Annotated in this window: 50 protein-coding genes and 6 tRNA genes (2 of these 56 cut by a window edge); 24 read left to right on the forward strand and 32 right to left on the reverse strand. The window is 41.8% G+C overall.

Annotated elements, in window-relative coordinates; translation table 11 throughout:
* From OU792_RS07140 to OU792_RS07150, 3 genes are all read right to left on the reverse strand, one after another.
* On the reverse strand, positions 1-730 hold the 5' portion of the coding sequence (locus OU792_RS07140) for a hypothetical protein (protein WP_274669844.1). The gene continues 467 nt to the left of window position 1, outside the view; the window shows 730 of its 1,197 coding nt (coding positions 1-730); it begins with the start codon at positions 728-730; its stop codon lies beyond the left edge, outside the window.
* Positions 731-800: 70 nt separating this feature from the next.
* Positions 801-1,505, reverse strand: a complete 705-nt coding sequence (locus OU792_RS07145; protein WP_274669845.1) for a gluconate 2-dehydrogenase subunit 3 family protein — start codon at positions 1,503-1,505, stop codon at positions 801-803.
* A gap of 3 nt (positions 1,506-1,508) precedes the next feature.
* Positions 1,509-3,251, reverse strand: coding sequence for a GMC family oxidoreductase (locus OU792_RS07150; RefSeq protein ID WP_026946911.1), 1,743 nt, complete (start codon positions 3,249-3,251; stop codon positions 1,509-1,511).
* A 515-nt stretch (positions 3,252-3,766) separates the two neighbouring features.
* Here OU792_RS07150 and OU792_RS07155 point away from each other — a divergent pair.
* From OU792_RS07155 to OU792_RS07165, 3 genes are read left to right on the forward strand one after another with little or no spacing between them, the layout of a single operon-like run.
* Complete coding sequence (locus OU792_RS07155) at positions 3,767-4,606, forward strand: 3-keto-5-aminohexanoate cleavage protein (protein ID WP_134202856.1); 840 nt, start codon at positions 3,767-3,769, stop codon at positions 4,604-4,606.
* 6 nt (positions 4,607-4,612) lie between these two features.
* Entirely contained in the window at positions 4,613-5,452 is an 840-nt protein-coding gene (locus OU792_RS07160; protein WP_274669846.1) for a glycosyltransferase family 2 protein, read from the forward strand.
* Positions 5,453-5,459: 7 nt separating this feature from the next.
* Entirely contained in the window at positions 5,460-6,152 is a 693-nt protein-coding gene (locus OU792_RS07165) for a hypothetical protein (RefSeq protein WP_274669847.1), read from the forward strand.
* 15 nt (positions 6,153-6,167) lie between these two features.
* On the opposite strand, the gene OU792_RS07170 is transcribed toward OU792_RS07165, so the two are convergent.
* Positions 6,168-6,872: an arylesterase gene (locus OU792_RS07170; protein ID WP_274669848.1), complete on the reverse strand. Its 705-nt coding sequence runs from the start codon at positions 6,870-6,872 to the stop codon at positions 6,168-6,170.
* A gap of 196 nt (positions 6,873-7,068) precedes the next feature.
* Here OU792_RS07170 and OU792_RS07175 point away from each other — a divergent pair, with 196 nt between their 5' ends.
* On the forward strand, positions 7,069-7,746 hold the full coding sequence (locus tag OU792_RS07175; protein WP_026946913.1) for an ABC transporter ATP-binding protein: 678 nt from the start codon (positions 7,069-7,071) through the stop codon (positions 7,744-7,746).
* On the forward strand, positions 7,739-10,264 hold the full coding sequence (locus OU792_RS07180; RefSeq protein WP_274669849.1) for an ABC transporter permease: 2,526 nt from the start codon (positions 7,739-7,741) through the stop codon (positions 10,262-10,264). Before OU792_RS07175 ends, OU792_RS07180 begins: the two co-directional genes overlap by 8 nt.
* Positions 10,265-10,401: 137 nt before the next feature.
* Here OU792_RS07180 and OU792_RS07185 read toward each other — a convergent pair whose 3' ends face one another.
* The 3 genes from OU792_RS07185 to OU792_RS07195 form a co-directional block, all read right to left on the reverse strand.
* Positions 10,402-10,842, reverse strand: coding sequence for a DUF1569 domain-containing protein (locus OU792_RS07185; protein ID WP_274669850.1), 441 nt, complete (start codon positions 10,840-10,842; stop codon positions 10,402-10,404).
* A 78-nt stretch (positions 10,843-10,920) separates the two neighbouring features.
* Positions 10,921-13,317: a ribonucleoside-diphosphate reductase subunit alpha gene (locus OU792_RS07190; protein WP_026946916.1), complete on the reverse strand. Its 2,397-nt coding sequence runs from the start codon at positions 13,315-13,317 to the stop codon at positions 10,921-10,923.
* Positions 13,318-13,359: 42 nt separating this feature from the next.
* Positions 13,360-14,337, reverse strand: a complete 978-nt coding sequence (locus tag OU792_RS07195; RefSeq protein WP_026946917.1) for a ribonucleoside-diphosphate reductase small subunit — start codon at positions 14,335-14,337, stop codon at positions 13,360-13,362.
* A gap of 598 nt (positions 14,338-14,935) precedes the next feature.
* On the opposite strand from OU792_RS07195, the gene rplU reads away from it, so the two are divergent.
* The 4 genes from rplU to OU792_RS07215 all read left to right on the forward strand — a co-directional run bounded on the left by rplU (position 14,936) and on the right by OU792_RS07215 (position 21,558).
* Positions 14,936-15,247 (forward strand): 50S ribosomal protein L21, encoded by a 312-nt coding sequence (rplU, locus tag OU792_RS07200; protein WP_024283345.1) that lies wholly within the window; start codon positions 14,936-14,938, stop codon positions 15,245-15,247.
* A 35-nt stretch (positions 15,248-15,282) separates the two neighbouring features.
* Positions 15,283-15,543, forward strand: a complete 261-nt coding sequence (gene rpmA / locus OU792_RS07205) for a 50S ribosomal protein L27 (protein WP_024283344.1) — start codon at positions 15,283-15,285, stop codon at positions 15,541-15,543.
* A gap of 151 nt (positions 15,544-15,694) precedes the next feature.
* A complete protein-coding gene (locus tag OU792_RS07210; RefSeq protein ID WP_274669851.1) occupies positions 15,695-18,403 on the forward strand; it encodes a S9 family peptidase in 2,709 nt (902 codons plus the stop codon).
* 92 nt (positions 18,404-18,495) lie between these two features.
* Positions 18,496-21,558 (forward strand): WD40/YVTN/BNR-like repeat-containing protein, encoded by a 3,063-nt coding sequence (locus tag OU792_RS07215; RefSeq protein WP_274669852.1) that lies wholly within the window; start codon positions 18,496-18,498, stop codon positions 21,556-21,558.
* 34 nt (positions 21,559-21,592) lie between these two features.
* On the opposite strand, the gene OU792_RS07220 is transcribed toward OU792_RS07215, so the two are convergent.
* From OU792_RS07220 to lipB, 6 genes are read right to left on the reverse strand one after another with little or no spacing between them, the layout of a single operon-like run.
* Positions 21,593-22,222, reverse strand: a complete 630-nt coding sequence (locus OU792_RS07220) for a rhomboid family intramembrane serine protease (RefSeq protein WP_134202864.1) — start codon at positions 22,220-22,222, stop codon at positions 21,593-21,595.
* Positions 22,223-22,225: 3 nt separating this feature from the next.
* Complete coding sequence (locus tag OU792_RS07225) at positions 22,226-23,212, reverse strand: polyprenyl synthetase family protein (RefSeq protein ID WP_274669853.1); 987 nt, start codon at positions 23,210-23,212, stop codon at positions 22,226-22,228.
* Positions 23,175-25,370 carry a ribonuclease R gene (gene rnr, locus OU792_RS07230; RefSeq protein WP_274669854.1) on the reverse strand — a complete coding sequence of 732 codons (2,196 nt, stop codon included), beginning with the start codon at positions 25,368-25,370 and terminating at the stop codon, positions 23,175-23,177. The genes OU792_RS07225 and rnr overlap by 38 nt, the downstream gene beginning before the upstream one ends.
* Before the next feature lie 41 nt (positions 25,371-25,411).
* A complete protein-coding gene (locus OU792_RS07235) occupies positions 25,412-26,161 on the reverse strand; it encodes a 3'-5' exonuclease (RefSeq protein ID WP_274669855.1) in 750 nt (249 codons plus the stop codon).
* A gap of 6 nt (positions 26,162-26,167) precedes the next feature.
* Positions 26,168-26,569, reverse strand: coding sequence for a hypothetical protein (locus OU792_RS07240; protein ID WP_274669856.1), 402 nt, complete (start codon positions 26,567-26,569; stop codon positions 26,168-26,170).
* Between the two features lie 13 nt (positions 26,570-26,582).
* Positions 26,583-27,299, reverse strand: coding sequence for a lipoyl(octanoyl) transferase LipB (gene lipB / locus OU792_RS07245; protein ID WP_026946925.1), 717 nt, complete (start codon positions 27,297-27,299; stop codon positions 26,583-26,585).
* A gap of 79 nt (positions 27,300-27,378) precedes the next feature.
* Between lipB and OU792_RS07250 the strand changes: the two genes are divergently transcribed.
* Both OU792_RS07250 and OU792_RS07255 read left to right on the forward strand, forming a co-directional pair.
* Positions 27,379-27,735, forward strand: coding sequence for a YraN family protein (locus OU792_RS07250; RefSeq protein ID WP_026946926.1), 357 nt, complete (start codon positions 27,379-27,381; stop codon positions 27,733-27,735).
* Positions 27,722-28,273 (forward strand): lipid-binding SYLF domain-containing protein, encoded by a 552-nt coding sequence (locus OU792_RS07255; protein ID WP_274669857.1) that lies wholly within the window; start codon positions 27,722-27,724, stop codon positions 28,271-28,273. The genes OU792_RS07250 and OU792_RS07255 overlap by 14 nt, the downstream gene beginning before the upstream one ends.
* Here OU792_RS07255 and OU792_RS07260 read toward each other — a convergent pair.
* Entirely contained in the window at positions 28,270-29,124 is an 855-nt protein-coding gene (locus tag OU792_RS07260) for a toxin-antitoxin system YwqK family antitoxin (protein WP_274669858.1), read from the reverse strand. The two genes, OU792_RS07255 and OU792_RS07260, sit on opposite strands and share 4 nt — an antisense overlap.
* 131 nt (positions 29,125-29,255) lie before the next feature.
* Between OU792_RS07260 and OU792_RS07265 the strand changes: the two genes are divergently transcribed.
* The gene (locus tag OU792_RS07265) at positions 29,256-30,458 is read left to right on the forward strand and encodes a pyridoxal phosphate-dependent aminotransferase (protein WP_134202871.1); all 1,203 of its coding nucleotides are present in this window, start codon (positions 29,256-29,258) and stop codon (positions 30,456-30,458) included.
* A 77-nt stretch (positions 30,459-30,535) separates the two neighbouring features.
* The gene (locus OU792_RS07270; protein ID WP_134202872.1) at positions 30,536-31,246 is read left to right on the forward strand and encodes a glycosyltransferase; all 711 of its coding nucleotides are present in this window, start codon (positions 30,536-30,538) and stop codon (positions 31,244-31,246) included.
* A gap of 3 nt (positions 31,247-31,249) precedes the next feature.
* Here OU792_RS07270 and OU792_RS07275 read toward each other — a convergent pair whose 3' ends face one another.
* Positions 31,250-32,065: an FkbM family methyltransferase gene (locus OU792_RS07275; RefSeq protein ID WP_134202873.1), complete on the reverse strand. Its 816-nt coding sequence runs from the start codon at positions 32,063-32,065 to the stop codon at positions 31,250-31,252.
* A gap of 50 nt (positions 32,066-32,115) precedes the next feature.
* Positions 32,116-32,904, reverse strand: a complete 789-nt coding sequence (locus OU792_RS07280; protein ID WP_134202874.1) for a glycosyltransferase family 2 protein — start codon at positions 32,902-32,904, stop codon at positions 32,116-32,118.
* 247 nt (positions 32,905-33,151) lie between these two features.
* Here OU792_RS07280 and OU792_RS07285 point away from each other — a divergent pair, with 247 nt between their 5' ends.
* Positions 33,152-34,189, forward strand: a complete 1,038-nt coding sequence (locus OU792_RS07285) for a DUF4421 domain-containing protein (protein ID WP_134202875.1) — start codon at positions 33,152-33,154, stop codon at positions 34,187-34,189.
* A 131-nt stretch (positions 34,190-34,320) separates the two neighbouring features.
* Entirely contained in the window at positions 34,321-35,865 is a 1,545-nt protein-coding gene (gene amaB, locus OU792_RS07290; protein ID WP_134202876.1) for an L-piperidine-6-carboxylate dehydrogenase, read from the forward strand.
* A 38-nt stretch (positions 35,866-35,903) separates the two neighbouring features.
* On the opposite strand, the gene OU792_RS07295 is transcribed toward amaB, so the two are convergent.
* From OU792_RS07295 to OU792_RS07315, 5 genes are all read right to left on the reverse strand, one after another.
* On the reverse strand, positions 35,904-36,392 hold the full coding sequence (locus tag OU792_RS07295; RefSeq protein ID WP_134202877.1) for a hypothetical protein: 489 nt from the start codon (positions 36,390-36,392) through the stop codon (positions 35,904-35,906).
* 538 nt (positions 36,393-36,930) lie between these two features.
* Positions 36,931-37,005: transfer RNA gene (locus tag OU792_RS07300), tRNA-Val, on the reverse strand.
* Between the two features lie 27 nt (positions 37,006-37,032).
* Positions 37,033-37,111, reverse strand: a tRNA-Val gene (locus tag OU792_RS07305).
* Between the two features lie 163 nt (positions 37,112-37,274).
* Positions 37,275-38,420, reverse strand: coding sequence for a glycosyltransferase family 4 protein (locus OU792_RS07310; protein ID WP_274669859.1), 1,146 nt, complete (start codon positions 38,418-38,420; stop codon positions 37,275-37,277).
* 83 nt (positions 38,421-38,503) lie between these two features.
* Positions 38,504-40,330, reverse strand: coding sequence for a TonB-dependent receptor plug domain-containing protein (locus tag OU792_RS07315; RefSeq protein ID WP_274669860.1), 1,827 nt, complete (start codon positions 40,328-40,330; stop codon positions 38,504-38,506).
* 162 nt (positions 40,331-40,492) lie between these two features.
* Here OU792_RS07315 and OU792_RS07320 point away from each other — a divergent pair, with 162 nt between their 5' ends.
* Positions 40,493-42,445: a M1 family metallopeptidase gene (locus OU792_RS07320; RefSeq protein ID WP_274669861.1), complete on the forward strand. Its 1,953-nt coding sequence runs from the start codon at positions 40,493-40,495 to the stop codon at positions 42,443-42,445.
* A gap of 216 nt (positions 42,446-42,661) precedes the next feature.
* Here the strand turns inward: OU792_RS07320 and OU792_RS07325 are convergent, their stop codons facing one another.
* Both OU792_RS07325 and OU792_RS07330 read right to left on the reverse strand, forming a co-directional pair.
* On the reverse strand, positions 42,662-43,099 hold the full coding sequence (locus OU792_RS07325) for a VOC family protein (protein WP_274669862.1): 438 nt from the start codon (positions 43,097-43,099) through the stop codon (positions 42,662-42,664).
* Between the two features lie 107 nt (positions 43,100-43,206).
* Positions 43,207-44,862 (reverse strand): S41 family peptidase, encoded by a 1,656-nt coding sequence (locus tag OU792_RS07330; protein WP_274669863.1) that lies wholly within the window; start codon positions 44,860-44,862, stop codon positions 43,207-43,209.
* Positions 44,863-45,021: 159 nt separating this feature from the next.
* Between OU792_RS07330 and OU792_RS07335 the strand changes: the two genes are divergently transcribed.
* The 5 genes from OU792_RS07335 (at position 45,022) to OU792_RS07355 (ending at position 49,949) form a co-directional block, all read left to right on the forward strand.
* Positions 45,022-45,780 carry a hemerythrin domain-containing protein gene (locus OU792_RS07335; RefSeq protein ID WP_274669864.1) on the forward strand — a complete coding sequence of 253 codons (759 nt, stop codon included), beginning with the start codon at positions 45,022-45,024 and terminating at the stop codon, positions 45,778-45,780.
* Complete coding sequence (gene ruvX, locus OU792_RS07340; protein ID WP_274669865.1) at positions 45,780-46,193, forward strand: Holliday junction resolvase RuvX; 414 nt, start codon at positions 45,780-45,782, stop codon at positions 46,191-46,193. The genes OU792_RS07335 and ruvX overlap by 1 nt, the downstream gene beginning before the upstream one ends.
* Entirely contained in the window at positions 46,190-46,744 is a 555-nt protein-coding gene (gene def / locus OU792_RS07345) for a peptide deformylase (RefSeq protein WP_274669866.1), read from the forward strand. Before ruvX ends, def begins: the two co-directional genes overlap by 4 nt.
* Positions 46,741-47,538: an amidohydrolase gene (locus tag OU792_RS07350; RefSeq protein WP_274669867.1), complete on the forward strand. Its 798-nt coding sequence runs from the start codon at positions 46,741-46,743 to the stop codon at positions 47,536-47,538. Before def ends, OU792_RS07350 begins: the two co-directional genes overlap by 4 nt.
* Positions 47,539-47,705: 167 nt before the next feature.
* Positions 47,706-49,949: an NADP-dependent isocitrate dehydrogenase gene (locus tag OU792_RS07355; RefSeq protein ID WP_274669868.1), complete on the forward strand. Its 2,244-nt coding sequence runs from the start codon at positions 47,706-47,708 to the stop codon at positions 49,947-49,949.
* Between the two features lie 33 nt (positions 49,950-49,982).
* Here the strand turns inward: OU792_RS07355 and OU792_RS07360 are convergent, their stop codons facing one another.
* Entirely contained in the window at positions 49,983-50,855 is an 873-nt protein-coding gene (locus tag OU792_RS07360) for a S1 family peptidase (RefSeq protein WP_274669869.1), read from the reverse strand.
* A 246-nt stretch (positions 50,856-51,101) separates the two neighbouring features.
* On the opposite strand from OU792_RS07360, the gene gap reads away from it, so the two are divergent.
* Positions 51,102-52,106, forward strand: coding sequence for a type I glyceraldehyde-3-phosphate dehydrogenase (gap, locus tag OU792_RS07365; RefSeq protein ID WP_274669870.1), 1,005 nt, complete (start codon positions 51,102-51,104; stop codon positions 52,104-52,106).
* An 82-nt stretch (positions 52,107-52,188) separates the two neighbouring features.
* Complete coding sequence (locus OU792_RS07370; RefSeq protein WP_134202886.1) at positions 52,189-52,815, forward strand: LON peptidase substrate-binding domain-containing protein; 627 nt, start codon at positions 52,189-52,191, stop codon at positions 52,813-52,815.
* 157 nt (positions 52,816-52,972) lie between these two features.
* Here OU792_RS07370 and OU792_RS07375 read toward each other — a convergent pair.
* From OU792_RS07375 to OU792_RS07390, 4 genes are all read right to left on the reverse strand, one after another.
* A tRNA-Lys gene (locus OU792_RS07375) sits at positions 52,973-53,045 on the reverse strand.
* Positions 53,046-53,086: 41 nt separating this feature from the next.
* Positions 53,087-53,160 (reverse strand) — tRNA-Arg (locus OU792_RS07380).
* Positions 53,161-53,171: 11 nt separating this feature from the next.
* Positions 53,172-53,246 (reverse strand) — tRNA-Pro (locus tag OU792_RS07385).
* A gap of 117 nt (positions 53,247-53,363) precedes the next feature.
* A tRNA-Lys gene (locus tag OU792_RS07390) sits at positions 53,364-53,436 on the reverse strand.
* 122 nt (positions 53,437-53,558) lie between these two features.
* Here OU792_RS07390 and OU792_RS07395 point away from each other — a divergent pair.
* Entirely contained in the window at positions 53,559-54,284 is a 726-nt protein-coding gene (locus OU792_RS07395; RefSeq protein ID WP_274669871.1) for an SH3 domain-containing protein, read from the forward strand.
* Between the two features lie 144 nt (positions 54,285-54,428).
* Here OU792_RS07395 and OU792_RS07400 read toward each other — a convergent pair whose 3' ends face one another.
* The 4 genes from OU792_RS07400 to OU792_RS07415 form a co-directional block, all read right to left on the reverse strand.
* Complete coding sequence (locus OU792_RS07400) at positions 54,429-55,172, reverse strand: 3-keto-disaccharide hydrolase (RefSeq protein ID WP_274669872.1); 744 nt, start codon at positions 55,170-55,172, stop codon at positions 54,429-54,431.
* A gap of 6 nt (positions 55,173-55,178) precedes the next feature.
* On the reverse strand, positions 55,179-55,610 hold the full coding sequence (locus OU792_RS07405) for a c-type cytochrome (protein ID WP_026946949.1): 432 nt from the start codon (positions 55,608-55,610) through the stop codon (positions 55,179-55,181).
* Between the two features lie 126 nt (positions 55,611-55,736).
* Positions 55,737-56,789, reverse strand: coding sequence for a sugar phosphate isomerase/epimerase family protein (locus OU792_RS07410; RefSeq protein WP_274669873.1), 1,053 nt, complete (start codon positions 56,787-56,789; stop codon positions 55,737-55,739).
* 31 nt (positions 56,790-56,820) lie between these two features.
* Positions 56,821-57,671 carry the 3' portion of a Gfo/Idh/MocA family protein gene (locus tag OU792_RS07415; protein ID WP_026946951.1) on the reverse strand. It continues 319 nt past the right edge of the window, so the window shows 851 of its 1,170 coding nt (coding positions 320-1,170); its start codon lies off the right edge, out of view — the gene reads right to left on this strand; its stop codon occupies positions 56,821-56,823.

The following is a 57,671-nucleotide window of genomic DNA, read 5'->3' on the forward strand; positions in this document are numbered from 1 at the left end:
TTCTCAATATTGACTCCCCTCCCAAACTTATATACAATTTACCTTCTATCCATTCGAAAGAGGGGGTATAGTCACTCTCGATGTAACCTTTCCCGTTTTTAAAAATACTACCTGTTTCAAAAGGGATGATTTCGGTGGATTCACCTGAAGCTACATTGATCCACTCCAAAGCTCTGAAACGATCATAAAAAGCTTGTTCTCCCGGGTAGGTGTCTCTGGGCCGAACGGATTTTGATAAAATGAATTCTTGGTTTTGATGAGTAAAGGTTTCGATGGATTTACCGACTTGAGGCATAAATGCTGCTCCTCCTACTGCCTCAGGATGTTTGATTTCTTTGGTCAAATTACCTTCCAAGTCGTAAATGAAAATTCCTCTCATTCCGTTTACCACAACTTGGTCATTTCCTAAAAATCCCGGTAACTCCATCATGAAGCCGTAAGCGTCCGGTGTGTCTTCAGTTTTTGAAAATTTTCCCAGAAGTTTTCCGCTTTGATCCAGCGAAATGATTTCGCTAGCAGCATAGTCATAGATTAAAATCCGACTACCATCCTGACTTACATCGGCCAAAATGGGGTCTCCCAGAAGTTTGTAGTCTACTGAGTCCACTTTTTCGATTGAGAGGGAATCCATTTCTTCAAGTCCCTCTGCTGTTTGATTACTTTCTCCGCAGGAAAAAAGAAAAAAAGCAGTAATCATCACTGCAGGAAGGGAGTATCCATTGTTTTTCATCAAAGGAGTTGGTTAAGTTTAATTTTAAAAATAAAAAAATCCACGAAGTTATCGTGGATTTTATAGTTGATTAACCAATAATATTTCCTTCATCGTCCCATTCGACGACTTTGCCCCGATCCTCGGGTTTCAGATAAAATGCCGTGTATTTTTCGGGATTGGAAAGTCCATGTTTATCCAAGACCTGCTGCGGAATTCCGTCCCAGACATTTGGCGTGTTTCCTTTGTATCCCATGTACTTCCAGCCTGCCTCTGTGGTAAAATAGCCTGTGCAGGTTAGATTTCGAAGTAAATTGAACCACCTGACTCCACCTTCATATGCTGGGTCGGCGTTGTCAGGCCAAGCTACCAATTCGACGATTTCAATCACTTGATCTTTGGAAAGCTCATTGAAAGGCTTGCCGAATTTCTCGTCAGCTTCAAAGTCCAGCCACATCAAACCACCTCTCATGGGAGTCTGATAGCCGGGCTGGTCTAGCATCATAAAATCCATGAAGTCAGTCACTTTCAATTCAGTAGCTGCCGGAGATTCGGAATCTGCCGGCATAATGATATCTACCAGTGTATCCAGTTTTTTGCGCTCCTCTTCTGTGAAAAAGGAGTCAGCTAAAAGTTTGGCGTCTCTTGCCTTTTCCTCAGCGGTTCGACCTCCCGGAGTGCCGCCTTCGAAAATCTGTCCGCTTACAGCTTGCTCCTCTGTTTCACAACCGGTCATAAACAAGCCCGCTCCCAGAGAGCCTGTGAAAAGCAATTTGAGGTTTTCTCTTCTGTTCATGGCTTAGATATTTTTTTGTTTCAACTGATCGACTATGTAATCGGAAGTTCTCCAAGAAAGGGCAAGAATGGTCCAGGTTGGGTTTTTGTCTGCTTGTGAGACAAATGGTCCTGCATCCACTACGAACAGATTGTCGCAGTCATGGGCTTGGCAATTGGAGTTGACCACGGACGATTTAGCATCATTTCCCATTCGGGTTGTGCCGACCTCGTGAATGATTCGTCCAGGTGCCGCTAGTCCATACTTGCTTTCAGGTCCGGGTTTTGAACCCAGCAATATTGCCCCAGCATTGGTCAGGATTTCCTCAAAGGTATCCTGCATATGTTTCGCCTGCTTGATTTCCTGATCAGACCAAGTATAATTAAAACGAAGTACAGGAATTCCATATTTGTCGACTACATTCGGATCGATCTCACAGTAGTTGTCGTAGCGAGGAATACTTTCTCCTCTGCCTGACATACCTAATGTGGACCCGTAAATTCTTCGAATGTCCTTTTTCAATCCTTCTCCATAGCCTCCGTTAGGACTTGGGTTGCCAAATTCATCTTTGATGTATTTTCGCATGCTATCCATACTCATACCGGTACCGTAGGCAGGTTGCCCCATACCACCCCAGTATTCAATGTGGTAGCCTCTTGCAAAGTCCAACTTCTTATTATCTAACCACCAAGGGGTGTACATGTGCATGCCACCAACACCGTCTTCATTGTATCGCTCTCGGTCAATCAAGTCAGGCATGATTCCCATTCGGTCAGCTCCTGTAGAATCATGTAAATATCTTCCAAGAACGCCTGAGTCCCCGCCGATTCCATTCGGGTGAGACTTCGATTTGGAGTTCATCATGATCCGTGCTGATTCACAAGCAGAAGCACCAAGGACGACTACCCGAGATCGGAGTTTATACTCTTTCATATCCACTTTGGATACAAAAGAAACGCCGGTTGCTTTGCCTTGATCATCGGTCGTAACTTTACGTACCATTGAAAAAGTGTAAAGGTCAACCTTTCCTTTTTTCATGGCAGGATGTACGAGGCAAGTTCCTGCAGAAAAGTCTGCATAGGCTTGACAGGCTCGATTACATTGGTTGCAGAAAAAGCAAACTCCCCGCTCATTATTGATCGGTCGGGTGAGCATAGAAAGGCGTGATGGAATCATCGGGATTCCGGCACGATCTGCTCCTTTCTTTATAAATAGTTCATGAAGTCTGGGTTTTGGTGGAGGAAGGAAAAAGCCATCAGGCTCGTTGTAAATACCTTCTTTGGTACCAAAAACTCCGATCAACTTATCGACACGGTCATAGTAGGGCTTTAGCTCATCATAGCCGATAGGCCAGTCATCACCCATGCCGTCTATGCTTGCTCTTTTGAAATCATTCGGACCAAATCGAAGAGAAATTCTTCCCCAGTGATTTGTTCGGCCTCCGACCATACGAGATCTGAACCAGTCGAATTGAGTGCCGTTTTTTCTAGTGTAAGGTTCACCTTCGATATCCCATCCGCCGATAGCTGCATCAAAATCTCCAAAGGGGCGAATTCTTGTACCTGCACCTCTTCTTGGCGATTCCCATGGTGGTCTGAGTTGAGTCCGGTCTTCATCCTTAGCCGGATCAAAGTCGCCACCTGCCTCTACAACGGCTACCGAAAGCCCAGCTTCGGAAAGGACCTTGGAAGCCATCCCGCCTCCGGCACCGGAGCCTACTATAATCACATCATAGGTATCCGGAGTCTCTTTGATTTGAAAGCTCATTTTTTAAAAATTTTAATGAAGTCGAAAATATAACACGATTTTTTTAAATTAGGGAATCTTTTTAATTCATCTTAAACTTTTATTTGTTTTCGAAAATGTGACTAGCTAGGAAGAGGTTTAGACTTTCTTTGATGGTAGCTATAGGTTGGTTCTGTTTGCAAAGGAGAGAAAACCAATATTAAAAAGATATATTTGATCTATTGTATAGAGCAATTACTAACTTTTTATATTTGAAAACCCACCTTTATATCACAGTTCTATATCTATTTGATTTTGAATTAACATTAATTTGAGTGCTTCATCCGCTATCATCAAAGGCTTTCCTTTCATAAGCTTGTTTTTTTATTTGATTTAGGGGGGAATCAATTCCTTTGATTAATTCTAGTTTTCACCAAAGAGAGTTAAATCCAAAAATTAACTGTTTTTCAAATTCTTCACTTCAAAAAAAATTTTTGTGTTTCCACCAATTAATAGAATATTTGATTAAGGTTTTTCTATAGATCAAAAAGAATCAGATGAGTAAAATAATAATTAATTTTTGTCCTACCGGCATGGTTCCGACCAAGGATATGACACCACATGTGCCTATTTCACCCTCAGAAATCATCGAGCAGACACACGAGGCTTATGAGGTTGGAATTACTATAGCTCATCTCCATGCTAGGGAAAAAGATGGAATCCCTACCTACAAATCAAGTATTTATCAAGAGATTTTTGAAGGAGTGCGAAAGCACTGTCCAGATTTGGTTATTTGTGGAAGCAGTTCGGGGAGAAATTTTCCGGAGTTCGAAAAGCGTTCTGAATTGTTGGAACTACAGCCTGACATGTGTTCACTTACCTTATCTTCTTTAAACTTTTTGAAGCAAGCTTCAGTAAATTCACCTGATATCATAATTGGTCTAGCCAATAAAATGAAAGAAAATGGGGTCATTCCTGAATTAGAGTGCTTTGACCTTGGGATGATCAATTTTGGAAAGTATTTAATTCAAAAGGAAATTATTGAAGGCCCTTATTATTGGAATTTACTTTTTGGAAATATCGCTGGATTCCAGGCTAAATTAAGCCATGTGGCAACGGCCCTACAAGAGATACCAAGTGATCATTATGTGTCTTTAGCTGGATTGGGTAAATATCAGCTTTCAATTAATTCCATGGCTATTTCTCAGGGATTAGGTGTCAGAGTTGGGTTAGAAGATAATATTTGGTGGAATCGAGCCAAAGATCAAAAAGCTACTAATATTCAGTTGGTAAAACGAGTTCATGAGCTCATAAAACTCAATCAAAAAACTTTTATGGAGCCAAAAGAATTTGGGAGATTGGGTTTTTACAATACCCTAAAGCAAGTTGAATTTTAATTTTTGATGGAATATCTAGGTGAGTCTAAACCAGTTAATTCTATCGAACCTTTAGTATCGGTTTGTGTCCCCACTTTTCAGCATGAAAATTTCATTGAGGAGTGTCTAGCTAGTATCCTAAGTCAGAAAACGGACTTTCCATTTGAGGTTTTGATAGGCGAAGACGAAAGCCCGGACCTTACTCGAGAAATATGCAAAAAAATTGCCCTCGAAAATCAAGATAAGATTAGGTTATTTTTAAGAAAAGACTCAAAAAAAATCAAACTATTTGGAAGAAAGGCTGGTAGAGGAAATCAATTGGGATTGTATGGGTCCGCAAGAGGGAAATATGTTGCATTTTGTGATGGAGATGATTTATGGTTAGATCCACTGAAGCTACAAAAGCAAGTAGATGCATTAGAATCTTATCCTGAAGCTTACATGTGCATTACCAATTATAGCATAGGCAATAATGAAGGGGAAATAAAAATCCCTCAGGGAAATAAGATTTTTACAAAAAAAGAGCATAAGAAAATGTCTTATTTTGGACATGTTTCTTGTTGGTTGGTCAGAAATAGAATGAATTTACTTTTAAAGAATAGAATCATTGAAAAACCATTACCCTTGGATGCCATTTTGTTTGCTTTTTATAAGCAAATGGGAGATATTTTTTACCTCGCCGATATTACTAGTGTGTATCGTTACAATCCCAACGGGCTATATCTTAGTCAAACCAATAAGAATAAGCATTTAGATAATATTTCTAATGCTTGGTACAAATTCAGATATATCGATAAGGATTTCACACATTTCTTCCGTTCCTTTTCTTATGAGTTGAAAAGATATTTTGCTCATTTGATAAATTAATCTCCTAATGATGATTTCAAAAGAAGAAAAATTTAAGCTGATACTATTGGGGCATAGTGAAGCAGGTGTTGGTTTAATGACAGATCTTGTAAACGAAAGCTTTGGAATTTCTCAGTTTGATGTGGTGAAAAATGTCGATTTGCCGGATTGCCAATTTGTCCCATCCTTATATGATATCCATTACTTTTCTGATAGAGAGTATGATTTCGAGGCAAATAAGCCTTTTATGGTCCAGTTTGGCGTTCAGCGATCCCATATACGGTTTATTTTATTTCAACACTTCAGTGAATTAGGAGGAATCTCCAAAGAAGATTATCTATCGGTAAGGCATAGACTAAGTTACGTTGCTCCGAGTGCTAGCTATCAGGGAGGTGTTTTGATTGAACCGATGGCGGTTGTTTCTTCATTTTCTCGGCTGGGTTTCGGTGTTTCTGTAAAGCGTTCTGCATCAGTAGGGCATCATGCTTCCTTGGGGGATTTTGTAAGTATCAATCCAGCTGCAGTTTTATCTGGATATGTGGAAGTGGGTGAGGGAAGTGAGATTGGCTCGGGGGCAGTTATTTCTAATAACATCAAAATCGGCAAACGATCGCTGATTGGGGCTGGTAGCGTCGTGACAAAAGACATTCCTGACGGAGTGATTGCTTACGGAAATCCCTGCAAGGTGGTAAAAGAGAATTCCATTTGGAAAGATGTTTAGTCTATTTTCAGAATCTTAGTTATTCGTAACCAAGTCTCTGATATAAGGCCAAACCGTTTCAAAGACTATCTGATGCCCCTCCTCAGTAGGATGAATTCCGTCTGGTAGGTTCAAATCTGGATTTCCTGCGACCCCTTCAAGTAGAAAGGGAATAAGGGTCACGTTCTTTTCAGCGGCCACTTCTGGGTAAATGGATTTGAATTCATCGGTATATTCCTGACCCATATTCGGTGGGATTTGCATTCCTGCCAAAATGATATGAGTCTCAGGATACTTTTTTCTAACCTCGTCGATAATTTTTTCCAAATTACTGCGTGTTTCGCTAAGTTGGATACCTCTCAGACCATCATTACCTCCGAGCTCCAGCACAAAAATGTAAGGCTCTTCTTCCAAAAACCAATCCAACCGGCTAAAGCCACCTGCAGTGGTCTCCCCGCTTAGTCCTCCATTGATGACCCTGTACTCTTCATATCCCAAGCTATCCAAACGCTTTTGAGTAAGACCAGCGAAAGAATCTTCCTTATCAATCCCGTACCCAGCAGTCAAACTGTTACCAAAAAAAAGGATTGTCTTCTTGGATTCTTTTTCCACAGCTTCATTCTCTACGCTGTCAAGCTCTGGAGTTTTCGAAGTTTTATTTTCGCTACAAGATGAAATTAGGGTCATCGAAAATAAAATCAACAATAGAAGGTATGAAGAAGAGTATTGGAGCTTTTTCATGATTTCAAAAGAGCTTTCTGTGGTTAAATGTTCTGATAAGTAGTCAAATAGGAACCAATTTGGACCGTTTGACAGTTTCTTCTACAATTTTCATCAATAATTGGTTTAGATTCACTCAATAAAAAATTTTCTTTCAAAAAATATTGGCAGTTAGAATTAATCTAGCTGTAAGCAAAACGTAACGAAATAGCATTTCATGAATATTCTTTCAGTAAAAGACCTGAGTAAAACCTATAAAAGTGGTAGTCGAAGTTTGACTGTTCTTGATCAGGTGAATTTTGATATCCAGGCAGGGGAGACTATCTCTATTGTCGGACCTTCAGGTAGCGGTAAAACCACCCTTTTAGGGCTTTGTGCAGGTTTGGACTCTGCATCTACCGGATCTGTTCAGTTAAATGGTCAAGCACTTGAAAAGCTAAGTGAAGATCAACGGGCAGCTGTCAGAAATCAAGATGTTGGATTTATTTTTCAGAATTTCCAATTGCTTCCAACGCTCACTGCCCTCGAAAATGTCATGGTTCCCTTGGAACTTAAAAAGCGAAAAGATGCCAGAACCAAGGCATTAGAGCTTTTGGAAAAAGTAGGGCTCGGCGACCGAGCGACTCATTATCCTACACAACTTTCGGGAGGTGAGCAGCAGCGAGTTTCAATTGCAAGGGCTTTCGCCAATGAACCCAAAATTCTTTTCGCAGACGAGCCAACAGGGAATCTAGATACTGAGACTGGTGAAATGATTGAAAAGCTGATCTTCGACTTGAATAAGGAAAAAGGGACCACGCTTGTCTTGGTCACACACGATACTGAATTAGCAGGTAAGACTCAGCGAATCATACACATCAAAGGAGGAAAAATACAGGAGGATGCCCATGCCTGATTTTGCTTGGATTTTAAGGATGGCTTTTCGGGATTTCCGAAAAAATATCTCACGTTTACTCCTCTTTGTCAGTTCCATCGTGGTTGGTATAGCCGCTTTGGTAGCCATCAGCAGTTTTGGTGAAAACCTTACTTCGGATATTGATAATCAAGCTAAAGAGCTTTTAGGGGCGGATTTGGTTCTTGAAAACAACAAACCTATAGGAGATCAGCCCATCGATTCGATGGCTTTAAATACAGCTTCAGAGGTCAATTTTGCATCAATGGTTGCCTTTCCAGCCACAGGGGCTAGTCGATTGACTCAGGTTCGTGCCTTGGAAGGGGATTTCCCGTTTTACGGGTACCTAGAGACCATTCCAGCTTCGGGGGATGCCGATTTTCGAGCCGGAGGGAAAAAAGCTCTGGTCGAGAAAATTTTGATGGCCCAGTTTGATGCTCAGGTGGGAGACATCATCAAGGTAGGAGAGGTAGAATTTGAAATTGCTGGAGAACTTCAATCCGTGCCAGGTCAAACTGGAATCACTGCCACCGTTGCTCCTGCTGTCTATATTCCAATGGCTTACCTGGAAGAAACTGGCCTGGTCCAATACGGAAGTCGTGTGGAGTATAACCGCTATTTTGTATTTGCCGAAAATACAGACATTGATTTACTCATTGAGCCTTTTGAGGATGAATGGGAAATCGAACGGATTGACGCAGATACGGTAGAAGATAGAAAGCGATCAACAGGGAGGTCATTTGAAAATCTGTCCAACTTCTTGAGCTTGGTTGCATTTATAGCTTTACTCTTGGGCTGTGTAGGTGTCGCCTCTGCTGTCAATGTATTTGTGAAGGAAAAACTAGCCTCCGTGGCAGTTTTACGCTGCTTGGGAGTTTCCTCACGGGATGTCCTTTTGATCTATCTTTTTGAGATTCTTGTGATGGGACTTTTTGGGGCAATTTTAGGTTCCGTACTCGGGACATTGTTACAATTTATTCTCCCTGTTGTTTTTTCAGATTTCCTGCCTGTGGAAGTGACAGTCGGAATTTCTTGGCTTTCGGTAGGCTTTGGAGTGATTACCGGACTTTTTGTCTCGGTATTATTTGCGCTTTTACCCTTGTTAAAGGTTCGAAATGTGTCCCCAATGGCTACGCTTCGTCCTGAGACGGCAGATTCTAGATTGATGAAGGATCCTTCTCGATGGGCTGTGATTGCCGGGATCTTGATATTCATTTGGGGTTTTAGCTATTACCTTCTTGGATCAGCACAGCTAGCTTTTGGCTTTACCGGTTTTGTAGTTTTTGCCTTTGGTATTCTATGGGGAGTTGGCCAATTGATCATGTGGGCAGTACGGAAGTTTTTACCGATTTCACTCCGATATACCGTGCGTCAGGCTTTAGCTAATCTTTATAGACCCAATAATCAAACCATCTCATTGATTGCTACCATCGGTTTGGGTACAGCGATGATTAGTACGCTTTTCTTTCTTCAAAATCAATTGCTGGAAGAAGCAAAATTTGCTGATAAGGAAGATCAGCCCAATTTGCTAATGTTTGATATTCAAACACCCCAATTGGAGGCTGTAAAGGAAAAAGTGACTGGACGTGATCTGAGGATTTTGCAGGAGGTTCCTATTGTGACGATGCAATTGAATGAGATCAACGGAGTGGATAAGCGGGAAAATGAAGAGCTTCCGGATGATGAAAATTACTCGCGGTGGATGTACAATCGGGAATATCGAGTCACTTACAGGGATACATTGATTGATACCGAGACACTGGCAGAAGGAGAATTGATTCCGCTTGGTGCGCGGGGAGATTCCATTTTTGTGAGTCTTTCGACCAGTTTTGCAGAGGGAAATAATCTGAAAATCGGTGATGAGATCGAATTCAATGTGCAGGGCCGACCAATCAAAACCTACATTGGTAGCTTTCGGAATGTGAAGTTCAATCAAGTCTCGACCAATTTTATTGTACTGTTTCCAAATGGGGTACTAGAGCAAGCTCCTAAATTCCATGTGATCATTACACGGACCAAAAATGACCGGGAATCTGCAGCTATTCAGTCAGAAGTGGTGAGGGAATTCCCCAATATCTCAGTGGTCAACTTGGGAGTAATTGTAGAAACGCTCGAGGATATTTTGAATAAGATCAGCTTTGTGATCCAGTTTATGGCATTTTTTAGTATTGCTACAGGTATTCTGGTATTGATTTCTTCTCTAATCATCAGTAAATATCAGCGGATGCGAGAAAGTATTCTTCTCAGAACGCTAGGTGCTGGTTCTGGAACTGTAAGTAAAATCAATACGCTGGAGTATTTCTTCTTAGGAAGTCTTGCTTCGCTTTCGGGTATTGTTTTGTCATTTGTAGCAACTTGGCTACTAAGCGCATTTGTGTTCGATATGAACTTTAGACCAGCTTGGGGCGCAGGCCTAGTACTCTATTTGGCGATAACAGGTCTTACGATTGTGCTGGGCTGGTTGAATGGTCGAAAAATCATCAATCAACCTCCGATGGAAATCCTGAGAGGGAATGGATAAAATAAAAAATATGCTGTCTCAAAAGAAAAGCCTGTCACATTGAGCGAAGTCGAAATGTACTCCATCATTCCGGAAATGGCCTTCGACTCCGCTCAGGCTGACAAACAAACGAATTATGAGACAGCCTCTTTTTTATGTCAAATTCCAAACTGGCTGAGATGATGTTTGAAGTGCTTCGCATGAAAGCGTAACCATTCGTCATGATTTAAATAGCCAAAGCGGGGATGAATAGCCTTAAATTCAGGTTCCTGCTTATATTTTTCCTCAAACTCTTCGAGGCTTTGTACCAGCTTTTCTTTGGCAGTATCCAAGTTTGGGTGGCGAAGCTCAGGAAGCTCACCGGTATCATTTGGAGCTTTGACCCCTTTGGGAAATTCCATCTCAGTATCCAGTAAAAGGTGCTTCATCTCTAGGTGCCTTTCCGAAGGAGTGAATTCAGGGATTTTAATTCTGCCGGAGGAAAGCTTGACTGTGATGGTCAGGTGCTCCAGTACATGTTGGGGAGTCATTCTCCCAAAAATTGGCTTTTGCTCGGCTCTTAGGTTTTGGATTTTTTCGGCTATTTCTACAGAAGTCATTGGTTTTGTTTTTTTCAAAGCTAAAAAAAGCGCCCAGAACTACTAGGCGCTTTTTCAAATTGACGAACTCTAAAGTTTTTAACTGCCGCACATTTCGCAGTCATCTGGATTGTCCAGAGAACAAGTGATTGCAGCTTGTTTGTCTTGCAAGTCTTGTGCAGTAGGAGTGGAAATTTCTTCCTGATCCACCAAGGCGCTCTTATCAAGTGTGAACTTGATCGCTGCAGCTGCAGCTTGAGATCTCAAGTAGTACATACCTGTCTTGAGGCCTTTCTTCCAGGCGTAGAAGTGCATGGAAGTAAGTTTTCCAAAGTTTGGATCCTGAAGGAAGACATTCATACTTTGAGACTGGCAAATATAAGCACCTCTGTCAGCCGCCATATCGATGATGACTTTTTGTGAGATTTCCCAAACGGTCTTATACAGATCCTTGATGTTTTGAGGAATGTTTGGAATATCCTGTACAGATCCATTGGTAGAAATCAATCTGTTGCGCATTTTATCATCCCACAAGCCTAACTTGATCAGGTCATGCATCAAATGCTTATTCACGACAATGAATTCTCCAGATAGGGTTCTTCTTGTGTAGATATTGGAGGTGTAAGGCTCAAAGCACTCATTATTTCCCAAAATCTGTGAAGTAGAAGCCGTAGGCATTGGAGCTACTAGAAGGGAGTTTCTAAGTCCAAATTTCTTCACTTTATCTTTCAACTCATTCCAATTCCATCTGCCTGACTTCGGATTTACACCCCACATATCAAACTGAAGGATTCCTTGAGAGGCTGGAGAGCCTTCATAAGTTTCATAAGTACCTTCCACCTTCGCTAGTTCCATGGAAGTTTCCACAGCAGCGTAGTAGATGGTTTCAAATATGTCTTCATTTAGCCCTTTAGCTTCCTCCGAATCGAAAGGCATTCTGAGCATGATGAAAGCATCAGCCAAGCCTTGAACTCCCAAGCCGATTGGTCGGTGACGGAAGTTAGATCGTCTAGCTTCTTCTACAGGGTAGTAGTTGACATCGATTACTTTATTGAGGTTTCGGGTGGCTACTTTGGTGATTTCATAGAGTTTTTGATGGTCGAAATATCGCTTTCCATCAGGACCCGTAGCTACATATTTTGGAAGTGCAATAGAAGCTAGGTTACAGACAGCTACCTCATCAGGTGAAGTGTACTCGATGATTTCAGTACACAGGTTGGAAGACTTGATAGTTCCAAGGTTTTTCTGATTGGACTTTCCATTTGCAGCGTCTTTATATAGCATGTACGGAGTACCTGTCTCGATTTGAGATTCAAGAACTTCAAACCATAGCTCTTGGGCTTTGATCGTCTCTCTAGCTCTTCCTTCCCGCTCGTACTTTTCATAGAGTCTTTCAAACTCCTCTCCATGACAATCTGAAAGTCCAGGGGCCTCGTTAGGACAGAATAGTGACCAGCTTTCGTTGGCTTCTACTCGCTTCATGAATAAGTCTGGAATCCAAAGTGCGTAGAATAGATCCCTTGCACGCATCTCTTCTTTTCCGTGGTTTCGTTTTAGCTCCAGGAAGTCTTTGATATCTGCATGCCATGGCTCTAGATAGATGGCAAATGATCCTTTACGCTTTCCTCCTCCTTGATCTACATATCGAGCGGTCATGTCGAAGTTACGGAGCATCGGAACGATACCGTTTGATACGCCATTGGTTCCTTTGATATAGGATCCCTTTGCCCGCACATGGTGTACAGATAGGCCGATCCCACCAGCTGACTGCGATATTTTAGCACATTGCTTTAGGGTATCATAGATACCGTCAATACTATCTTCCTTCATTGTCAAAAGGAAACAAGAAGACAGTTGTGGTTTTGGAGTACCAGCATTGAATAGGGTAGGAGTGGCATGTGTAAACCACTTCTCAGAAAGGAGATTATAAGTCTCTATTACTGAATCAATGTCATTCTTATGAATTCCCACAGAAACCCGCATCAGCATGTGCTGAGGACGCTCCACTACTTTCCCATCCAGTTTGATCAGATAACTTCTCTCTAGTGTTTTGAATCCAAAGAAATCATAACCAAAGTCACGCTTATAATCGATTGCCTCATCTAAGCGAGCAGCATTTTTCTTGATAATTCCATACACTTCAGTATCCAAAAGCTGAGCGTTCTCACCAGTCTTTGGATTCACATAAGTGTATAGTCTTTTCATCGTATTAGAAAAAGACTGGCTAGTCGTCTTATGGAGATTGGAGATTGCAATTCGCGCTGCAAGGATGGCATAATCCGGATGTTTGACCGTCAAGGATGCACAGACTTCCGCGGCAAGATTGTCTAGCTCGGAAGTACTCACTCCGTCGTAAAGACCATCGATGACCTTTTTGGCTACTTCGATGGGCTGAATATATTTTGGATCCAGTCCATCGCATAGGTTTTCTATCCGGGCAGTGATTTTGTCAAACCGGACCGATTCGCGTCTTCCGTCTCTTTTGATTACTAGCATTTCGATTTGGGTTAAGGTGGTGGGATAGGTTATGGGTATTGTTTAAAAATCTTCTTCGATAGAAAAACGAGAAGCACTGGATGTTTCTTGGGATTTCATGACTCCTGCCTTTTGATAATCTCCAACTCTCTTTTCGAAGAAATTTGTCTTTCCTTGAAGGGAAATCATGTCCATAAAGTCGAATGGATTGGTGCTGTTCCAGACTTTATCACATCCAAGCTCCATCAACAATCGGTCAGCTACAAACTCGATGTATTGACACATCAAATCTGCATTCATTCCGATTAATCTTACTGGGAGTGCGTCAGTCACGAATTCTTTCTCGATTGCTACCGCATCCATAATGATTTCACGGACGGTGTCTTTTGGAAGTGGGTTGACCACATGCTTGGTGTATAGATGACAAGCAAAATCGCAGTGCAATCCTTCATCACGGGAAATCAATTCATTGGAGAAAGTCAGTCCTGGCATCAAGCCTCGCTTTTTCATCCAGAAAATAGAACAGAAAGAGCCGGAGAAGAAAATACCTTCAACTGCTGCGAAAGCAATCAGTCGCTCCTGGAAATTTCCGTTGTCAATCCATCGTAGTGCCCAGTCGGCTTTTTTCTTTACACAGTCAATATGCTCGATGGCATTGAGTAGTCTGTCTCGCTCAACAGCATCCTTTATATAAGTGTCGATGAGAAGGCTGTATGTTTCAGAGTGGATGTTTTCCATGGCAATCTGAAAACCATAGAAAAATTTAGCCTCTGTATATTGAACTTCTGCCACGAAGTGCTCAGCCAAATTTTCATTTACAATCCCATCGCTGGCCGCAAAGAAGGCCAATACGTGTGAGATAAAGTGGCGTTCGCCGTCATTCAGGTTTTTCCAATCAGTTAAATCCTGACTTAGGTCAATCTCTTCGGCTGTCCAGAAACTTGCCTCCGCCTTTTTATAGTATTGCCAAATATCAGGGTGCTGAATGGGGAATAAAACAAATCGATTCTTGTTGTCTACTAAAATGGGTTCCTCTTGCATCGTTCTCTCTGTTTATTTATTCAATGGAAAATTTATCTCCTGATTCAAAATTGGCTGGGCGAAGGATCTGGCCTTCTGGGATAGAAAAGGCTGCCTTTTCAGAACAGCCTCTGAACAAATATGTGAACCAAATCGGATAAATAAAACCCCTGAATAGGAACTTGAATTGAATAATTGACCAAAGGTCAAAAACTACATAATAGATTGTAAATCAATATTTAAATATGCTATAAATCAAGTTAAGGTTTAAAAAATTATCAATTTACAGGGGGTGAAAAGTTTTTTCAATTATTTCAAAAAAAAATTTTTTAATCCTGTTCAATCAAAAATTTGAACAAAGGTCAATTTTTTAATTTATATTAAATCGCTGAAAATCAACAGAATATGGAAATGTCTTTGAGTAAAAAATATTATTTTGTAAGGTCTAGATTTTCTTGATGATTATTTTTTGAGTCCTAAAGGTACCGATTTATCGAATTGGATGGTCTCAAATAGAAATCATAGTAATTCCAAAATCGAATTTTTAAGTAAGCTTTTTTCTTATCAGATAGTTATCTATATTTGCACTCCGATTTTCATAAAGAATCAAAATCACAATATGTACGCAATCGTAAACATCGCTGGTAAGCAGTTCAAAGTAACTAAAGATCAGTCCATCTACGCTCCTAAATTGGACGCAGAGGCTGGCGCTTCCGTGGAATTTGACCAAGTACTGTTGGCAGAAGCTGACGGAAATGTGTCAATAGGCGCACCACTTCTAGAAGGTGCAAAGGTATCTGGCAAGGTGCTGGATCATGTTAAAGGTGATAAAGTGATCGTCTTCAAAAAGAAGCGTAGAAAAGGCTACAAAAAGAAGAATGGTCACAGACAAGATTTCACTAAGTTATTGATCGAAAATATTTCACTCTAAGTTTTCATTTTAGAAAACATTAAACGTATTAAACCATGGCACACAAAAAAGGTGTAGGTAGTTCCAAAAACGGTAGAGAGTCCCACTCCAAGAGATTGGGCGTGAAAAAGTTTGGTGGTGAGGCTGTAATCGCCGGAAACATCATCGTAAGACAAAGAGGTACTAAGCATCATCCTGGCGAAAACGTAGGATTGGGTAAAGATCACACGTTGTTTGCATTGACGGACGGTAAAGTTGCTTTCGTAAAGAAAGCTGACGGTAAATCAATTGTAAACGTGCTTCCTGCTGAAGCTTAAGTTTTATAAATTCAAATGAAAGGGCGGTCGAGAGGTCGCCCTTTTTTTGTGCCCGATGATTTTATTTTTACCTCAGATGTAATTTGTGTTTGTTTTTTAACTGCAGTGGTCAATCTTGTCTATTGTCTATAAATAGCTTAATCCACTGCATATGAGAATATTTACATTAATCTGTCTCTTTGTTTTCTCCTATCTGAACCTTCAGGCTCAGCAGAAGACACTCCAATTAGAAGACTATCCCAAGTGGTCTAGGATTATTTCGCCGGAAGTATCTCCTACGGGAGACTGGTTTGCCTATTCCCTTAGACCAAATGGATCTGATGATACGCTTCATATTATGTCAGTAGCGGATCGATCCATTATCCGTGTTCCAAGCGGTTCGAGGCCTGCATTTTCCAAAAAAGGGAACTATGTGGCCTATTTTACCCGACCTCTGGAAGAAGAAGCTGAAAAGCTCAAAAAGGCCAAAAAACCGATCGAGCAAAAAGCCCATGTGCGTAAGCTTTCCGGAGACACAGAGTACTCAATTGCCAATGCAGCTTTAATGGCATTTTCAAATGATGGCAAGTTTTGGGCAGTTTTGAAGAAAAAGCCTGAGGGTGCCAAAGGCGCAGACCTGATTCTCTATGATCTCCGAAAGGAGCAGGCCATGTCAATAGGAAACGTAAGTGAATTCGCTTTTAATCAGAAGAGTTCGCATTTGGCTTACCTTATCGATGCGGAAGACCAAATTGGCAACGGTGTTTACCTGTTGTCATTGAGCTCAAAGTCCACTGATCTGTTGGATGCTTCCAAGGCCAGCTATCAAAGCCTTACTTGGGATGACCAAAATGCCAAAAAGGAAGAGTATGAAGAGAAAGGAAACCAGCTTGTGGTTTTAAGAGGTAATAAAGTGGATACTCTTTGGCAGCAGCCCAATGATTTGTTGGTTTTTTATAATCTGGATATGGAAACGAAGATGGCTACGCTGGACTCCAAATCATCTGGCTTTCCAGCAGACTTTGTCATTAGTGATAAAGAAACCCTTTCCTTTTCCGAAGATGGTAAGTCTATCTTTTTTGGAATTAAGGAGCAGGAGGAGAAAATCAAAATGAGTAAGGATACAATTGCTAATGTGGACGTATGGCATTGGAAAGACCCCTACATTCAGTCAGTACAGATTGTAAGAGCCAATAGGAATAAAAACTTTACCTATCAATCCGTGTATCATTTCCAAAATAACGATTTCAAGCAATTGGCTGATGAGGAAATGAGGACGGTTTTGGATTCTAAGCATCCAAAATACCGATTGGGAAGAGATGAAACCCCGTACATCAGTGATGTGAATTGGGGAGTTTCTCCGGCTGATTTTTATCGAGTCGATATTACTTCCGGTGATAAAAAGCTCATTGTGAAAGAAGTCAAACGACCTCTAGGCTTCTCGCCTGACGGTCGATATTATTTGTATCAGAAAGATACAGCCTTGATGGTTTATGATTTTGATACTGAGGAGATCACAGATGTTTCTTCGAAAGCTCCCCTAGTATTTATGGATTTGGAGCATCCTTATCCGCATGAAAAGCCTCCCTATGGAGTGGCTGGCTGGACAAAGGATGGTAAGCATGTAATTGTCAATCACAAATATGACCTTTGGCAGCTTGCCTTGGATGGATCCTCGGTGGAAAATATCACCAAAATTGGAGATGCTGAAGAAATCAGATTCCGCTTGGTACAGCTTGATCCAAACCAAGAATGGGTGGATACTGATCAAGCTCTACTTTTATCAGCCTATGGAGAGTGGACTAAAAAGGAAGGATTTTATGAATTAGAAGTGGGTAAATCTCCAAAACCATTGGTTTATGAAGATTGGAGCTATGGTAACCCTATGAAGGCCGAGGAATCTGATCGGGTTTTCTTTACCAAACAGACCTTTGAGAATTTTCCTGATTATTACGTCGCCAATACTGTTTTCAAAGGTCAGCAAAGGATTACCGATGCCAATCCTCAACAGGCAGAATATGCTTGGGGTACAAGAAAACTTATTGATTTTACCGATAGCAGAGGTAATAAATTACAAGGGACATTGACGCTTCCTGCAGGCTATGAGGAGGGCAAAGCCTATCCAACTATCATGTACTTCTATGAAAAAATGTCCAATCGCCATCACCAGTATTCCATACCTGTTTACGATGACCGCCCTCATTTTTCTACTTACGCGAGTAATGGCTATTTGATCTTCATGCCGGATATCGTTTTTGATGAGGGTCGTCCGGGAACCAGTTCGTTGGATGTCATTACTTCAGCTGCCACGGAATTGATCAAGCTAGGATATGCCGATGCAGATCGAATTGGGCTTCAAGGTCACAGTTGGGGTGGATATCAGACTTCTTTTATACTTACTCAGACGGATATGTTTAGATGCATTGTCACGGGAGCTCCACCAACAAACCTGGAGAGTTTCTACAATAATATTTATGGAAGCTCCGGGACAGTCCACCATGGTATCATGGAAATTGGTCAGGTGAGAATGGGTAGAGATGTGACCCCTTGGACACATCGGGAGGATTATCAGCGAGAGAACCCCATGCAACATGTGCCCAATATTAGGACACCATTTATGATACTTCACGGAACGGATGATGGTGCTGTAGACTGGTCGCAGGGCTTGGAGTTGTTCAATGCGGCTCGAAGAAATGGTAAAGAGGTGATTTTCCTTTCCTACCCCAAGGAAGGGCATCACTTGGCCAACGAAGCGAATCAAAAGGATTTTCAAAGAAGAATGAAGGCTTATTTTGATCATTACCTCATGGACAAGCCTGCTCCTAAATGGATGATAGATGGTGTTCCTCATCTCGAAAAGCAGTATGAAAGAGCCGATTGATCGATTTTGATAATAAATCTCCCACTAGATTCTGCCCTAATAGAAAAAATTAAGTAAGTTTTAAGCATAAAAAATTGCCAACCTTAATATCTATGAACAAAACAAAGCAATTGGGATTAGTGATGCTCTTCATAGCATCATTATTTCTCTTTGAAGCAAAAGCTCAAAATGTCCCTGATCCTCAGGTGTATAAAGCGCTGGAGTGGCGATTAGTCGGCCCATTCAGGGGTGGGCGATCCGATGCCGTTACAGGGGTAAGTGGATCAGACCACACTTATTATTTCGGAAGTACAGGTGGAGGAGTTTGGAAAACAGTAGACTCCGGTAAAACCTGGAAATCCGTTTCTGATGGCTACTTCGGTGGATCCATTGGAGCAGTAGCCGTGTCAGAAAGTGATACCAGTGTCGTCTATGCAGGCGGCGGTGAAAAAACCGTAAGAGGAAATGTCTCTTTTGGATATGGTATTTGGAAAAGTACCGATGCCGGAAAAAGTTGGGAGAGAGCCGGACTTGAAAAGTCACGATTTGTGGCAAGACTGCGAATCCATCCCGAAAACCCTGAGGTAGTTTATGCTGCTGTGATGGGAGATATCTTTAAGCCTGATGAAACTCGAGGAGTTTATAAATCGATCGATGGCGGTGCCAATTGGGAAAAAGTCCTTTATGTCAGTGATGTAGCTGGAGCAGTGGATCTGGTTTTGGATCCAAATGATCCTGAAACCATCTATGCCACTACTTGGGAAATAAAGCGTACACCCTATTCACTTGAGAGTGGAGGGCCAGGCAGTAAAATGTTCAAGTCCACAGACGGAGGTAAAAATTGGGAAGACCTAACCCAAAAAGAAGGCTTTCCAGAAGGAACTCTCGGAATCATGGGTATTGCAGTTTCTCCTCTGAATTCAGATCGCTTGTATACCATCATAGAAAATGAAAACGGTGGCGTATATGTATCCATGGATGCAGGTGAGTCTTGGACTCGCACCAATGAAGACCGAAGTCTACGTCAGCGTGCATGGTACTATTCAAGAATTTATGCGGACCCTCAGGATGAGGAAACGGTCTATGTATTGAATGTAAGCTATCACAAATCCACTGATGGTGGTAAAACCTTCAAAGGAGCCAATGCTCCGCATGGTGATCACCATGACCTTTGGATTGATCCAAACAATAATCAGCGAATGGCTATCGCAGATGACGGTGGTGCCCAAATCTCTGAAGATGGTGGTGCAAGCTGGTCAACTTACATGAATCAGCCAACTTCTCAGTTTTACCGCGTCACGACTGATAACTCTTTCCCATATAGAATCTATGGAGCACAGCAAGATAACTCCACGGTGAGAATCAGACATAGAATTGATGGAAGAGGAGGAATCACAGAGGATGATTGGGAACCAACAGCAGGTGGGGAATCAGGTTGGATTGCACCAGACCCTGATAATAATGACATCGTTTATGGAGGGTCTTATGGTGGATATTTGACTCGTGTAGATCATGACAAAGGAATCACTCGCTCTGTAAATGTGTGGCCTGATAATCCCATGGGTCATGGAGCTGAGGACATGAAATACAGATTCCAGTGGAATTTCCCTATTTTCTTCTCTCCGCATGATTCAGATTTATTGTATACCACGAGTAATCAGTTTCACAGGTCTAGAGATGAGGGACAAAGCTGGGAGGTGTTTTCCCCGGATCTTACAAGAAACGATAAGAGCAAGCTAGGGCCTTCAGGAGGACCGATCACCAAGGATAATACCTCCGTGGAATACTATGCGACTATCTTCACTGCTGCTGAGTCTCCTTTAAAGCAAGGTGTGATTTGGGCTGGATCGGATGACGGTTTGGTGCATGTAACCACGGATAATGGTGAGACTTGGCAAAATGTAACTCCAAGTGATATGCCGGAATGGTTGCAGATCAATAGTATCGAAGCGAGCCCATTTGACCCTGCTGAGGCCTATTTTGCAGCTACAGGCTACAAAATGGGGAACTATGAGCCATATCTGTACAAAACAAAGGATTATGGAAAAACCTGGACCAAAATCACAACCGGGATTGACCCAGAGCATTTCACTAGAGTAGTTAGAGCGGATCCAGTGAAGCGTGGAATGCTTTACGCAGGTACGGAGACTGGCATGTATTATTCCAAAGATGATGGAGCCTCTTGGCACTCTCTTCAGATGAATCTGCCGATCGTCCCAATAACAGACTTAGCCATTAAAGAGAATAACCTCATTGCAGCAACTCAGGGACGATCCTTCTGGATCATTGACGATTTGACAGTGCTGCATCAGGCTGAACAGGGAATTGAAAACAAGGCTTTACACCTTTTCAAACCGCAGGATTCCTATCGAATTGATGGGTCAAGCAGAAGCTCAAATTATGCTGGAACAAATAGGGATGGAGGAGTTTTGGTTTACTACTTCATGAAAGAAGAACCAAAGGATGAGCTTCGAATCGAATTCATGGATAGCAAGGATAATGTTCTCAGGACATTTTCTTCGAAAGGTTACAACGGAGATACCTTGAAAGTCAAAACGGGAAGCAATGAGTTCAACTGGAACCTTCGAGTAGAGGATGCAGAAGGCTTTGACGGGCTGATTATGTGGGCGGCTAGCTTGAGAGGGCCTAAAGTGACTCCAGGGGATTATAAAGTGAAAATGACTCTAGATGGACAATCCCAAGTTCAGCCATTCAAGGTATTGGCAGATCCAAGATATCCTTCCACCCAAGCCGATTTGGAGGAGCAGTTTGAGTTTCTGATGAATGTCAATAGAAAACTGACAGAAACTCATCAAACCATCAAGTTGATTCGTCAGTATCGGGCTGAGTTGGATAGTATGGAAACTAAGCCAGCCAATTTGGAGGCCATTCAAGCCGAGATGACTGAGATAGAGGAAACTTTATATCAAACCAAAAATCGAAGCGGGCAAGATCCACTGAATTTCCCGATTCGACTCAATAATAAATTGGCTCACTTGAACTCAATCGCTGGTAATGGAGATTACAAGCCTACAGATCAGGCAGAGGAGGTCAGGGCAGAATTGACAGAGCAGATAGATGTACAGCTAGCGCGATTCAAGCGACTCGAACAGGAGGAGATTTCAAAACTCCTGAATATTGAGGAGCTCAGAACTAAGCTGGATATTAAAAAGTAAGTTGAAACCTCCCTGAAAAATCAGGGAGGTTTTTTTAGAATATCCTGAAATTTTTGATTTGATCCACAAAGTCCAGTGCACTGTTTGGAGAGATTATTAGGATAAATAAAATCCCAAACAAAGCCCCGTATAAGTGAGCATCGTGATTGATGCCGTCGCTATCCTGCTTTCCTTTGGTATAGGAATAAATTAGAAAAAGGGCTCCCAAGATAAACCCAGGCAAGCATAAAATTCCAAAAAGGCAAATATCTGCCAGTGGAAGAATGATAATACTGGCAAAAACCGTAGCGGCAGTCCCGCCTGAGGCACCTAATGCTCGGTAATAGGAATTGTCCTGATGCTTCAGATAAGTAGGAATATCCGCAATGATTATCCCCAAGAGGTAGAATAGGATAAAGATGATCCCTCCCGTAGTACTTCCATATTTGAAAGCAAGAAACTGCTCCACCACCCTTCCAAAGAAGTAGAAGGTGAACATGTTGAAGAGCAGGTGAATGTAGTCTTTATGAATAAAGCCTGATAGGATGAAGCGATCCCATTGCTTTCTCCGCTTGATCAAGTAGGGAGTGAACATCCAGCGTTCGATCAGTGAAAGGTTTGAAAAAGCCAAAAAGCTACTGATTGCCGTAATGGCAATAATGATAACCGTGATGGATACGTTCATGATTTATTTTTCTCGGTGGACTAGGGCTTGTGTGATTTCCAGCAGGCTTTGGTAATACGGGTTTTCCGATTGAGCAAAAGTTTCCAAAAGCTCGAATCCGCTCTGGAAATATTCATTCATTCTATTTTCGGCTAGCTTTCGTACACCCAATTTTTCATAAAGCTCCTTGACGGCTTTCACTTTCTGCTCTGGATCAAATTCCTTCTTAGCTAACCAATCTTTCAAAACTCTTTCATCCTGTCCTTTTGCCAGCTCAAGTGCCTTGATCAAGAGGAAGGTTTTCTTGTTTGAAATGATATCCCCACCTACCTGCTTACCGAATTTTGCTTGGTCCGCAAAGACGTCCAATAAGTCATCCTTGAGCTGAAAACCTACTCCGATATTCACACCAAAGTCATACAAGCGCTTTTGATCCTCCTCTGAAGCTCTGCCCAGCATTGCCCCGAGTTTTAGAGCAAAACCCAAAAGCACCGCTGTTTTGAGTCGGATCATCTCGATGTATTCGTCTTCATGAACTTCATCTCGAAGTTCGAAATTCATGTCTAGCTGTTGTCCTTCACATACTTCAGCCGCTGTCTGATTGAATTCCAGAATAAGTTTGCCTAGGATATCAGCCGGACTTGGAAGCAGCAAATCATAGACTCTTACAAGCATGACATCTCCGGATAAAATAGCCACATTGGCATTCCATTTTTCATGAACTGTCGCCTTTCCACGGCGTAGCGGTGCCTCGTCCATGATGTCATCATGCATCAGGGTGAAATTGTGAAAAACCTCTATTGCTGCAGCCTGACTGAGGATTTTTTCAGGATTGTCTTGATAAAGTCCATAGGACAAAAGGCTGAGCAATGGCCGGATTCTTTTTCCTCCAAGTGATAAAATATATCGGATGGGGTCATAAAGTTCATCGGGTTTTTTTCCGAATGAATAGGTACTGAGGAAATTCTCTAATTTATCTAGGAGTGCGGGTGCGATGGGGTTTTTCGTCATTATCTGCAAATTCCAGGTCGATGGTTCTACGGTCGATATCGGTATTAACTACACGAACCGAGACTTTGTCGCCCAAAGTGATCATTTTTTTTGATTTGGTTCCGATGAGTCGCATGTTTCGTTCATCGAATTCGTAATAATCATCCGAGATATCTGATACCCGCACCATTCCTTCGCACTTTGTCTCAGTGATTTCTACAAACACGCCCCATTCGGTGACTCCCGAGACAATTCCCTCATAGTCTTTATCTTCTGCCAGCGACATATATTCCACTTGCTTGTACTTGATAGATGCTCGCTCAGCATCAGCGGCTCTTTTTTCTCGATCGGAGGAGTGAAGACATTTTTTCTCCCAGTCTTCTGCATCGGGCGATTTTCCGCCGTCAAGGTAGTGCTGAAGAAGCCGATGAACCATCATGTCAGGATAGCGTCTAATGGGAGAGGTGAAATGAGTATAATGGGCAAAGGCAAGACCAAAGTGACCTTTTGGTTCGGTCGTGTATTTGGCTTTTGCCATGGATCGAATAGCAAGTTGCTCTAGCACATTCTGCTCGGGTTTTCCCTGAATCTCGTCCATGAGCTTATTCAATGAACTAGATACTTGTCGTTCATTGTCTAGGTTGAGATTGTGTCCAAATCGCTTTGCAAATCCAGAAAAGACCTCTAATCGATCCATATCCGGGGAGTCATGCGTTCGGTATACAAAGGTGTCCTTGCCGTTGTTCTTTTTGAAGATAAATTCTGCCACATACTTATTGGCCAGTAGCATAAACTCTTCGATCAGTTTATGAATGTCCTTCCGCTCCTTGACCATCAAGCCTAGGGGAGTGCCTTTCTCATCCAGTTTGAATTTGACTTCAACCGTCTCAAAATTTACCGCACCGTTTTGGAAGCGCTGTTTTCTGATTTTTTTCGCCAGATTATTTAGATGGGTGAGCTCCTCAAAAAAGTCACCTTCTTGCTTGTCAATATTTTCTTGAGCTTCTTCATAAGCGAAGCGCCGATCCGAGTGGATGATTGTTCTGCCTATCCAGTGCTTGAGCACTTTCGCATTTTCATCTAGTTCAAAAACACAGGCAAAGGTGAGTTTATCTTCATTTGGGCGAAGAGAGCAAAGACCATTACTCAATCGCTCAGGAAGCATGGGAATCGTACGATCTACGAGGTAAACCGAGGTAGCACGATCGTAGGCTTCCCGCTCCAAGGCAGTTTTGGGCTGAACATAATGCGTCACATCGGCGATATGCACACCTACTTCGAGATTCCCATTTTCCAGTCTTCGATAAGAAATGGCATCATCAAAATCCTTAGCATCTACTGGGTCAATGGTGAAAGTGGTTACCTCCCTGAAATCTTCCCTTTTTTGGATTTCTTTCTTGCTGATTTCTTCGGAAATCGCATTTGCTTCTGCATCTGCTTCTTTTGGGTATTCGAAGGGAAGCCCAAATTCTGCCATGATGGAGTGGATTTCTACTTCATGGACTCCGGCTTTTCCTAATACTCGAGTTACCTTTCCGGTTGGGTTCTTATCGCCCTCTCTCCATTCGGTCAGTTTGACCACTACTTTTTCATTGTGCTGGGCGCCTTCAAGATCTCCTCGATGTACAAAGATGTCCTTATGCATCTTTTTAAAATCAGGAACCACAAAAGCGAAACGAGGGGAAATTTCCACTCTTCCGACAAACTCATCGCGAGCCCGCTCCAGAATTTCCAATACACGGCCTTCACTTCTTCCGCTTCGACCTTTATTTGGATAGACCATGACTCGGACGCGGTCATCATCCAGGGCTTGCTTGAGGTCTGCTTCTTTTACCAGGATATCTCCGTCTGTTTTTTCAGGGTCTTCAGGAACGATGTAGGCGAAGCGGGGATTTACATAATCCACTTTTCCAATGATAAAATCCGGATCTTTTTTCGACGCATAATAATTCCGTGGACTTTTGGATAGCGTGCCATTCTCTACCAGTTTGATAAGGATGGGTTCTACTGCATTTTTGGAGAGCGAGTCTCTAATTTCCAGGTTTTTGATAATCTGCTTTGCAGAGTATTCCTCTCCATAATGATTGTCTAAAAATGTTTTGATTTTTCTAGCCAACTGCGAAGCACTGGGTGATTTGCCTCTTTGGTTGTTTTGGTTTCGATTAGATTTTCTTCCCATAAAGGGTCTTGTTTAATTTAAATGATAAAAATTTCCCCGATTTATTTATGTGATTTTTTGAGCTCCTCGAGGTGTACTACTTCTATTTCCATTTCATCCAGGGTAGGGTTCATTGCAAGGTACACTCTAGCGGTGACTTCCACATCTTTGAGACAATACTTCTTGATTCGTTCCGTATCTTTTTCAAGGTGAAAAGTTGCATTTACCTGACTTCCGTCGAGGTCATCCTTGGAGGTAGGTATGCCAAATACCGATGCTAATAATTCTAGACGGGTGTAATATTTATAGTCCCCAAATTTCCAAAGTTCCATGGTATCAAGATGGCGGACTTCCCAAGGCTTTTTACCGGCTATTTGTAAGGGTTCAGGTAAAGGAACTCCCTGAATGAGCATTCGTCGACAAAGGTAGGGGAAATCGAACTCTTTGCCGTTGTGTGCACAGAGAACCCATTTTTTCTTTTGGAGTAACTCCGAAAAGGAGACTAATAGTTCCCGTTCGTTTTCATCTTGAAATACTTTCGATCTGAAAATCAGCTTTTTATCTTTCTTTTTCCATTGAAAATAGCCAACTCCAACACAAATGACTTGGCCAAATTCGGCATGAATGCCTGCCCGGTCAAAATAAAGCGAGCCGGGTTCGATGAGGCCCTCGGGATCCTTTTGGAGATGTTGTTCTTTTTTCACCCATTCTTCTTTCAGTCGTTCATTGAGCTCATCAAACCGCCCTGTAAGAGAGGCTGTTTCAATGTCCAAAAACAATATATCGCCAAGTTGATCAAAAAAATCTGTCATGGATTTCTAACTATGTAAAACCCCTTCCAGTCCAAGTACGGGTATCATCCGCTGCAGTGAGGGGTGAAAACTGCCTGGAGTAAAGATAAACTTTTTGTCAAAAATCTGATCGAGGATGTAATAGCTCACCCAAAATTCATTGGTCAATTCAAAAACTGCAGGATCAATAGGTTCAATTTTAGCTATGCTTTGTGCCCCTAATTCCTCAATCAGATGACGTAGGGTGGAGGTTTTTCGTTGCTCTCCTTCCAATTCGCCATACCCTTTCGAAGTGATCATGACATTTTTGAGTTCGATCAGGTTGAGGTTGATGATGTAAACCGCCCAATCTTCCCCTGATTCTGTTTCCGTTTTTGCAATCGCTAGTTTTACTCCAGTCACTGGAGAAAAATCAATGTCTTTCTTCATCCTTTAATTATCATTAGACCCATTCCCATTCGAATAGATCAGCGAGGTGTTTTTTTACTTTTTCTTTAGCCTCAGCCTCATCCACATGATGGCCAAGTTCAAGGTGGAGGGATGTGACCGCTTTGTCGTCAATGCCACAGGGGACGATATGGCCAAAATATTCCAAGTTTGCGTTGAGGTTGAATGCAAATCCATGCATGGTCACCCATCTACTAGATTTAACACCCATGGCACAAATTTTCCGTGGATTCTCCTGTTTGATATGATCGAGCCATACTCCTGTAAGTCCTTCGATTCGACCGGCTTCGACCTTGTATTCAGCAAGGGTTCGGATGATGGCTTCTTCCAAAAAACGGAGGTACTTGTGAATATCCGTGAAGAAGTTTTCCAAATCTAAAATGGGGTACCCCACCAATTGCCCAGGGCCATGATAGGTGATATCTCCACCCCGGTTGATCTTGTAGAATTTTGCCTGATGCTTTGCCAGACCTTTTTCATCCAGAAGTAGATTTTCTTGCTTTCCGCTTTTTCCCAAAGTGTAGACATGCGGATGCTCGACGAAAAGCAGGTGATTTTTACTGGTTTTTTGTTCGGAAAGTTCTGCTTTCCGATTAGCGATTTTCAGCTTGACAATCTCATCAAAAAGTGACTCTTGATAGTCCCAGGCGGCTTGGTAGTCCATGGGGCCTAGGTCTATGAAATTCACTTTTTTATTGATAACTTCATTCATAATTCTTTCTCCGAAGTTGAAGTAGAAACCTTGCTTTAGGTGCATTCGTTCGGATTTTTCAAAATTAATCAAATCTAGCATGGCTGAGCACAATGAGAGCGGAAAACGCGCTGAAGAGTTGGCATGTGAATGGTTAGTATCGAAAGGCTATGAGCTTTTGGAAAAAAACTATCGATACAAGCATGCTGAAATTGATTTGATCATGAAGTATCAAGGATTGTTGATTTTCATTGAGGTCAAATTCCGATCTGGTACCGGCTATGGCTTTGCAGAGGAATTTGTGGACTACGGCAAAAAAAAGCTGATCGTAAAAGCCGCAGATGCCTATATTCATGAGATTGATTGGCATAAAGATATCAGATTTGATATTGTTGGCGTTTACAAAGACAAATCAGGAAACATTAATTTCAAACAGTTTGAAGATGCATTTTACTAATACCCGCCCCACGAAACTCTTTTTGCTTTGCCTTAGCTTTTTGATGATTTCATCCTTTGCGAATGCTCAAAGCAGTAAAAAAGACCAGCAAATTATAGAGGACTCCCAAGAGGCCAAAGCGGAATTTTTGGAGGACGATCCCACTATGAGTGAGCTTTTTGAAAATGCTTATGGCTATATCATTTTACCAAATGTAGGAAAAGGTGGACTTGGAGTAGGAGGAGCTGCTGGAAATGGAGTGGCCTATGAGCAAGGCCAGTTTGTTGGATTTGCAAAGATGACTCAAATCACGATCGGCTTTCAGGCGGGAGGACAGGCCTACAGCGAGGTGGTGTTTTTTAAGGATGAAGAGTCTTGGGATAGATTCAAGACTGGAAAGATAGAAATGGCTGCACAGGTCTCTGCTGTAGCTGCTGCATCAGGTGCTTCTGCCAATGCCGAATATGTGGATGGCGTTGCGGTTTTTACTCGAACGAAGGGAGGGTTGATGTATGAGGCTTCAGTAGGCGGGCAGCAATTCAAATTCCGAGAGAATTAATTGGCTCTTTCGCTTCGATAGATCAAATTTCCATCCTTATCCCACTCGGCACGGATATAGGGTCTAAAGTCATCCATGTAAGGTTCTTCTTGGTATTGAATCTCTCGCTTCCGAATAGCTCTCGCGTTGTTTGTGTCCCAATATTCTGTCCATAGACCAACTTTCTGCCCAAATTGGTACTCGCCAGTGATGGCTATTTGCTGATCTTCATAAAAGTGGAAAAAGTAGCCCTCTTCTAATCCGTATTGAACAGGAATAATTTTTTCGATGGATTTACTGCTTTGATTATAATAGGTAATCCGTGACTCACGCGGCCACCCTTCTTCGAAATGATTCTTATCCTGAAGAACATTACGCTGATCAAATAGCATCCAGGTTTTGTGCTTCATGCCATAGTAATACATCCCGCTTTCTACTACCACATCATTGATTCTTCGCTCATACGGACCGTGAAGAAGATAGCCTTGGCCCGGTTGATAATTTTCGTTTTGAATACTCTTTTCACCTGGATCGTACCAAAATACATCCCGAATGTACGGATCAGGTTGACGCTCGGCATCGGTGTAATTGAATAGTTCGACTATATCTTGCCCTCTCAAATCCCTTCTGAGAAAGCCTCGTCGAGTTTTAATTCCGAAATAGATGTTTTTCCGAATTTTTTTCTTTTTGGCCTTTTTCTCTTCCTTTTCTTCCGAATCATCAAACAAAAGCAAAGGCATAGTTGTAGGAAGCAAGTAGGAATCCACTACTCCCGAGCTGTCTGGATCAGTTTTCTTTTCTTCAGTTTTTTGCCCAAAACACATGGGTAGAGTACCCATGGTCAAAAGACTAAACAGAATGAAATGCTTCATACTCAATTAACGGTGATTTTCCTGCTGTATTCTCTTCAAAAATAACATTTCAAGATCAAATCTATCGGTTTGTTTAGAATTAATAATCTTCTGCCTATTTTTGAGGAATTTGTAAAAAAACCTATCAAAAAATGAATTCTATTCTATCAGATCGCATCTTGAACATGGAGGAATCCGCTACGCTAGCCATGGCAAAAAAGGCTCGCGAGTTGAAGTCCAAAGGTATTGATATCATCGGGCTTAGCCTAGGCGAGCCGGACTTTAAGACTCCTAAACATGTGCAAGAAGCAGCCAAGGATGCCATTGACGAGGGAAAATACTTTTCTTATCCCCCTGTAGCAGGCTATCAGGATCTGAGAGAAGCAATTGCTAAAAAACTAAGAGAAGAGAATAATATTTCTGAGGCTAAAGCCGAAAATATCGTCGTCTCTACCGGTGCGAAGCATTCCATCGCCAATACATTCATGTGTCTTTTGAACGAAGGTGATGAGGTAGTAATCTTCTCTCCGTATTGGGTGAGCTATGCAGAGATCATCAAGTTGGCAGGTGGCGTACCGGTCTTGATAGAGGGAACTTTGGAAAATAACTTCAAGGCTACCGCTCAGCAGCTAGAGGAAGCGATTACAGACAAAACCAAGGCGGTGATTTATTCCTCACCTTGCAATCCTACAGGTTCAGTATTCAGTCAATCGGAACTGGAAGCCATAGCCGATGTAATCAAAAAGCATGAAGGTATCATGGTGATTGCGGACGAAATCTATGAACTTATCAACTTCACAGGCAAAAACTTCAGTATCGCCTCACTTCCGGGAATGTTTGATCGAACGATCACGGTCAACGGATTTTCAAAGGGATATGCAATGACAGGCTGGAGAGTTGGGTATATCTGTGCACCATTGGCAATTGCCAAAGCCTGTGAGAAAATCCAGGGACAATTTACTTCCGGTGGAACGGGTATCGCTCAGCGGGCAGCTTTGGCGGCAATCTCAGGAGATCAGTCTCCATCAAAAGAAATGGCTGAGGCCTATTTCAACAGAAGACAACTTGTTTTAGATTTACTTCAGGAAATCCCAGGTATCAAAACTCATATCCCTGAAGGAGCCTTTTATTTCTTCCCGGATGTAACGGCATTCTTTGGAAAATCAGCGCACGGACATACCGTCAAGGATGCAGATGATTTGTGTCTTTACCTACTCGAAGTGGCAAATGTATCACTCGTGACTGGCGGGGCCTTTGGAGCTCCCAATTGTGTGAGATTGAGCTATGCTGCTTCGGAGGATGAATTGAAAGAAGCGCTTAAGCGAATTAAAAAGGCTCTGGCTGAACTGGCCTAAGAGATTTAACCCCGGTGAGAACCGGGGTTATTTTTTTACAGCTCCATAAAAGTATATTTTTGTTCAAAATCTTACCCATGCCGCAGGTTCTTGTCATTACTCCCGTAAAAAATTCCATAGAAACCACTTTGGATACCGCCAGAGCCATTGCAAACTCGGATCTGGAAGTTCTTCACATTATTTTTAATGACTTCAGTTCGGAAGAGACAAAGCTGGAACTGGAGCGAAATAAGGATTCGATCGGCTATGAGTTAATTCATCTAGAAGATATCACGGATACGCCCTCCCCTAATTACAAGCTGGTACTTCAGATGGCACAAAAGAAAGCCTTGGAACTTGGTCTTCCGCTTTTGGTAATCGAATCGGATGTGGTTGTCGAGAAGGATACAATTAGTAAGCTTTTGGCTCATCAGAAATCTCACTCCTCCTCAGGGCTGACAGGGTCAGTCACAGTCGATGAGTCAGGAGAGGTCAATTTTCCTTATCTTAAGTTTAAGGGGAGAAAGGAAGCCGAGATCAATACCCAACGAAGTCTCAGCTTTTGCTGCACACTTTTCTCGAAGGAGTTTTTGTCCGCATATGACTTTACAGGGTTGGACGATGCAAAGGATTGGTATGATACCTTTATTTCTTCTAAGTCACTGGACTGTGGCTTCAAAAACTATGTTTTGATGGATGCCCCTGTATGGCACAGACCCCATGGAAGTAGACCCTGGAAACAATTGAAGTATAAAAATCCCCTCAAATACTACTTTTTGAAGTATTGGAAAGGTCTGGATAAGATTTAATTATTAATCAAAGAAAGGCTTAAATGCGTCCTCAGGGTATCGCATCGCCAAGGTATCTCGACCAAATTCCTTCAGGCTATAGCCTTGATTTTTTAGCATTTCATAGCATTCATCAAGGTCTTTTTGGCTGTGATTGACATTTTCAAAAATGATCGCTTTTGGGGTGTTTTTTGCTATGTCAAAAATCTTGATTACCTCTAGGTCAAAACCTTCCGCATCGATCTGTAAGAGATCAATCTGATTGATTTGGTATCGTTTGATAAGTGTATCGGGACAGACGACATCTACCCATTCAAAGCTGATCCGCTTTTCAGGTTCCTGCGGAATCGGGATCCCAAATTTCTTACAGTTTTTATCCACAATTCCGTTGTCAAAAAGCTCCTCGATTTTCTCTTTTGAAAAAGAAGCCAAACCCGTAGCCCAGCGCATATCGCTAAATCCGATTTTGTAAAGTTTCTGTTTACCGTCCTCTTTTCCTATTGCAGCGCAGATAGGGTGTAGCCCTTCATTCTTCTGGTAGATTCTTTTCAAATGCTGATTAAAAACATCTGGCTGAGGCTCCAAAAGTACCCCTTTCCACCTATCCCGCTTGATAAACTTATGGATGGGGTCATTGGTGATACCGTCATTTGCCCCCACCTGTATGACGGTAAAATCTCCTTTTTTTGAAAGTGAAAATTCAGAAAGAAATTCGGAAAGACTCCCTTTTTTGGGTTTGTACAAATTCCGATAGTAAGCCATGAAAAGCGGATTTTCATTGGCGCTTAGGGAGATTCTAAGGTCTTTGTAAAAGTTTTTGAAGCTGGATTTTATCGACATGGTGGAAATTGTGAGCAGCAAAATAAATCAATTCTTATTCTTTGAAAAACTTAGAGTCTTCCAAGCAATTTCATAAGTCTGTTGTAGGGTCTTGACCAAGTGCGCTGAAAACGGAGAGGGCCAAGTAATTCCTGTTCAAAAAAATCAGAATGTTTTTCATTCAGATAGGCGATTCGCTCTCGTTTTTTTTGATCTGTGCCTGTTCGCTTTCTTTTGCTGTTTGGGGTCAGTCGGTAAAAGAAACCCACCATGGGAAGTTGAACTACTTCGCCTCCATTTTTTAGCATTTTGATCCAAAACTCCCAATCTTCCCTTCCCATGGTCATGTCTTCCGAAAATCCCCCCACTTCTTTCCAGTCCTTTTTTCGAAAAAGTGCTGATACAAAGATCATATTATCCCGTGCTAAAGCTCTTCTGGAAAAGGGTTTTAGGTTCCAATCTTTAAATCCGTTTTCGTCAAATTTCTTGCCTTTACAGTAAACGACTTTTACCGCTGGCCTTGAGATAAGAACTGACACGGCTTTTGAAATGTACTGCGGATGGATCTTGTCATCCCCATCAAGAGGTAAAATAAAATCGCCCTTTGCCTGCCTGATTCCGGCATTTCTTGCACTTGCCACCCCAGCATTTTCTTGATCAATCACTTCTAATCCTTCATATTTTTCTAGAAGGGAAAGAGCGACTTGTAGACTTGAGTCCGTAGACCCATCATTAACTACAATTACTTCCAGCGGCCTGTGATCAGACTCGAAGGCTGATTGAATGGTTTCGGATAAATAACCGGCCTGGTTGTAACAAGGAATAATGACGGATACAATGGGTTTTTGTGGGACCTGCATAGAAATATCTGATGGATAAATGGGGATTTATATTTCTGATAAAATTGTAATAATCACTCTCCTTTTTCAAAATAATCCAAATATTTATTTGCATTATTAAATTAACTCAGTAAATTTATTTCGGTGATTAAACAACTTTGTTAACTATTCTTTCAAATAACGAGGGAAAAAACCTCATTTTCGAACTCTAAATGTTTTGAAAAAATCCGGAATAGCCATCCGGATTTTTTCGTTTATTTGATTTCTAATGCAAAAAAGCTTCACCGGATTATTCAAATTTTGTACACTAATCGTCGTCTTTTGCCTTGGTAATTTGGCTTTAAAAGCTCAGACGTCTCAATATGATTCAGGCTATGTGGAAGTCAGCCCTGAGACTTTTTTATTGAGATTTTATTTTTCTAAAAAGTATTCCGATTTCTTAATTAATGCCCCGAATAGCTCTGATAAATTGATCTATCGGCCAAACTCCGGTAATAACCTTGGAATAGGTTTTACCTACCAGAAGTTTACTTTGAATATAGCCGGACCAGTTGGCTTTCTCAATCCAGACCGTCAAAGAGATTTTCCAGCCTACTTGGACCTTCAGGCTCACATCTACCCTCGAAAAATGATTGTGGATTTATTTGGGCAGTTCTACAATGGATTTGTGCTTAGTGCGGACCAACTGGCAGGCTCCGATGAAGATTATTTGAGACAAGATGTGAAAATGCGAAAGATCGGATTGAATTTTAACTATCTCCCAAATGGGGATAAGCTTTCAATCCAAGCGGCCTTCAACCAGTCCCAAATTCAAAAAAGATCCGCTTTTTCACCCTTTTACGGTTTTGAGATTTATGGGGGAAAGGTTTTTGGAGATTCTTTATTGGTTCCTGATTCTGAAGAATTGGCCTTTACCAATTTTCAGCAAGTGAATTATTTTCAATTCGGTCCAAATGCTGGAGTAGCAGGCACTTTGGTTTTCGGAAATGGTTTTTTTCTTTCTGGTGTAGCTTCTGCCAATGTCAGTCTGGGTCATTCAAGATGGCAAAACGGGACTTCCACTCAGACTTGGAAAGTCTTTCCGACGTATTTCTTGAGAGGATTTTTTGGATATAACTCCAGGAGGTTTTCAATCAATGCTAATTACGTTTGGAAAAATCTTCCAATTGCAGAAGCGAGCCTTTTTGACCAATCCATTAATACGGGAAACTATCGGATCAATTTGATCTACAAGTTTGCAGTCGGGAAAAACTTCGAAAGGAAATTTCAGAAAATCAATCCTATGAGATTGATATCCAAGGATTAACCGCATTCTCTCTTTAGCATTCCGATTTGGCCTGTACTAATTTCTCGCTTCATGAGGTTGATTTCTATGAATCTTAATTTTTTCTCATCCCCATTTAATTTAGCTTTGGGTTGAATCAAAATTTTATAAAAATGGATAATCGCTTTGGAATCTCTTCTGCTCTTGAAAGGCTAGGTATCAAATCTGAAAATCTTGGATCTTCGACTGGTGAAAACTGGCTGGATTCCGGTCAAGCCTATTTTTCATCTGATTCACCCGTTGATGGGAAATCTATCGCAAAGGTTCAAGAAGCTAATTCTGAGACCTATGAGCAGATTATTTCTACAGCACAGATTGCTTTTGAAAAGTGGAGACTTGTCCCAGCACCCCAGCGAGGTGAGATCGTCCGGGAGATCGGAAATGCCCTGAGAGAAGTAAAGGCTGATCTAGGAAAACTGGTTTCCTTTGAAATGGGCAAATCCTACCAAGAAGGTCTCGGGGAGGTTCAGGAGATGATCGATATATGTGACTTTGCAGTGGGGCTTTCCAGACAATTGTATGGGTTGACCATGCATTCAGAGCGTCCGGGACATCGGATGTATGAGCAATGGCATCCATTAGGGATTGTAGGGATTATTTCAGCTTTCAATTTTCCTGTTGCTGTTTGGTCATGGAATACGGCTTTAGCCTGGGTCTGCGGTGACGTTACTGTATGGAAGCCTTCGGAAAAGGCGCCACTTTCAGGGATAGCTTGTCAGCATATCGTGGCAAAAATTTTCAAAAAGCATGGAATGCCTGAGGGAATTTCCTCCCTGATTATAGGCGACTACAAAGTAGGAGAAATGCTTTCTCATGATTCTCGTGTTCCGCTAGTTTCGGCTACAGGTTCTACCCGAATGGGAAAACTGGTCGGTAAGGCAGTAGGAGAGCGGCTTGGTAGGTCCCTGCTAGAACTTGGGGGTAATAATGCAATTATCATCACCGAAAACGCAGATATGGATATGGCTATTCGAGGTGCTCTTTTCGGGGCAGTAGGCACTGCGGGACAGCGATGCACCAGTACGCGTCGTCTGATCATTCATGAGAGCGTATTTGATGAGGTAGCAAAGCGGTTGGCTTCCGCTTACAGCAAGTTGGTGATAGGCAACCCACTGGACGAGAAAAACCACGTAGGCCCATTAATTGATCAAGATGCTGTCAAAATGTATGAAGCAGCCATCGAAAAGGTCAAGGCAGAAGGAGGGAAGGAAATCGTAGGAGGCGAAGTGTTGTCTGGAGAAGGATATGAGTCAGGTTGCTATGTCAAACCTGCGATCTATGAAGCAGAAAACCATTATGAAATCGTACAGCATGAGACTTTTGCACCAATTCTTTATTTGATTAAATACAAAACTATTGCAGAGGCAATTGCCATTCAAAATGGTGTTCCTCAAGGGTTGTCTTCGGCGATCATGACTACCAATATGCGCGAGGCGGAGGCTTTTCTTTCGGCCGCAGGTTCTGACTGTGGAATTGCCAATGTCAATATTGGTACTTCAGGAGCTGAAATTGGAGGTGCTTTTGGAGGTGAGAAAGAAACTGGTGGAGGTCGAGAGTCAGGTTCCGATGCCTGGAAAGCTTATATGCGTCGACAGACCAATACGATCAATTATTCTACCGCGCTACCTTTGGCGCAAGGAATTAAGTTTGATATTTGATCATACAACTAATCTGAATCAAAGTCCTCGATACAAGTTTATCGAGGACTTTTTTCTATTAGTGGAGATTCATCGATTGCTTTTTCATAGTGAGTTTTGAATCTGCCCAGAGTTTGATCATGAAGTAGATAGGTCAAGATTAATTCATTTTCCGTCAATTTGATGATTTTTGCTTGAAGTACTTTAGGTTGAAACTGGGACGTCCAGGTGATGACAGAATCGGCTTCCCTTACATTCCAAATGGATTTTTCCTGAAGAATATTTTTGCCATCCAAGACAGTCGAAGTCATTGAGTCTAGGCTAAAGAAATTTTTAAAAGACTGATTATGAAACCTCTCCATCAACTCAAAAAACGCCTCCTGTTGGTCTGCAGGTTGATTTTGGGATTCAGGAGCATTGATAAAAAACTCAAAGCCTTCATCCTTGGTTAGTTTCCATTTACCAAGAAGCTTGGTATCGAGGCCCTGTGAGCAAGTGTCTGAAAAAATGAAAAACAAGCAAATGGTAGATAGAAAATAATTCATCATGGTTTTCTGGTTTTAAAAAGTAGTCGAGAAATTTCCTATTTATAGGACAGATCGTAAGGTCTTTTTGAATTCGGGCAGTTAGGTCATCACAGGTATGTCCGAGATAATATTTTTCGGTTTGCTGAGCGGAAAATATGTGAAAGTAGCATGCCATTAAACAAGAAAGCCCCAGATTTCTCTGAGGCTATGTGGGAGCTGATCCCGATGCAATATCGGGAGAACCCCCGACCATCCCGATGTAATCAGGGTGCTCTGAACCAACTAACCTATTTTCTTAGATAGTATTTTTCGGTTTGCTGAGCGGAAAATATTGAAAGTAGCATGCCATTAAACAAGAAAGCCCCAGATTTCTCTGAGGCTATGTGGGAGCTGATCCCGATGCAATATCGGGAGAACCCCCGACCATCCCGATGTAATCAGGGTGCTCTGAACCAACTAACCTATTTTCTTAGATAGTATTTTTCGGTTTGCTGAGCGGAAAATATTGAAAGTAGCATGCCATTAAACAAGAAAGCCCCAGATTTCTCTGAGGCTAATGTGGGAGCTGAGGGATTCGAACCCCCGACCCTCTGCTTGTAAGGCAGATGCTCTGAACCAACTGAGCTAAGCTCCCTTATGGGTAAATTAAGTAAATAAAACGTGGGAGCTGAGGGATTCGAACCCCCGACCCTCTGCTTGTAAGGCAGATGCTCTGAATGAACCAACTGAGCTAAGCTCCCAATTTCTTTATCCTTTTCGTGTAAAAGGAATGCAAAAGTAAGCTGAATTTTGATCGAACCAAAGATTAGAAATTATTTTTTTTAGGAAATATTCTAAGGCCTTGATTCTCAATTTAAAATTTATCTGGGCTCAAAATTTTCTTTTTAAAACTGATTTAGCTTCTTATGGAGAGAGATGGGATTTATCATTTTTAAATTTTTCGTCTAGAATGATGCTATTAACATGCTCAAAGTATTTATCCATGGTGAAATGTTTTAAATAAAGTTTCCTTGCTTCACTACATAAGCTTTTATACTCAAAATTTGAAATCGTTTCTATTTTACGGAAAACCTGAGATATTCCTTCTGAATCAGAAGAACTGAATAAAAAAGCATTTCCCATATTTGAAAAGAGATTGGCTGTTCCAACCCTATTGGATAAAATGGGTGGAGTCGAAAGCATCAAAGATTCGGTAACCACTGTTGGAGCATTATCGGCCAAAGACGGAGTGATTGTAAAGTGTGCTGATTGGATAAACTCATCCACTTCCTTGTATGAAATTTCTCCGAGGTAGATAATCCTGTTGGATTTTTTTATTTTTTCTTGCAACTCCTCTTTGAGAAAGCCTTCACCAGCGATTTTCAACTTGATTTTTGTTTGAGGATTATATGATTCATAGGCGAGGAATTGTTCAATCAACCAAAGAATGTTTTTACAAGGAATAAGTCTTCCTAGGTATCCAATTGTTATATTTCCTTCAATAGTAGGCGATTGATTAGTGATCAATCTGTCTGGAAGTGGATTGTAGATTAGGACTGGATTTTTATGTTTGAATTTGTTGGTAACATCTTCAATAGCTTTATTGGAAGGACATATCACCATATCGCAGAAAAAATTGTAGAGGATTTTCTTTCGAAAGAGGAAAAACTTCACTTTCCAGTCTGGGCCTAGGTTGTCAAGAAAGTATGACTCTGTGCAGACGTGATGATAATCAGCCGTAAGTACATTTTTTCCAAATAATAGTTTTGAAGTAATGACTGATGTTATTGTTCCGTTGTGGTGACCAATCACAACCTGAGGCTTATACTTTTTTGAGAGTTTGTAAAAGAAAACAAAATCTGACCAGCTAGTAGATCGGAAATTGTTAGGCCAGGAGCATAATATCAATTCTCCTTTACCTTTTTTTCTTTTTTCTGATTGATTGAGGTATGGCCGTTTTGAGATAAAAACCACTCTGTACCCTTGATTGCAAAGTTGATTAGCGAGGAAATAGCTCATCGCAGCAAAAGACGTTTGCTCGTAATTATGGGCAATGAGGACTGTTTTCATATTTAAAAGTTCAAAGTAAAAAAGTGGGTTTTACTACAGTTGGAATGGATTTGCTAGTCCATTTGAAATATTTTGGTCTAAGTTCACTCTAAATTAACCATCACCCCAGCTCGAAACCACCGGCCGGGCATTTGGACAGTTCCAGCCTCAATATAGTCTGCATTGGTGATATTAGATATTTCAGTAAATAGACCCAATTTTCCGGCACGATTATAATCTACTCGCATGTCCAATAGAAAATACGGATCTAAGCTCATCCGTTCGGTATACCGCATTTTGGTGTTCCATTCAATTTTTTTACCGACCCCAATCAAGGCGCCGCCAATTACCTGATTTCTCAAAGCAGTCAGGGAGTATCTGGTTTCTATACCTTCTTGAGGGTTCAGACTGGCATCTATATAATTATAAGAAAATTGAAATTCCTTTAGGAAGAGCAGTTGATTCTTTGGCTGAAAGCGGTAAGAAAGAGCAAATTCTATCCCTTCAAATTTGACTGTATTGAAGTTTTGGGGCTGCCAGGGAGTTTCTGAATCGGTTCGGGTCCATTCGATCAAATTATCGGTGTTCCTTTGGAAATAAACCAACTCTGCAAAAAGTCCTCCCTTGATCCATTTCGAACCAATTTCAAAATTACCGGCCTGCTCAGGCAGAAGCTCAGCGTTTCCGATGTTAGTTGGGCCGACGTAATATAGATCCGTATAGGTAGGGATTCGGAAGCTATTGCCAATACTAGAATAAAATCGAAGAAACTCGCTGGCCTGAAATCCAAGTTCTGCTCCAGGAAAATGCTTCCATCCCCAGTCATCGAAATAATTGCTGTATACTCCCGCTCTGAAGTCAACTTTGTCTCCAAGTTGGATAAGATGCTCCAAAAACAATCCTCCAAGTGTACGGTCACGATTGCCTAGATTGTTGCTTTCCAGTCTTTCTTCTCTTATTTCTAGTCCAAATCCAGTTTTTCCCAATTTTGACTCGATGCTTCCATTGATTTCAGCAGCATAAGTATTCGAGGTGTGGAAGTTTTGAAAAAATTCAGGCTCATTTCTTCTCAGACGGTATTCGTCTTTGTTTTGACGCCAATATACTCGAGACAATAGATTGAATGCGTTTTTTGAATAGCGATGACTCAAAGCTCCCAGAGTTGTCTGTAGACTTTCCCATTGATCTGGAAAGGCGGAGGTGTAAAATCCATTAGCTCCGAAACTCCTGTCGGCGTAGGCAAGCATTCCTCGGAATTCATGGTGCTCATTCAATTCCAAGCCACCCTCATAAAACAGATTGGTAACTTGATAATCCGAGTTGTACCAGTGACCATTCGAGTCATCATAGGATGCACTGATGTTTTGACGGTATTTTCCGGTTGGAAGGGAGGCCGCCATTGTCAGTCCCTTCATTCCAAAATCACCTGCATATCCTTGTAAGCGTAGACTTTTTTGATCAGAAAGTTCCGTAATCACATTGACGGCTCCTGCATAGGCATTCTGACCAAAAATCCTGGCTCCAGGTCCTTTAAGAACTTCCACACGATCGATATTGATCATGGGTACTGGAATATTCATCATGTGATGGCCCGTTTGAGGGTCGGTCAGTTTGATCCCATTCAAAAGCATCAAAGTCTGATTGAAAGATCCTCCTCTGATTCCGACATCTGCCTGCACTCCGGAAACTCCACGCTGTCTGACGTCTACCCCTGGCACGAATGTCAATACTTCCTGTAGACTTCGAGCCGGAGTGGTTTCGAGCTGAGGTTTGGTTACGACAGAGATGTTTCGACTTTGCTTGGAAAATGGGATTTGGATTCGGTTTTCCTGAATCAGGATTTCATCCAATTCCTGTGATAAGCTATCCTGTTGACTGTAAACTTTCCCGAAGGAAAGCAAAAGAATAATTAATAAAAATTGTAATCTCATTTTTTGATTTGCGTAATAGTGAGGCAAATTTGAGGTCAAAAACTAAAGAATCCTATTTTTAGACCCATGTAAAAAATCGTTAATCTCTATCATCTATTGTAAAATTAGCTTGAGGATAGCGATAGAGTCCTTAATTTTAAAGCTTTAAAAAATCGAAAAATTATGATCAAAAAATTATTCTTAGGTCTGGTACTTACTAGTAGCCTTGGCATGAGCAATGTGATAGCTCAACAAGGTCTGGATAATAACCAGGCTGACTTTGGAGAATTTATGAATCGCAAGGGTACCTATACCCGGACGGCTTCTGGTAAGCCAAGCGAAAACTACTGGCAAAATGCCGCCAACTATCAAATTGAAGTTACGCTAAACGAAGAGGATCACGTCCTTGCAGGAAAAGTATCCATCGACTATATCAACAACAGCCCGGAGGAATTGGATTTTGTCTGGTTGCAGCTGGAGCAAAACCGATTCACTGAGGATTCACGTGGTACTTTAACTACACCAATTCAAGGTAATCGCTACAATGGTGATACCGATGGAGGCTATGAAATCTCCGCTGTCCAGGCGAAAGTTGGGAAAAAAGGCAATGTGTCTTCCAAGTATTTGATTTCAGATACCCGTATGCAGGTTTGGTTCGATGAGCCTATTCCAGCAAAGGGAGGAACTGCTACCATCTCCATGAATTTTTCCTTCAAAGTACCTCAAAAAGGTATGGATCGAATGGGAAGGCTAGAGGTTGAGGATGGCTGGATATATGCCTTTGCGCAGTGGTATCCTAAAATGGCAGTCTTTGATGATATCGAAGGATGGAATGTGGAGCCTTACCTAGGTGCGGGAGAGTTTTATTTAGAGTATGGAGACTTTGATTACAAGGTGACAGTCCCTTATGATCATATCGTAGTGGGGAGTGGGAAATTAATGAATCCGAAGGAGGTCCTTTCTTCGGAATTGATGGATCGATACGAAAAAGCCCAGAATAGTGACGAGACGGTATACTTGGTCTCTCCTGAAGAGATTCAAAATACAGAATTGACCCGCCCAAAGCAGGAGGGAATGATTACTTGGCATTTTCAGATCCAAAATTCTCGTGATATAGCTTTTGCTACCTCCAAAACATTCATTTGGGATGCTGCTAAAATCAACCTTCCTAGCGGAAAGACAATTTTAGCTCAATCTGTCTATCCAAAGGAATCTGACGGAGAAGAAGCTTGGTCTCGATCCACGGAGTATTCCAAGGCGTCAATTGAGCATTACTCGGAGATGTGGTATGAATTCCCATACGACGCTGCTACCAATGTGGCTGCGGATATTGGTGGAATGGAATATCCAGGCTTGAACTTCTGTCGCTACACTTCAAAGGGTGAAGGTCTTTGGGGAGTGACTGACCATGAGTTTGGACACAACTGGTTCCCAATGATTGTGGGAAATAATGAGCGTCGCTATGCTTGGATGGATGAGGGCTTTAATACCTTCATCAATCACTACAGCACCTTGGCCTTCAATGATGGAGAATATCCTTCGACACTGAATCAGACTCGTCGATTCAATAATTACTTCCTCAATGAAAATCGGGAAGGAATCGATACCTATCCAGATGTAGCCAATACCTCCAACTTGGGTATGGTAGCATACATGAAGCCAGCGATTGGCTTGATTATGCTTCGGGAATATGTGCTTGGTGCAGAGCGATTTGACAATGCCTTCCGATCTTATATCGAAACTTGGGCCTACAAGCATCCTCAGCCAACCGACTTCTTCAATCACATGGAAAATGTAGCTGGCGAAAATCTTTCTTGGTTCTGGCAGGGATGGTTTTATGGAAATGGAAATATCGATTTGGGCTTAAATGCCGTGGTTCCTTACGCAGGGAATTATGTAGCCGTAATCAACAATAAAGGAGACATTCCAATGCCGGTACTCTTGGAAATAGAATTTGAAGATGGTAGCAAGGAGCGTCAAATGCTACCTGTGGAGATCTGGCAGCGTGGAGATACTTGGAATCATTTGATTAAGACCACCAAAAAAGTGAAGTCTGTGGTGATTGATCCAGACAAAGTGCTTCCGGATATTAATCTAGGGAATGATAGCTGGCCACAGCCAATCTATGAGGATTAAATACCCGATTTGATAAAAACTAGAAGCCCGATCAGTTCATAGCTGATCGGGCTTTTTAGATTATATCCACTTTTCTGTCAGTAACAAGGGGGAGAGACTAGAATAACCTCAAATGTTCAGCTTCTGGAAGCTACGTGCTTCAAACTTCCAACTTCCAACCAGAGGAGTTAAGAAAATAGGCTACTGTACTGCCTGAAGTACGTTTATTCACAAAGACTAAAAGTCATCATTGATTTCCAGCCAATATCCATCTGGATCTTGGATGTAAATCTGTCTGACTCCATCAGGTCTAGTGGTAATCTGTCCTTTTTTTCCTGGCCAATCCTCAAATGGATAATCGGCAGCTTTGAGTCGCTGAATAAAACTGTCCATATCAGACATGCTGAAGCAAAGATGATTAGTTTTGGAGATTTCGGTAGGAACCCGATCAGCCTCGATCAAATGCAAAGCTGCCCCACCTCCGATATCGTACCAAGCGTGTAAACCATCTTTGAAAGGCTCATCAATTTCCTGTAGGTCGAGAATGGATTGGTAGAAGGCCATGCTCTTTTCCAGATCAGAAACATGCACGGCAATATGATTGACTTTGATTTGAGCAGATAGGGGGAATGACATGGCCAGGGATAGAGCTATCAAAAGAATGAAAACTTTCATGAATAGTTAATTTGAGTTTTCTCAAGATAGGCCTAATCTGAACGAAAGCAAAAAGGACCAACCTTAAACCTAAGGTTGGTCCTTTTATTTATAATTTCACAATCGGCTTATTCTTCTTCTGCCATTTCGCTAAGATCAGTAGCCATGGCAATTCTTTCTGCTTCATCGAATAGTTTGATGGCTTGCTGATAGACTTCGTTGATGTCATTGATGACCATGTAGAATGCATCATCATCATAAATCTGACGACCCAAATGTGCTTTCACCAGTACCTTGAGATAATCTACTGATTCATTAAAGTCCTTTGAGTCAAATTTGACTTTATTCTTTTCTCCCACTGCTACCAAGTCTTTCAGCATGGCATCACTGACTTCGAAGTCTCTATAATATTCCTCCAAGCTCATGTCTGAAAACATATCCTTGTTCTTGTTGGTATAATCCAAAATGAACTCTCTTGAGGAATCGGAGTTGAAAAGCCTGCTTACATAAGCTGAAGAATAGGTGGTGTCTAGCGGCACAAAATAATCAGGCATGATTCCACCTCCGCCATATACGATTCTACCTTTTGTGGTTTCGTATTTCAGGCTATCATTGAACTTGATGCTATCAGCAGAGAAAAACTCTCCATGCTCGAAGCGCTCCATCCAATCTCGCTCATAGGCTTCATAGTCTGGTCCGTAAGGCTTTTGAATCGATCTTCCTGAAGGAGTGAAATACCTGGCTATGGTAAGTCTGAGTTCTGCGCCATCAGATAAGTCGATAGGCATTTGTACAAGTCCTTTACCAAATGATCTCCGGCCCACGATCAAACCGCGATCATTATCCTGAATTGCGCCAGCAAGAATCTCAGATGCTGAGGCAGAACCCTCGTTCACTAATACGATTACGGAGCCGTTTTCAAACAAACCAGGTCTGAAGGCATAGGCTTTCTGGCTGTACTGTTCTACTTTTCCTTCTTGGGAAACTATCAGAGCCCTATCCCCAAGGATTTCATCTGCGATATTGATAGCAGCCCCCATGTAGCCCCCCGGATTTCCCTGAAGGTCTATGATGAGTTTCTTCATTCCTTGATTTTTCAAGTCTGTGATAGACTCTTGAAATTCGTTGTAGGTCGTAGCGGCAAATCGGGTGATTTTCACATAGCCAATTTCATCATTGACCATGTATGAGGCATTGATGCTGTATTGAGGGATTTTGTCGCGGGTAATTTCATAAGTAATAAGTTCAGGCTGATTTTTACGCTTGATGTCTACTACAACTTTTGAACCTTTTGGTCCACGCAATAGGTCAAACACATCTCGATTCGTAATACCTGTCCCAGCTACCGTTTCTCCATCTACATTGATGATTTGGTCTCCAGATTGGATCCCCAATGCCTCCGAAGGGCCTCCCGTGAGCGGAGCAACCACATAAATGGTATCACGGATGATTCCAAACTCTACTCCAATTCCATCAAATTCACCATCAAGCTGCGATTGAGCCAGGGTAGCATCCTTTGCCGGTATATAGCTAGAGTGCGGATCCAGATTCTCGAGCATTTTTGTAATCCCATATTCGACCAAATCGTTGGTGTTGACGCTGTCGACATAGTCTCGATTGATGTAAGTCATGATCTCTTGCATTTTGTACAATGCTGCTCGGAGATCATTCTGATTGTTTTCGGGTTCGGCAAAAGTGGCACCAATCCAAATACCTGCCGAGATGGCCAAGGCTAGGAAAATGGGTAGGCGAATTTGAGATTTTGAGTTTTTTGTATGGCTCACGTTAAAGTTGGTTTTATTATTCTAAACACCTGACAAACGATGGTGTTTCTTCCAATAAACAGAAATTTATGATAATCCTAAACAAGGATTATACGAATGTAACTGATATTGGGATGGAATTGTCTCCATTATTCTGTTAAAAATAATTATTTTTGTCCAATGCAAGACCCCCAAAAGCTTAATAAAACATCTTTGGAAGACTTAGTCTCTCATAATTATGTTTTTGCTTCTGTCTTGCATTACTTTGGGATCAGTTTTTATCAATATCCAGCTGACTCTCTGGAACATGTCTGTAAAAAGCACAAAGTTAATCCCAATCAATTAATAGCAGAGCTCGAATCATGGGCAATGCATCAGGAGCCAACGCCAGAGCAACTTTATCTGAATCCGATCGAAGTTTTGGTCGCTTACCTGAAGAAAAAGCATTACTACTTTGTACGACAAGAACTCCCCTTCTTATCCAATATGATTAGTGGAGTAAAGCCAGAACCTGGTTTTGAAGCGCTCATGGCTGATTTGAAGATCATGTTTCCGCTTTTTGTGGAGGATTTCATTCATCACATCCATGAGGAGGAAAGCAGGCTTTTCAAAAGAATTGAGCTATTGCAGGATGTGGAAGATGGGAATTTTGCGCTGCATGATGCTGTGACCATTTTAGAAAAAGACCCTGTGAGACTGCTGGCCGAGCAGCATGAAATCCATGATGATGAGATGGAGGGGATTCGAAAACTCACCAATGATTATTCCCTAGAAGAGTCGGCTCCTTTAACCATGAAAGTACTTTTTCACGAGCTTCAAAATTTTGAAAGGGAACTCACCATCCATGCTCAGATCGAAGATGAATTACTTTTTCCCAAGGCGGTGGAATTGGAGAAGGAAGTTCTAAGAAGAATTTATCAAAAAATACGAACTAACTAATGCCTAGAATTTTGGCGATTGACTTGGGTTCCAAACGGACTGGGCTTGCCGTGACTGATCCATTGCAGCTAGTGGCAAATCCACTTGAAACTATCCCTACGCAAGACTTGTTGCCCTTCTTGAAAAAATATACTTCGAGCGAAGAAATCGAGGCGATTGTTCTAGGTCTTCCTCGAAACCTTCAAGGTGAAGCCACCCAAATGACAAAGCCCGTTTACGATCTCAAAGCTCAATTGGAAAGTGAATTTCCGGCTATTTCCATTCATCTCATAGACGAGCGATTTACTTCAAAAATGGCTATGCAGTCCATGATTTCGATGGGTAGTAAGAAAAAAGACAGACGAGAGAAGTCGGGTAACCTCGATAAAATAAGTGCAACTATCATATTACAATCCTTTCTATCACAAAAATGATTTATCCAATCGTATCATACGGTAACCCCATCCTCACCAAAGAAGCTGAAGACATAGAGGAGGGCAAAGACCTGAAAGAGTTCATCGACTCGATGTTCGCTACCATGGATCATGCAAATGGTGTAGGCCTAGCTGCACCCCAAATCAATCAAGGAGTGAGACTTTTTGTGATTGATAGCAGCTTGATGCTGGATGAGGATGACACCGAAAAAGGGATTCGAAGAGCCTTTATCAATCCGATTCTTTTGGATGAATATGGAGATGATTTTGGATTTGAGGAGGGCTGTCTAAGCATTCCCGATGTACGCGCTGAAATCATTCGTCCCGAAAAATTGATATTGGAATACTATGATGAAAACTGGAATCTGAAGGAGGAAGAGTTTTCTGGAATGACCGCCCGTGTGATTCAGCATGAATACGATCATTTGGAAGGGATTCTTTTTGTTGACTACCTCAAAGGATTGAAAAAAAGACTTCTCAAGTCAAAACTTATCGATATCAGTAAAGGGAAGGTTCCTACAGACTATCGAATGATTTACCCTCTCAAATGATCCAAAATCCCAAACTGACTTTAGCCCTCGTACAGACTGATCTTTATTGGAAGGATAAGGTAGCAAACCTTGCCATGCTCGAAGAGAAACTCTGGCAAATGGAAGAATCGGTTGATCTGATTTTGCTCCCGGAGATGTTTCCTACGGGCTTTACCATGGATGTGGAGGAAGTTAGTGAACCCATGAATTTTCATGTGTGTAGATGGATGCAGCAGCTTGCAGCGCAGAAGAAAGCTGTGATTGCTGGAAGTGTGATTATTCATGATGGGAAAAATTATTTCAACCGCCTGCTGTGGGTTCAGCCTGATGGGAAGATATCTTCCTATGATAAACGCCATTTGTTCCGCATGGCTGAAGAGCATCATTTTTTTTCTGCCGGAACCGATCTTCCAATTTTTGAACTGAATGGTTGGAGAATTTGCCCTCAAATCTGTTATGATTTGAGATTCCCGGTTTGGTCTCGTAACCGAATGGGAGAGTCAAGAATGGACTACGATTTGATTTTTTATGTAGCTTCTTGGCCTGCTGTACGTACTTCTGCTTGGGATGCTTTGCTGCCTGCTAGAGCTATTGAAAACCTGGCCTATTCTGTGGGTTTAAATCGAGTAGGTACAGATGGAAACCAAATTCCCTATGTTGGACATTCGGTAGTTTACGATTTCAAAGGAGAAAGATTGTTGGATTTGGGAGAAAAGGAACTGATTTCCACTATTGAGTTGGATAAAGCTAACCTGGATGGCTATCGCAAAAAATTTCCAGCATGGACAGATGCGGATAACTTTAAGTTGCTTTAAGTTATTCTTTGATTTTTCCCTGAATTCCACGACCGGAATTTGAAAGCATTGTAAAATCTGTATTTTTGCGACCTCAAAATCATCCTGTTATCACCTATTTTACTGATTTCAAACCTAATTTCATCCTGTTGATAGGACAGGATTACATTCAAACATTTCGATTATAAATGAGCACACAAACTCCAAAAATTCTTTACACTCTCACTGATGAGGCTCCAGCGCTAGCAACTTATTCTTTTTTACCTATAGTAAAAGCTTTTACCCAATCAGCTGGTATTGAAGTTGAAACTCGCGACATTTCTCTTTCAGGAAGAATTATTGCAAATTTCACCAATTACCTTAAGCCGGAACAGCAGCTTAATGATGCTTTGGCTGAGTTAGGGGCCATTGCTAAAACCCCTGAGGCTAATATCATCAAACTACCCAATATCTCTGCTTCTATTCCCCAGCTCAAAGCAGCAATCAAAGAATTGCAAGAGAAAGGATATGCACTTCCAAACTATCCGGATGAGCCCAAAAATGATGAGGAAAGAATTATCAAAGACACTTATGATAAAATCAAAGGCTCTGCGGTAAATCCGGTTCTAAGGGAAGGAAATTCAGACAGAAGGGCTCCGCAGGCAGTTAAGGCCTATGCCAAAAAGCATCCACACTCCATGGGCGCGTGGTCTGCTGATTCTAAAACCCGGGTAGCAAGCATGGAAAGTGGGGATTTTTGCGGAAGTGAAAAGTCCCACACCTTGACGAAGGCAGATGAAATCAAGATTTTGCTCAAGGCAACGAACGGAGAAGAGTTCGTTTTGAAAGAAGGCCTTAAGCTTTTGGAAGGTGAAATCATCGATGCTTCTACCATGAGTGTATCTGCCCTGCGTGACTTCTTCAAAAAGGCTATTGCCGAATCGAAGGCAGAGGGTGTGCTTTTCTCTCTTCACATGAAAGCAACCATGATGAAGGTTTCTGACCCCATCATTTTTGGACATGGAGTTAAGACCTTTTTTGAGCCTGTATTTGCAAAATATAAAAATCAACTTGAGGAGGCGGGTGCTGATGCCAATAATGGTTTCGGAGATGTACTTGCAGCGATTGATAAACTAGATCAGAATCTGAAAGCTGAAATCTTGGAGGAGATTGAAGCATGTTTGTCCGATCAGCCTGATTTGGCAATGGTGAATTCTGACAAAGGAATTACCAATCTTCATGTTCCATCTGATGTGATCATTGATGCATCTATGCCGGCTATGATTCGTTCGTCCGGGAAAATGTGGAATAAAGAAGGTAAGCTGCAGGATACGCTTGCGGTGATTCCTGACCGAAGCTATGCGGGAGTTTATCAAGCTACCATTGATTTTTGTAAGAAGCATGGAGCATTTGATCCCTCGAAGATGGGTTCGGTACCCAATGTCGGTCTTATGGCTCAAAAGGCAGAAGAATACGGGTCACATGACAAGACATTCGAGATTTCCCATGATGGGGAAGTGGAAGTGATTAATCAGGATGGAGATGTTTTGATTTCGCACTCTGTGCAAAAAGGAGATATCTGGAGAATGTGTCAAACCAAAGATGCTCCAATTCAAGACTGGGTTAAGCTTGCCGTAACGCGTGCAAGGCTTTCTGATACCCCTGCAGTATTCTGGTTGGATCCACAGAGAGCCCATGATTCTGAATTGATCAAAAAGGTCAATGCCTGCTTACTCGACCATGATACCGAGGGACTAGAAATCCATATTATGTCTCCAATTGAGGCTACTAATTTTTCTCTTGCTAGAATCAAGGAAGGATTGGATACTATATCCGTCACGGGAAATGTCCTTAGAGACTACTTGACAGACTTGTTCCCAATTTTAGAATTGGGTACCTCTGCAAAAATGCTCTCAATCGTTCCTTTGATGAATGGGGGAGGTCTATTCGAAACCGGTGCGGGAGGATCTGCACCAAAGCATGTGCAACAATTCACTACAGAAGGTCATTTGAGATGGGATTCTTTGGGCGAGTTTTTGGCTTTGGCGGTTTCTTTGGAACATTTGGGCAGAACCTATCAGAATGACCGTGCTATGATTTTGGCAGAAACACTCGATCAGGCTACCGGAAAATGGCTTGAAAATGATAAATCTCCTGCGAGGGTAGTCGGCAAACTCGATAACCGGGGAAGCCATTTCTACTTGGCAATGTATTGGGCCGAAGCTTTGGCTGCTCAGGAGAAAGATGAGGAATTGAAGCGGAAATTTGTTCAGGTTGCTGCTGCTTTGAATAGCAAGGCTGCTGAGATAGAAGAGGAGTTGAACGTAGCACAGGGCAAGTCGGTCGATATCGGTGGTTATTTCCGTCCAGATACAGAAAAGACTGCTAAGGCCATGCAGCCGAGTGTTCTATTCAATCAAATTTTAGACTCATTAAATTTCGTGGAAGCGTAAAAAATCAAAGCCGCAGCTCAAACTGCGGCTTTTTTATCCTTCTTCAAAATTGACATTTTGAGCTTTGAGGAATTCTTTGATGATGCTTACATGGATACATTCACCTAGATGAATGAAGGCATAGTCGTTGATTTTTTTTGTCTTTCCATGGGCAACTATTTCCTTATCCTCAATATCAAATCCCAGGTGAAGATGCTTTGTCCGGCTTTGCATGCCGACTATTCTGCCCTCATCATCAAATAATGGACCGCCACTTTGACCGCGAAGACCCGGCGTGCTGAGTTCGATGCCGTATATTTTCTTGTTTTGGTCTCCCAAAAATCGGGTAAGCATTCCTTCAATCGGAAATCTTGGGGATCGGGCTACTCCGTTTGAGGTCCATTCAAGTTGGTTTTTCTCAGCATTAAACTGAAAATTGGAAAATTCCGGGAAGGGAAAGCCCAGGCGGCACAGCATTGCTCCCGGCTGAACACTCTGATCATCTTTCAAAAAGCGTGGTTTTCCCTGTGATAGGGACTTGTCAAACCCTTCAAATTTTAATAGAGCCAGGTCAAAGGTAGGATGAAGGACAAACTTGATGTTTTTTATTTTATCTACACAGTCCACAAAGGTAATCCGCATTTCGCAGGCTTTATCTTGTGAGAGATTGAGTGATTTTGCCAAAATATTTTGCTGCTTTCCACTCAAGGAAGGACTTTGGTCCAAGAAGCTTCTGTAATTCTTATTGATAGCATCCGCTTGCATGATCCATTGTGCGACATGCTTGCAAGTAAGAGCCCAGCCTTCCTGATTGACAAAAAATAAAGTAGCCGAACCCCGTTGGATATTTTTTCCTCCAAAATTTCTCGAAATTGAATGGATAGCCCGGGTGAATCCGGCGACTTCCTGAATAGCTTTTACGAACATAAAAAGGTTTTATTGGACAAATTTCAAATTAGGGATTGATTTTTCAAAAGCCTTTGAAATGGAGAATTATTTGAAAAAATCTTCGAAATCGATTGAAAAAGGAAACAAGCGTGATGTGTAAATGAGCCAGTTGTTTTGTTTTGGGCTAGCCAAAAAATTGTAATAACTTTAAGCCAATTCTTATATTTTAAACCTGACTAGGTGAACTAGCTTTTAGATCAAACCTATATCAAAAACAATAAAATCATGAGCAAAATCAAAGTTGGAATTAACGGATTCGGAAGAATTGGTCGATTGGCATTTCGAGCAGCCCAAGAGCGGGATGACATGGAAGTGGTAGCAATCAATGACCTGATCGATGTAGATTACATCGCATATATGTTGAAGTATGATTCCACCCACGGGACTTTCAAGGGCTCTGTGGATGTCAAAGACGGCCAATTGGTGGTAAATGGAAAGTCTATTCGCGTGACTTCAGAAAGAAACCCTGCCGACTTGAAGTGGGGAGAAGTAGGAGCTGACTACGTGATCGAATCTACCGGAATTTTCCTAACTAAGGATAAAGCACAAGCTCACATCGATGCTGGTGCCAAAAAAGTAATTATGTCTGCACCTTCGAAGGATGACACCCCGATGTTCGTAATGGGTGTAAATGAACGTTCTTACACTCCAGACATGACCTTTGTTTCTAATGCATCTTGTACTACGAACTGTCTAGCTCCAATCGCTAAGGTTCTCAATGATAACTGGGGAATCGAAGAAGGTTTAATGACTACCGTTCACGCTACCACTGCAACCCAGAAAACTGTGGATGGTCCTTCAGCAAAGGACTGGAGAGGTGGAAGAGGAGCAGGTCAAAACATCATTCCTTCTTCAACAGGTGCAGCAAAAGCCGTAGGTAAAGTTATTCCTGATCTTAACGGAAAGTTGACAGGGATGGCATTCAGAGTTCCTACTCCGGACGTATCTGTAGTCGATTTGACTGTCAGACTGAAGAAGCCTGCGAAGTATGAAGAGATCTGTGCAAAAATGAAAGAATACTCTGAGGGAGCAATGAAAGGAGTTTTAGGATACACGGAAGATGCTGTGGTTTCTAATGACTTTCTTGGTGACTCGCGTACATCCATTTTTGACGCTGGAGCAGGTATCCAACTCTCTGATACCTTCGTGAAAGTAGTCTCTTGGTATGACAATGAGTGGGGTTATTCTTGCAAAGTCTTAGACTTGCTAGCCTACATCGCTAATAAGTAATTCATAAAAGCTCCTGAGAAGGAGCTTTTTTTATGGCTGGATGGAAAGAACTAAATGAAGCTTTAGAAGTTATTAATCTATTATGAGTACTTATCTTCCTTTCTTTCCATTGAAACTTATCGCTTTTCCCGGAGAAGAGCTTAATCTACACATTTTTGAGCCACGTTACAGGGAGCTTTTAGCGGATGTTGAAGCCTCAGGAGGTTCCTTTGGGGTTTGTGCGTATTTGGATAAACTTTCCGGATTCGGAACGGAAGTAACCCTCGAAAAGGTTTATAGGCGCTATGAAGATGGCCGACTCGATGTTCAGACTAAGGGAAAAAGGGCCTTTAAAATACTCTCTTTTCATAATCCTATGGAAGGAAAGTTGTATGCAGGAGGAGAGGTAGAGTTTATTGAAAATATTCCTGTCACAAATGCAGTCCAGAATCACGAGTTTATATTTTATCTCAAGGAATTGCTCTACCTACTCCACTTTCCAAATGAAATCGATCCTTCGGCCACTACTTCTTTTACTTATGCTCACAAGGTAGGGCTTAAGTTGGAAGAAGAATTAGAGTTACTTCAGATTGAAGAAGAAGGAAAGCGGATGGATTACCTCATTAGACATTTTAAGCGAATCATTCCTGTAGTAAAGAGTATTGAGCGGGCTAAGGAAATCATCCGTCAAAACGGTCATTTCAAAAACCTAGACCCATTGAACTTCTGAGAGGGCTAGAGTAAATCATATTCGAAAAATTCTTGAAAACAAAAAAAAGCAGGTTTTGAAACCTGCTTTTTGCTTTAGATTCTTCTAAAAGGCTCTCCGATATCGCTTTGCTCATCGGGATAGACTTCTCGCCCTATTAAGAATCTCTAAATAACTGTGATCCCGCTGGGGCTCGAACCCAGGACCCTAACATTAAAAGTGTTATGCTCTACCAGCTGAGCTACGGAATCAAAATTTCAAATAAAAAGCGGACAATATCCGCTTTGTAAAGTGATCCTGTCAGGACTCGAACCTGAAACCTACTGCTTAGAAGGCAGTTGCTCTATCCAGTTGAGCTACAGGACCCAGTAAAATTGTCGGGGTGGCAAGATTCGAACTTGCGACCTCCTGCTCCCAAAGCAGGCGCGATAACCGGGCTACGCTACACCCCGAGAATTAGTTTGATCTTACACTTTTGTAAGGTTTCTCTTTTTTTTCTTTGAGCTTTTCGATATCGATTTGCTCTTCAGAATGAGTCTCTCGATCAGTCAAGAAGCTCAATATAACTGTGATCCCGCTGGGGCTCGAACCCAGGACCCTAACATTAAAAGTGTTATGCTCTACCAGCTGAGCTACGGAATCATTTTTGGCTTAGAAATCCTCTCGAATTTCCATGTAAATATTTGTCAAATCTGGCTCCCAACCTTGCTTTTTGGTAGATCATTGCCTTAATTGGACTGCAAATTTATGACTCTTGAATTTAAATGCAAAGCACTAGACCAATCTTTCTGGTAAATCTTCTGTTCTTTTTCTTGATTGTTTTTCAACCTGTTTATTCACAGGAGGTTACGAATTCACTTCTTAAAGCAGATTCTTTGTTTGAAAGCAGAAGTTACAAGGAAGCCTTCGAAATTTACTCTGAAAACTATCAGGAAGGACTCTATTCTCCAGCCATGCTTTTGAAAATGGCCTTCATTGCTGAAGGGATGGGCGACAACGAGCAGGCTACACATTATTTGGGTAAGTATTATGATCTCAATCCCAATGAACAAATTATCTCCAAAATAAAGACATTGACAGGGCAGACTACGCTGTTTGGATATGAGGTAGACGATAGAGATAGATTTGTTCTTTTTCTAGTGAATTACAAGCAATACCTATTGATTGCTCTCTCAGCTATCCTGCTGCTTTCAGTAATCATGATTTTTTGGACGAGTCGAAAAAATGAATCTCGTGTCAGTTATTGGCCGACCGCCGTATTGATGATTTTGATCTTTCTTGTCAATAATTTTTTGGATAAGCCAATTACGGGCTTGATTACACATAGTCCTACCTACATTACCACGCATCCAAGTGCAGGGGGCGAGCTAGTCGATCAGATAGAGCCTGGTCACCGTGTCAAAATCAAATCGTCAAAAGATATTTGGTTTGAGGTAGAATGGAAGAATCAGCGAGCTTATATCCGAAAGGATCATATCACTAGACTTTGATCCGAAATATGAACTAGCTTTCTTCCTGAATCCCAATAAATCGGGAAGGGTCAGGCTAATTTAGAGCCTAATTCTTAATCCGTGTTAAAGCATAAAAAAATCCCGAAGAAATTCGGGGTTTTTTGTTCCAATAAGATATTAAACTCAAAGTTCTTTTATTCTGATATTTCGGAAGTGAACGATGTCTCCATGGTCCTGAAGAGCAATTCGTCCTTTTTTGTACTTCCCAAATCCAGGCATATCCTTGAATTTACTATCGGCAATCATTGCTTCCCATTCTGGAGTCCACATCGTGGTTTTTACGACATCAACCCCGTTGAGACGAAGTGTTAACTCACCATCGTTTGCGATGATTTCAGCAAGATTCCATTCGCCTACCGGCTTGACAGTTTCTTCACTACTCACAATTAGATCGTAGAGGTCTCCTGCCCGGTGACTGATGATTTTTGCGTCAGGGTGTCCGTCATTGTCCAGAACTTGCATTTCTGGACCTGTCTGCCACGGGTAATCATACTCTTCAGATTCATTGACAAGGAAGATGATGCCGCTATTTCCGTTAGGGGCTATTTTCCATTCTGTCTGAAAGTGGAAGTTTTCAAACTCCTGATCGGTTACGATATCGCCGCCATCTCCGGTTTGCCATCCATCCTTATTCGCTGCATCAAGGAAAAGCTCTCCATTTTCTATTTTCCAGGCTTTACCAACTTCTCCACCTCCGTATTTGTGCCAGCCGGTGAAAGTCTCTCCATCGAAAAGGGAAATCCATTCAGACTCAGCGGGAGTGCTTGTTTCAGTCATAGTTTCCTCGGAGGCTGTATCGCTACTTGGGGAGCTGCATCCCCAAGCCATTGCTAGTCCTGCTACTAGTAGGTATTTGATTCGTTGCATGGTCAATTATTTTTTCAAAAGTAAAACGTATCTAACCATATCTTTTGCATCCTCTTCACTCAATCCTGGATGTGCTGGCATAGGAACTTCTCCCCATACACCGACTCCACCATTGATTACTTTTTGAGCGAGCATGGTTACATTTTCTTCTGTGCTTTCATACTTTGCAGCTACTTCAGCATAAGAAGGTCCAACGATTTTCCGCTCTACCATATGACAGGATTGGCAATCCGATCCTTTCACTTTTTCTAAGCCTTTGATATAAATCGGGTCATCCTGATATTTTTCCTCCAAACTCATTTCCTTCGCGGGAGCAGAACTGCTAGCAGCTGGAGAAGTGGTAGAAGTAGACTCGGAAGAGCTTTCTCCACCGCCACAGGCAAATGTCAAACTAGCCAATGCTAGTACTCCCAAACTGATTTGATTTTTAATTTTCATTCGATTGTAATTTGATATTTAAATGTCGTTTATCTTTAGGCTTGAAGAGGATATCGTACAACTATCCTAAGTCTTTACTTCACTTTTTGATTTTGCTAATTTCCGAAATATTGATTTCTGGATTTCTTAAATTCCTAAGATTTTTTTATTGAAATTTTCATCTGCGCCACTTCCGGCAAAGTCATCAAAGGCTTTCTCGGTGACTCTAATGATATGAGCATCGATGAATGGAGCTCCTTCTGCAGCTCCTTGCTCTGGATGCTTGATCGCGCATTCCCATTCTAGCACCGCCCAACCGTCAAAATCATATTGCGAAAGTTTACTAAAAATTCCACCAAAATCAACTTGACCGTCACCTAATGATCGGAATCTACCTGCACGCTCTACCCATCCTTGGAATCCTCCATAGACACCTTGCTTACCGCTTGGGTTAAATTCAGCATCTTTCACATGGAACATTTTGATCCGGTCGTGATAAAAATCGATGAATTGTAGATAATCCAAGCATTGTAGCACGAAGTGACTTGGGTCGTAGAGGATATTTGCACGTTTGTGATTATTCACTTTTTCAAGGAACATCTCAAAGGTGATACCATCATGAAGGTCCTCGCCAGGGTGTAATTCATAGCAGACATCTACGCCATATTTGTCAAACTCATCCAAAATGGGAGTCCATCTTCTGGCCAATTCAGTAAATCCTGTATCGACCAAACCTGCAGGACGCTGCGGCCATGGATAAACAGTATGCCACATCAGCGCTCCAGAGAATGTCGCATGCGCAGAAAGTCCAAGATTGTGTGAAGCTTTTGCAGCATACTTCAATTGCTGAGTAGCCCATTCGGTTTTTGCCTTCAGATCGCCTGCCATCGATGCAGGTGCAAATCCATCAAAAAGTTCATTATAGGCTGGGTGAACAGCGACAAGCTGACCTTGCAGGTGAGTGGAGAGCTCAGTAATGACCAACCCTGCCTCCTCGACCGTTCCAGCTATTTCATCTGCATAATCCTTGCTTTCCGCAGCCTTTTGAAGATCAATCATTCTTGCGTCCCAAGAGGGGATTTGAACTCCCTTATAACCTAAATCTGCCATGTACTCACAGATATTTTTCAGGTTATTGAAAGGTGCTTGGTCATCCGCAAATTGCGCCAAAAATATGGCTGGTCCTTTGATCGTTTTCATTATGAATTTTTATTTTAGGTTTAAGAGTTATTTATTTTTCAACTACAAAAGAAGTCCATTTATATTCGGTCTCGGTACTTTTCAAGACATGTTCGATGAAGGCCATCCCACGGATACCATCTTCAATACCTGGGAAATCCTTCCATTCCTCTTTAGGAGTTTCACCATTACGCTCTGCATAAATACATCGTGCGAAGTTTCTGTATAAGTTGGCAAATGCTTCCACATATCCCTCAGGATGACCGGCAGGAGTGCGGGTGTTTTCTTGTGCTAGGGACCCGAGATAGCCAGTTCCAGCTCTGAAAATTTGTGCAGGTTGGCCTGGGTAGCGAACAATTAGACTGTTGTTGTCTTCTTGTTGCCATTCGATTCCGCCTTTGTCACCAAACACCCTGATTTTTAGATTGTTTTCCAAACCTGTATCGGTCTGAGATGCCATTAGAACTCCGGATGCGCCGTTTTCAAACCGCATCAAAACAACCCCGTCATCGTCAATCGGGCGTCCTTCGACTTTGATGTAAAGGTCAGCACAGATTTTTTCTACTTTTTGCCCCGAGACATATTCAGCTAGGTGGAAGGCATGGGTACCGATATCTCCCATACATCCAGCCATTCCGTTTCGCTTGGGGTCTGTTCGCCATTCGGCCTGCTTGTTGTCTTCTTTTTCAAGGAGTTTATACAGCCAGCCTTGTGGGTACTCTACGTATACTTTGTGAATTTTTCCCAGCTTTCCCTCTTCGATCATTTGCTTGGCTTGCTTAATCATCGGGTAGCCAGAATAAGTATGTGTCAGTAAAAACTTCCGATCGCTGTTGCTGACGATATGATAAAGCTCTTTTGCTTCTTGATAGTTGAGTGTGAGGGGCTTGTCAAGCACTACAT

Source organism: Algoriphagus sp. NF (assembly GCF_028823735.1).
GTDB classification, from domain to species: Bacteria; Bacteroidota; Bacteroidia; order Cytophagales; family Cyclobacteriaceae; genus Algoriphagus; species Algoriphagus marincola.

What these genes read in the sequence shown, in the direction of transcription:
- OU792_RS07400 (WP_274669872.1), bottom strand. Translation starts at nt 55,172, where the DNA reads ATGCAACGAATCAAATACCTACTAGTAGCAGGACTAGCAATGGCTTGG.
- OU792_RS07170 (WP_274669848.1), bottom strand. Translation starts at nt 6,872, where the DNA reads ATGAAAAAGCTCCAATACTCTTCTTCATACCTTCTATTGTTGATTTTA.
- OU792_RS07190 (WP_026946916.1), bottom strand. Translation starts at nt 13,317, where the DNA reads ATGCTAGTAATCAAAAGAGACGGAAGACGCGAATCGGTCCGGTTTGAC.
- OU792_RS07160 (WP_274669846.1), top strand. Translation starts at nt 4,613, where the DNA reads ATGGAATATCTAGGTGAGTCTAAACCAGTTAATTCTATCGAACCTTTA.
- OU792_RS07195 (WP_026946917.1), bottom strand. Translation starts at nt 14,337, where the DNA reads ATGCAAGAGGAACCCATTTTAGTAGACAACAAGAATCGATTTGTTTTA.
- OU792_RS07325 (WP_274669862.1), bottom strand. Translation starts at nt 43,099, where the DNA reads ATGAAAGTTTTCATTCTTTTGATAGCTCTATCCCTGGCCATGTCATTC.
- OU792_RS07360 (WP_274669869.1), bottom strand. Translation starts at nt 50,855, where the DNA reads ATGTTCGTAAAAGCTATTCAGGAAGTCGCCGGATTCACCCGGGCTATC.
- rplU (WP_024283345.1), top strand. Translation starts at nt 14,936, where the DNA reads ATGTACGCAATCGTAAACATCGCTGGTAAGCAGTTCAAAGTAACTAAA.
- OU792_RS07260 (WP_274669858.1), bottom strand. Translation starts at nt 29,124, where the DNA reads ATGAAGCATTTCATTCTGTTTAGTCTTTTGACCATGGGTACTCTACCC.
- OU792_RS07320 (WP_274669861.1), top strand. Translation starts at nt 40,493, where the DNA reads ATGATCAAAAAATTATTCTTAGGTCTGGTACTTACTAGTAGCCTTGGC.
- OU792_RS07310 (WP_274669859.1), bottom strand. Translation starts at nt 38,420, where the DNA reads ATGAAAACAGTCCTCATTGCCCATAATTACGAGCAAACGTCTTTTGCT.
- OU792_RS07180 (WP_274669849.1), top strand. Translation starts at nt 7,739, where the DNA reads ATGCCTGATTTTGCTTGGATTTTAAGGATGGCTTTTCGGGATTTCCGA.
- OU792_RS07250 (WP_026946926.1), top strand. Translation starts at nt 27,379, where the DNA reads ATGGCTGAGCACAATGAGAGCGGAAAACGCGCTGAAGAGTTGGCATGT.
- OU792_RS07370 (WP_134202886.1), top strand. Translation starts at nt 52,189, where the DNA reads ATGAGTACTTATCTTCCTTTCTTTCCATTGAAACTTATCGCTTTTCCC.
- OU792_RS07240 (WP_274669856.1), bottom strand. Translation starts at nt 26,569, where the DNA reads ATGAAGAAAGACATTGATTTTTCTCCAGTGACTGGAGTAAAACTAGCG.
- rnr (WP_274669854.1), bottom strand. Translation starts at nt 25,370, where the DNA reads ATGGGAAGAAAATCTAATCGAAACCAAAACAACCAAAGAGGCAAATCA.
- OU792_RS07405 (WP_026946949.1), bottom strand. Translation starts at nt 55,610, where the DNA reads ATGAAAATTAAAAATCAAATCAGTTTGGGAGTACTAGCATTGGCTAGT.
- gap (WP_274669870.1), top strand. Translation starts at nt 51,102, where the DNA reads ATGAGCAAAATCAAAGTTGGAATTAACGGATTCGGAAGAATTGGTCGA.
- OU792_RS07350 (WP_274669867.1), top strand. Translation starts at nt 46,741, where the DNA reads ATGATCCAAAATCCCAAACTGACTTTAGCCCTCGTACAGACTGATCTT.
- OU792_RS07175 (WP_026946913.1), top strand. Translation starts at nt 7,069, where the DNA reads ATGAATATTCTTTCAGTAAAAGACCTGAGTAAAACCTATAAAAGTGGT.
- rpmA (WP_024283344.1), top strand. Translation starts at nt 15,283, where the DNA reads ATGGCACACAAAAAAGGTGTAGGTAGTTCCAAAAACGGTAGAGAGTCC.
- OU792_RS07295 (WP_134202877.1), bottom strand. Translation starts at nt 36,392, where the DNA reads ATGATGAATTATTTTCTATCTACCATTTGCTTGTTTTTCATTTTTTCA.
- OU792_RS07315 (WP_274669860.1), bottom strand. Translation starts at nt 40,330, where the DNA reads ATGAGATTACAATTTTTATTAATTATTCTTTTGCTTTCCTTCGGGAAA.
- OU792_RS07215 (WP_274669852.1), top strand. Translation starts at nt 18,496, where the DNA reads ATGAACAAAACAAAGCAATTGGGATTAGTGATGCTCTTCATAGCATCA.
- OU792_RS07235 (WP_274669855.1), bottom strand. Translation starts at nt 26,161, where the DNA reads ATGACAGATTTTTTTGATCAACTTGGCGATATATTGTTTTTGGACATT.
- OU792_RS07145 (WP_274669845.1), bottom strand. Translation starts at nt 1,505, where the DNA reads ATGAACAGAAGAGAAAACCTCAAATTGCTTTTCACAGGCTCTCTGGGA.
- OU792_RS07225 (WP_274669853.1), bottom strand. Translation starts at nt 23,212, where the DNA reads ATGACGAAAAACCCCATCGCACCCGCACTCCTAGATAAATTAGAGAAT.
- OU792_RS07210 (WP_274669851.1), top strand. Translation starts at nt 15,695, where the DNA reads ATGAGAATATTTACATTAATCTGTCTCTTTGTTTTCTCCTATCTGAAC.
- amaB (WP_134202876.1), top strand. Translation starts at nt 34,321, where the DNA reads ATGGATAATCGCTTTGGAATCTCTTCTGCTCTTGAAAGGCTAGGTATC.
- ruvX (WP_274669865.1), top strand. Translation starts at nt 45,780, where the DNA reads ATGCCTAGAATTTTGGCGATTGACTTGGGTTCCAAACGGACTGGGCTT.
- OU792_RS07395 (WP_274669871.1), top strand. Translation starts at nt 53,559, where the DNA reads ATGCAAAGCACTAGACCAATCTTTCTGGTAAATCTTCTGTTCTTTTTC.
- OU792_RS07150 (WP_026946911.1), bottom strand. Translation starts at nt 3,251, where the DNA reads ATGAGCTTTCAAATCAAAGAGACTCCGGATACCTATGATGTGATTATA.
- lipB (WP_026946925.1), bottom strand. Translation starts at nt 27,299, where the DNA reads ATGAATGAAGTTATCAATAAAAAAGTGAATTTCATAGACCTAGGCCCC.
- OU792_RS07265 (WP_134202871.1), top strand. Translation starts at nt 29,256, where the DNA reads ATGAATTCTATTCTATCAGATCGCATCTTGAACATGGAGGAATCCGCT.
- OU792_RS07335 (WP_274669864.1), top strand. Translation starts at nt 45,022, where the DNA reads ATGCAAGACCCCCAAAAGCTTAATAAAACATCTTTGGAAGACTTAGTC.
- OU792_RS07255 (WP_274669857.1), top strand. Translation starts at nt 27,722, where the DNA reads ATGCATTTTACTAATACCCGCCCCACGAAACTCTTTTTGCTTTGCCTT.
- OU792_RS07285 (WP_134202875.1), top strand. Translation starts at nt 33,152, where the DNA reads ATGCAAAAAAGCTTCACCGGATTATTCAAATTTTGTACACTAATCGTC.
- OU792_RS07155 (WP_134202856.1), top strand. Translation starts at nt 3,767, where the DNA reads ATGAGTAAAATAATAATTAATTTTTGTCCTACCGGCATGGTTCCGACC.
- OU792_RS07220 (WP_134202864.1), bottom strand. Translation starts at nt 22,222, where the DNA reads ATGAACGTATCCATCACGGTTATCATTATTGCCATTACGGCAATCAGT.
- OU792_RS07165 (WP_274669847.1), top strand. Translation starts at nt 5,460, where the DNA reads ATGATGATTTCAAAAGAAGAAAAATTTAAGCTGATACTATTGGGGCAT.
- OU792_RS07355 (WP_274669868.1), top strand. Translation starts at nt 47,706, where the DNA reads ATGAGCACACAAACTCCAAAAATTCTTTACACTCTCACTGATGAGGCT.
- OU792_RS07275 (WP_134202873.1), bottom strand. Translation starts at nt 32,065, where the DNA reads ATGTCGATAAAATCCAGCTTCAAAAACTTTTACAAAGACCTTAGAATC.
- OU792_RS07410 (WP_274669873.1), bottom strand. Translation starts at nt 56,789, where the DNA reads ATGAAAACGATCAAAGGACCAGCCATATTTTTGGCGCAATTTGCGGAT.
- def (WP_274669866.1), top strand. Translation starts at nt 46,190, where the DNA reads ATGATTTATCCAATCGTATCATACGGTAACCCCATCCTCACCAAAGAA.
- OU792_RS07280 (WP_134202874.1), bottom strand. Translation starts at nt 32,904, where the DNA reads ATGCAGGTCCCACAAAAACCCATTGTATCCGTCATTATTCCTTGTTAC.
- OU792_RS07270 (WP_134202872.1), top strand. Translation starts at nt 30,536, where the DNA reads ATGCCGCAGGTTCTTGTCATTACTCCCGTAAAAAATTCCATAGAAACC.
- OU792_RS07185 (WP_274669850.1), bottom strand. Translation starts at nt 10,842, where the DNA reads ATGACTTCTGTAGAAATAGCCGAAAAAATCCAAAACCTAAGAGCCGAG.